Raw genomic sequence first — 57,671 nt, forward strand, 5'->3', positions numbered from 1 at the left:
GAGGAGGTCCGGACCACCGAACCAGGGCTTTCCCGCAGGTCAGCCGTATAGGGTGAGTTTTCCGGTCCGGACGCATCAGATGGGGGAAGTGAGGGGTGGGACCTTGGGTTCCGACTCAGGGGCACGCACAGCCTTCGCCGAACGCCTCGCCCTGCTGTACCGGGAGGCCGGGAACCCGCCCCTGAAGAGCGTGTCCGAGGCGGTCGGCCGACTCCAGCGGGTGGACGAGCGGGGACGTCCCGTAAGGGTCTCCGCGCAGCGCATCAGTGACTGGAGAAGGGCCAAGAACGCGCCCGCCCAGTTCGCCGCCCTCGCGGCCGTCCTGCAGATCCTCATCCCCGAGGCCCGCCGCGCCAGCCCCGCCCCGGTCTCCAGCGGCCTGTACGACCTGGCCCAGTGGCAGCGGCTGTGGGAACGCGCCCTGGCCGACCCGGTGGGCGCGCGCCCCGAGAGCCCCGCCGCCGAACCTGCGCCGGCCGAGTCCCCGGTCTGCCCGTACCGGGGCCTCGCCTCCTACCGGCAGGAGGACGCCCGCTGGTTCTTCGGCCGGGAGCGCGGCACGGAGGCGCTGGTGGCCCAGCTGCGCGCCACCGAACACGGCGGGGGACTGGTGATGCTGGTCGGGGCCTCGGGTGCCGGAAAATCGTCCCTGCTCAACGCGGGCCTGATGCCCGCGCTGGAGGAGGGGGGCGCGCACACGGTCCGCCAGCTCGTGCCGGGCGCCGATCCGCTGGGGGAGCTGACCCGGCTGATCCCGGCTCTCGCCCCGCTCGCCGCCGAGGCACGGGCCGCCGAGGACGAGGAGACGGGCACCCCCGGTCTCTCCCGGGCGATACGGGAGGCGGTCACCGAGTGGGCGCTCGGCCACCGGCCACCGGGGACGGCCCTCACCATCCCCGGCCCGCGCACCGCACCGGAGTCCCCGGCCCCCGCACCGGAGCCCGGTGCCCGCGGGGCGGCCCGGCCGGTGCTGATCGTGGACCAGTTCGAGGAGACCTTCACCCTCTGCCCGAGCGAGGCCGACCGCCGGGCCTTCGTCCAGTTCCTGCACGCCGCCTGCACCCCCGGCCCCTCGGGCCCCGCCCCCGTCCGGGTCGTCCTCGGCATCCGCGCCGACTTCTACGAGGAGTGCCTCGGCTACCCCGAACTCGCCGACGCCCTCCAGCACCGGCACATGGTGCTCGGCCCGCTGACCACGGCCGAGCTGCGCGAGGCGGTGAACGGTCCGGCCAGGGCCGTCGGGCTGGAGCTGGAGGCGGGGCTGACCGAACTGATCGTCCGCGAGGTCAGCGCCGACGGCCCGCGCGGCGCCCATGACGCGGGCGTGCTCCCGCTGCTCTCCCACGCCCTGCTCGCCACCTGGCAGCGCCGCAAGGCCGGCCGGCTGACCGTGGCCGGATACCGGGCGGCCGGCGGCATCCAGGGCGCGGTCGCGGCCACCGCCGAGCGCGCCTGGTCCGGACTCGACCCGGCCGCCCGCACCGCCGCCCGGCTGCTCCTGCTGCGCCTGGTCCGGCTCGGCGAGGACACCCAGGCCACCCGCAGGCGCGGCACCCGGCGCCAGCTGGCAGCCGAGTCCACCGACCCGGACAAGACCGAGGAGTCGCTGGAGGCGCTGGTCCGTGCCCGGCTGGTCACCCTCGACGCGGAGACCGTGGAGATCACCCACGAGGCGCTGCTGCACGCCTGGCCCCGGCTGCGGCACTGGATCGACGACAACCGGGGCGACCATCTGCTGCGCCAGCGTCTTGAGGAGGACGGCCGGTCCTGGGAGGACTCCGAGCGCGACAGCTCCCTGCTCTACCGCGGCTCCCGGCTTGAGCAGGCGCGCGGCTGGGCAGAGTCGGCCGGGGACACCTACCTGACGCGGGGCGCGCTGGACTTCCTGGCCGCCTCGGTACGGCTGCGCAGGCGCACGGTGCTGATCAGCCGGGCCGCGGTGGCCGCGCTCACCGTGCTGGCGGTGCTGGCCGCGGGGGCGGCGGTGGTCGCCTGGCAGCAGCGCAACGACGCGGTGTTCGAGCAGGTCCTCGCGGAGGCCGACCGGGTCCAGCACACCGACCCCTCGCTCGCGGCGGGCCTCGACCTGGTGGCGCACCGGCTGCGCCCGGACGACGAGGGCGCCTACAGCAGGCTGATCTCCATCGTGAACGCCCCGCTCGCCACCCCGCTGACCGGCCACACCGGCGCCGTCTACCTGACGTCCTTCAGCCCCGACGGCAAGACCCTCGCCACCGCCAGCTACGACCGCACCGTCCGCCTGTGGAACGTCGCCGACCGGGGCCGCCCGAAGCCCCTGGGCGCCCCGCTGCACGGCAACCGGTCCTGGGTGAGCAGCGCGGTGTTCAGCCCGGACGGGCACACCCTGGCCAGCGCGGGCGACGACGGCACGATCCATCTGTGGGACGTCACCGACCCCGCGCACCCCCGGTCCCTGGGTTCGCCCCTCACCGGCCATGACGGCACGATCTACCTGGTCGCCTTCAGCCCGGACGGCCGCACCCTGGCCAGCGCGGGCGAGGACCGCACCGTACGGCTGTGGGACGTGGCCGATCCCCATCGGGCGAAGCCGCTGGAGGCGCTGCGCGGGCACAGCGCGCCGGTGCGCTCGGTGGCGTTCAGCCCGGACGGGCGGACCCTCGCCTCGGCGGGCGACGACGACACCGTGCGGCTGTGGGACGTGGCCGACCCCCGGCGTCCCGAGGCCCGGCGCGGGGTGTTGCGGGGGCACACCGATCTGGTGCATTCGGTGGCGTTCAGCCCCAATGGCAAGGTGCTGGCCAGCGGCAGCGCGGACGACACCATCCGGCTGTGGAACATGGCCGACCCGGACCGCCCGGCCGCGCTCGGCTCACCGCTCACCGGACACACCGGGCCCGTGTGGTCGGTGGCGTTCAGCCCGGACGGGGGCAGGCTCGCCGCGGCCAGCGCCGACTCCACGGCCAGCCTGTGGAACGTCACCGACCCCGCCTCCCCGTCCCAGGTCGGCGAGCCGCTCGCGGGGAGCAGCGGGGAGATGTACGCGCTCGGGTTCAGCCCGGACGGCCGGACCCTCGCCACCGGCAGCGGCGACGGCAAGGCCCGGCTGTGGGCGGTGCCGACCTCGGACATGACCGGCCGCGGCGCCGCGTTCCGCCCGGACGGGAAGGTGCTGGCCACCGCCGCGCGGGACGGCCGGGTCCGGCTGTGGCGGGTGACGGCACCGGGGCGGCCGGTGGCGCTGGGCGCCCCGTTCATGCCCGCGGACGGCGGTCAGCGCACCCTGATGTTCGCCCCGGACGGCCGCACACTGGCCGTGCTGAGCGGCAACCGCTCGGTGTACCTGTGGAACGTGTCCGACCCCGGGCGTCCGGTGGTCGCCGGGCCCCCGCTGAAGCTGATGACCCGCTTCATGGGCGCCGACGCGCTCGCCTTCAGCCCCGACGGCCGCGTCCTGGCCACCGCCTACGACGACCACCGCTTCCGGCTGTGGAACGTGTCCGACCCCGCCCGTCCGGCCCCCTACGGAGCGCCCCTGGCCGGGCACCGGGGGTACATCAACGCGCTGGAGTTCACCCCGGACGGCCACACCCTGGCCAGCGGCAGCGCGGACGGCACGATCCGGCTGTGGAACCTGGCCGACCCGGCCCACCCGGTGCCGCGCGGCCACCCGCTCACCGGCCACTCGGGCCCGGTCAACGCGCTCGAGTACAGCCCGGACGGACACACCCTGGTCAGCGGCGGCGACGACGACACGGTCCGGCTGTGGGACGTCACCGACCCCGGCTCGGCGGGCCCCGTCGGACACGTCCTGACCGGGCACACGGAGTCGGTGACCTCACTGACCTTCAACGCCGACGGCCACACCCTGGCCAGCGGCGGCAACGACAACACCGTCCGGCTGTGGGACCTCACCGACCCCGGCTCGGCGGCGCCCATCGGCCAGTCGATGAGCCCGTACGCCAAGACGGGCAACTTCCTCGCCTTCAGCCCCGGCAGCCACGTCCTCGGCGTCTCCAGCGGCGCGGACACGGTACGGCTGTGGAGCCTGGACGCGGACGAGGCGGTCCACCACATCTGCGCGGTCACCCGGAACGTCCTGACCCCGCAGAAATGGCACGAGTACCTCCCCCGCCTCTCCTACGACCCGCCGTGCCCCCACTGACCCACCAAGATCAGCCAACTCCCCCACCGTTCAACCCCGTTGGCCCCGCAACGCGCCCAACCTTGTTACCCTTGGCCATAGCCCGATCGCTGGTGCATCCCCCGTCGCCAGCGATCGGGTCTTTCGCGTGCCCGGCGCCGCGCAGACCTGGAGCTCAGTCCCCTGAAGACCCGAAGAAGCCGACATGCGTCGGTCGGCCATCGGCGTGCAGCACCACATGGACACCGGTCCAGCTCATCCGGTGCTCGCCGAGCAGAGTCGCGTCCTCGCCACCGGGACGCCCGGACTCCAGCACCTCGTACGCCCGAGCCATCGCGTCCTCGTACTGACGCACGCTCGGGCGGTCCGTGCCGAAGTGGTGGACGAGTCGCGCGGCGGGCAGCGGACGGAACGTGAACCTCTTCGCCGCCCCGGGCTTCCCGGCCACGCGCCGCACGTCCAGGATCGAATGCGTCCCCTCCTCCGCCATGAACTCCTCGTCGGCATACAGCTCCGCCCGGCTCCCGTACTCCTCGCCGTCGCCGTACAACTCATGGAAGACCTCGTCCTGCAGGGCCTCCAACGTCGCCTCGACGCTTCCTCGGTACGGAGTGACGTAGTCCCACCCGCTGGCACCCATGAACCGCCCCTTTGCCCTCGTCGCAGACGACGAAGACCCCCAGCCGATATCGACTGGGGGTCTTCGAGAATGTGGGGCTAACAGGATTTGAACCTGTGGCCTCATCCTTATCAGGGATGCGCTCTAACCAACTGAGCTATAGCCCCGCCCGCGCTTTGCGGGGTGACCCGCGCGCTGACTCCTGAAGATTAGCGCACGACCGGGGCAGTCCCAAAATCGGTTGTCGGGGGATCGACGACCGAGGTGGGAGGCACCCTCACTCGTCCTCCGCCAGCGTCAGTTCGACGCCGCCCACGAAGCCCGCGGAGAGGTTGTAGATGAAGGCGCCCAGCGTCGCCAGGGCGGTGGCCAGGACGACGTCGATGACCGCGATGATCGTGGCGAACATCAGGACGTGCGGCAGGGACAGGTACGCCTGGAGGTCGAAGCCGGTCGCCTCGGTGGCCCCGGTCGCCTCGGAGATCGTGCCGCCCACGGTGGAGAACACGCCCATCGCGTCCAGCACCATCCACAGCACCGCCGACGCCACGATCGTGCAGATGCCGAGCGCGATGGAGAGCAGGAAGCTGACCTTCATCACCGACCACGGGTCGGCCTTGGCCACCCGCAGCCGCGCCTTGCGGGTACGCGGCGCCGTGCCCACACCGGAGCGCGGACGGCGCACCGCGCCCGCGGGCGGCTGCGCCGCGTACGCCTGCGGCGGGTGGTAGGGCCCGGCGGGCTGCTCGGGGCCACGCTCACCGGGCAGCGGGGAGGCCGCCATGCCCTCGGTCGCAGCGGCCTTGGCCTGGGCGCCACGGGTGTCCGTCACGGTTCCCCCCTGGGAACTCGAAGAATCAGGAGTAGAAGCAGCAGAAGCATCGGCCGAGGCCGCCTGCGGGCCGGTCGCGGTACCGGCGCTCCCCGCGCCCCGCTTCCGCCCCGCCTTCGCGGCGGAGCCACGGCCGCCGCCGTCCGTCTCCGTACCCGTTGAGGTACCGGCCGATCCGGCGCCCGTGGCTCCGCTCACGTGATTCGCTCCTCGTGCTACTCGACTGAGGGTGCCTCACCCTCGTCCGTGCCGGTGATCTCGATGACCTCGACGGTCTCGTCGACGACGATCTCGCCGTCGACCTCCTCCGCCTCACGCCCCGCTTCGGCGTTGCGAGCGATACCGACCACGGCATCTCGCTTGCCCAGGTTGATCAGCTGGACGCCCATGGTGTCACGGCCCGTCTCCCTGACTCCGCTGGCGCGCGTACGAATCACACCGCCGGAGAGGGTGATGGCGAGGATCTCGTCACCCTCCTCGACGATCAGCGCGCCGACGAGCGAACCCCGGTCCTCCACGATCTTGGCAGCCTTGATGCCCAGACCGCCACGCCCCTGGACGCGGTACTCGTCCACGGCCGTGCGCTTGGCGTAGCCGCCGTCCGTCGCGGTGAAGACGAACGTACCCGGTCGCACCACGTTCATCGAGAGCAGCTCGTCGCCCTCGCGGAAGCTCATGCCCTTCACACCGGAGGTGGCACGGCCCATCGGACGCAGCGTGTCGTCCGAGGCGGTGAACCTGATGGACTGCGCCTTCCGGCTGACGAGGAGCAGGTCGTCGTCCGCGGAGACCAGCTCGGCGCCGATCAGCTCGTCGTCCGTGCCGTTCTCGCGCGCCCGCAGGTTGATGGCGATGACACCGCCGGAGCGCGGCGAGTCGTAGTCCTTCAGCGGGGTCTTCTTCACCAGACCGGCCTTCGTGGCGAGCACCAGGTACGGCACCGCCTCGTAGTCCCGGATCGCGAGGATCTCCGCGATCGCCTCGTCCGGCTGGAAGGCGAGCAGGTTGGCCACGTGCTGGCCGCGCGCGTCCCGGCCCGCGTCGGGCAGCTCGTACGCCTTGGCCCGGTAGACCCGGCCCTTGTTGGTGAAGAACAGCAGCCAGTGGTGCGTGGTGGAGACGAAGAAGTGGTCGACGATGTCGTCCTCCTTCAGCTTCGCGCCCCGCACCCCCTTCCCGCCGCGCTTCTGCGCCCGGTAGTCGTCCGTCTTGGTGCGCTTGATGTAACCGCCGCGCGTGACGGTGACGACGATGTCCTCCTCGGCGATCAGGTCCTCGATGGACATGTCGCCGTCGTAGGGCACCAGCGTGCTGCGCCGGTCGTCGCCGAACCGCTCGACGATGGTGGCCAGCTCGTCATGGACGATCTGCCGCTGCAGCTCCTCGGAGGCGAGGATGCGGTTGTACTCGTTGATCTTCGCCTGGAGCTCGTCGTGCTCCTGGACGATCTTCTGGCGCTCCAGGGCGGCCAGACGGCGCAGCTGCATCTCGAGGATGGCGTTGGCCTGGATCTCGTCGATGGCGAGGAGGTCCATCAGGCCGGCGCGGGCGATCTCGACGGTCTCACTGCGCCGGATCAGCGCGATGACCTCGTCGATGGCGTCCAGGGCCTTCAGCAGACCGCGCAGGATGTGCGCGCGCTCCTCGGCCTTGCGCAGCCGGAAGCGGGTCCGGCGGACGATGACCTCGATCTGGTGCGTCACCCAGTGCCGGATGAACGCGTCCAGCGACAGGGTGCGCGGCACGCCGTCGACCAGGGCCAGCATGTTGGCGCCGAAGTTCGTCTGCAGCTCGGTGTGCTTGTACAGGTTGTTCAGCACGACCTTGGCGACCGCGTCCCGCTTGAGGACGATCACCAGACGCTGACCGGTGCGGGAGGAGGTCTCGTCGCGGACGTCGGCGATGCCGCCGATCTTGCCGTCCTTCACCAGGTCGGCGATCTTCTGCGCCAGGTTGTCCGGGTTCACCTGGTACGGCAGCTCGGTGACGACCAGGCACTGCCGGTTCTGGATCTCCTCGACCTCGACCACCGCGCGCATCGTGATGGAGCCGCGCCCGGTGCGGTACGCCTCCTCGATGCCCTTGCGGCCCACGACCAGCGCGCCGGTCGGGAAGTCCGGGCCCTTGATGCGCTCGATGAGGGCGTCCAGCAGCTCCTCCTGCGACGCCTCCGGGTGCTCCAGGTGCCACTGGGCGCCCGCCGCGACCTCACGGAGGTTGTGCGGCGGGATGTTGGTCGCCATGCCGACCGCGATACCGGCCGAGCCGTTGATCAGCAGGTTGGGGAAGCGGGCGGGCAGGACGGTCGGCTCCTGGGAGCGGCCGTCGTAGTTGTCCTTGAAATCGACGGTGTCCTCGTCGATGTCGCGGACCATCTCCATGGAGAGGTGCGCCAGCTTGCACTCGGTGTACCGCATGGCGGCCGCGGGGTCGTTGCCCGGCGAGCCGAAGTTGCCGTTGGAGTCGACAAGCGGCATGCGCATCGCCCAGGGCTGGGCGAGGCGGACCAGGGCGTCGTAGATCGAGCTGTCGCCGTGGGGGTGGTAGTTACCCATGACGTCGCCGACGACGCGGGCGCACTTGTAGAAGCCGCGGTCGGGGCGGTAGCCGCCGTCGTACATCGCGTACAGCACACGGCGGTGGACGGGCTTGAGGCCGTCCCGGACGTCGGGCAGCGCGCGCGACACGATGACGGACATCGCGTAGTCGAGGTAGGAGCGCTGCATCTCGGCGTCGAGGCCCACCGGTTCGATCCGGAGGGTGAGGGCGTCGCCCGGCTCCTCCACCGGCGTCACCGGTTCGGGCACGATGTTCGGGGTCTCGTCGGTCATTGCTGGTGAAGATCCTTCCTGGTGCGGTCAGCCGGGACCGACTCAGATGTCGAGGAAGCGGACGTCCTTGGCATTGCGCTGGATGAACTGGCGGCGGGCTTCGACGTCCTCGCCCATCAGGACCGAGAACAGGTCGTCGGCCTGGGCGGCGTCGTCGAGGGTGACCTGGCCGAGGACCCGGAGGTCGACGTCCATCGTGGTCACCCGCAGCTCCTCGGCGTTCATCTCACCGAGGCCCTTGAAGCGCTGGATCGAGTCCTCGCGGACCCGCTTGCCACGCTGACGGCCGATCTCCAGCAGGGCGTCCCGCTCGCGGTCGGAGTACGCGTACTCGAAGTCGTCCCGGCCCCACTTGATCTTGTACAGCGGCGGACGCGACAGGTAGACGTGCCCGGCCTCGATCAGGGGCCGCATGAAGCGGAACAGGAAGGTCAGCAGCAGGGTGTTGATGTGCTGGCCGTCGACGTCGGCGTCCGCCATCAGGATGATCTTGTGATAGCGGAGCTTGGCGATGTCGAAGTCCTCGTGCACACCCGTGCCGAAGGCGGAGATCAGCGCCTGGATCTCCTGGTTCTGCAGGATCTTGTCGATCCGCGCCTTCTCGACGTTGAGGATCTTGCCTCGGATCGGAAGGATCGCCTGGTACTCGGGGTTGCGGCCCGACTTGGCCGAACCGCCGGCGGAGTCACCCTCGACGATGAAGATCTCGCACTTGGCCGGGTCGTTCGACTGGCAGTCGGACAGCTTGCCCGGCAGCGCGCCGGACTCCAGCAGGCCCTTGCGCCGGGTGAGGTCACGGGCCTTGCGGGCCGCCACGCGCGCGGTGGCCGCCTGGATGCCCTTGCGGATGATCTCCGCCGCCTCGACCGGGTTGCGGTCCAGCCAGTCGTTGAGGTGCTCGTAGACCGCGCGCTGCACGAAGGTCTTGGCCTCCGTGTTGCCCAGCTTGGTCTTCGTCTGGCCCTCGAACTGCGGCTCGCTCAGCTTGACCGAGATGATCGCGGTCAGACCCTCGCGGATGTCGTCACCGGTGAGGTTGTCGTCCCGCTCGCGCAGCAGCTTCTTGTCGCGCGCGTACTTGTTGATCAGGGAGGTCAGCGCGGCCCGGAAGCCCTCTTCGTGGGTGCCGCCCTCGTGGGTGTGGATGATGTTGGCGAAGGAGTAGACACCCTCGCTGTATCCGCCGTTCCACTGCATGGCGACCTCGAGGGACAGGCTCTTGTCCTTGTCCTCGGCCTCCAGCGAGACGACGGTCGGGTGCACGACCTCGCCCTTGCGGGAGTTCAGGTACGTCACGAAGTCGACGATGCCGCCGTCATAGCGGTACGTGACCGACTTGACCTCGGCCTTCTCGTCCGCGCCCGCCTCGTCCGCGCCGCTCGTGGCCTTCGCCGACTCACGCTCGTCCGTGAGCCTGATCGTCAGGCCCTTGTTCAGGAACGCCATCTCCTGGAAACGCCGCGACAGCGTCTCGAAGGAGTACTCCGTGGTCTCGAAGATCTCCGGGTCGGCCCAGAAGGTGACCGACGTGCCGGTCTCCTCGGTCGCCTCGTTCTTCACCAGCGGCGCCGTGGGAACGCCCATCTTGTAGTCCTGCGTCCAGCGGTAGCCGTCCGTCCTCACCTCGACGGCGACCTTCATGGACAGCGCGTTCACCACGGACACGCCCACACCGTGCAGACCGCCGGAGACGGCGTAACCGCCTCCGCCGAACTTGCCGCCCGCGTGCAGCACGGTCAGCACGACCTCCAGGGCGGGCTTGCCCTCGGAGGCCACGATGCCGACCGGGATGCCTCGGCCGTTGTCCACCACACGGACCCCGCCGTCGGGCAGGATCGTCACGTCGATGGTGTCCGCGTGACCGGCCAGCGCCTCGTCGACGGAGTTGTCGACGACCTCGTACACCAGGTGGTGCAGACCGCGCTCACCGGTCGAACCGATGTACATGCCGGGGCGCTTGCGGACCGCGTCCAGCCCTTCGAGCACGGTGATGGCACTGGCGTCGTAGGAGGTGGAGACGGCTGCCTCGCCGTCGACGCCGGCGTCGGTGGAAGGGATGTTCTCGTTGGGGTTGCCGGAATCGGCCACGAAGCGCCCTTTCTGGCACAGCACGAGCGCTCCTTGTGGGTGCGCGCCCTCCGGGAGGAGGGTTGCCGGAGCGGCTGCGGCATGTTGCGTTGGTAAGCCCTGAATCAGCGTTGCTCAGCTTTTCCCGGACGGTCCCCACGATTGGGGCGGGATCGCCTTCCAGTCTACCGGTAGCACTGACAATGATGGGGGCTTGCGGGCACCTGAGTCCGCATGTGCCGCCCTGAACCGGCCCCGACCGGGTCCCGATATGGGGAAGGGGGCTGCGAGGGGCTCACAGCGGCACTCAGGGCTTCGGGCCGTCAGCCCTTGTCCATCGGGGGGTACGCCCATGATCGGCCCTCGATCCGTACGCCCGTACGGCCCTGGAGTGCTCGCACGCCCCGCTGGTCAGACGTGAGGTACGTCACCCGTAGGTGTCGCCCGGACCGGCGCTTCCCGGCGCCCTGAGGGGGCCGTAACGGCGCACCGGGGCGCCCGGACCGTTCACCTTGATCATGCGGACCGTGCCGTGCCCGAGGTCCTCGTTCAGCCGGGCCACGAGCGTCGGGGCCAGCAGGCGGAGCTGCGTCGCCCACGCCGTCGAGTCGCAGGAGACCGACAGCACCCGCTCGTCCTCGTCGTACCGCTGCGGCACACAGTGCTTCGCCAGGTCCTCGCCGACGATCTGCGGCCAGCGGCCCATCACGCCGCCGACCGCCGCCGGGGCCTCCCAGCCGCGCTCGTTCAGCAGCCGGTTGATCGCCGCGCCCAGCGCCATCGGGTCCCGGCCGTCCGCCCGCGCCCCCGAGCGCAGACCGCCACCGCGCCGCACCTGCTTCTTCTGCCGCGCCGCGTCCCCGCGCGCGCGTGCCTGCTCCTTCGCCGCGCGCAGCGCCACGCGCGCGAGGTCGACACCGGACGGCTCCGGCGCCTTGCGGTCCTCGCCGCCCTCACCGGCGCTCATGCCGGTTCCACCGTCCCGTCGGCGACCGCGTACCGGGCGCCCGCCAGGACGTGCGGCACGTCGTCGTCGACCGCGGCCGTCACGAGCACCTGCTCGCCGGGCGCCACCAGCTCGGCCAGCCGCTCCCGGCGGCGCGCGTCCAGCTCGGCGAAGACGTCGTCCAGGATCAGCACCGGCTCGTTGCCCTCGTCCCGCAGCAGGTCGTACGAGGCCAGGCGCAGCGCGAGCGCGTAGGACCAGGACTCGCCGTGCGAGGCGTAGCCCTTGGCGGGGAGGCGGCCGAGCCGGAGCACCAGGTCGTCGCGGTGCGGGCCGACCAGGGTCACGCCCCGCTCGATCTCCTGCTTACGCGCCTCGGCGAGCGCCGCCAGCAGTTGCTCGGCCAGTTCCTCGCGGGTGTGCGCGGTGCCGGGCGCGGAGGACTTGTAGTCCAGCGCGACGGGGCCGCCGCCGGGGGCCAGCTGCTCGTACGCCTTGTCGGCGAGCGGCTGGAGCACCCCGATCAGGTCCAGGCGCTGCGCCAGCAGCTCGGCGCCCGCGCGCGCGAGGTGCTGGTCCCACACGTCGAGCGTGGAGAGGTCCATGGTGCGGCCGCCGTGCCGACGCGCGAGGGCCGCCGACTTCAGCAGGGTGTTGCGCTGCTTGAGCACCCGCTCGTAGTCGGAGCGGACGCCCGCCATGCGCGGGGAGCGCGCGGTGATCAGCTCGTCCAGGAAGCGGCGCCGCTCACCGGGGTCGCCCTTGATCAGCGCCAGGTCCTCGGGCGCGAACAGCACGGTCCGCACGATGCCCAGCACGTCCCGCGGCCTGACCTGCGCGGACCGGTTGATCCGGGCCCGGTTGGCGCGGCCGGGGTTCAGCTCCAGCTCGACCAGCTGCTGCCGCTCGCCCTGGCGGACCTGCGCCCGGACGACGGCGCGCTCGGCGCCCATGCGGACCAGGGGGGCGTCGGCGGAGACCCGGTGGCTGCCAAGGGTGGCCAGATAGCCGACGGCCTCGACGAGGTTGGTCTTGCCCTGCCCGTTGGGGCCGACGAAGGCGGTGACGCCCGAGCCGAGCGGAACCTCGGCCCGGGCGTACGAGCGGAAGTCGGCCAGCGAAAGATGCGTGACGTGCATGGTCGTTCGCCGACCTCCCTCAACAGCATGTGGATCGCGGACGCGACCCTGTGGACCACTTCTTCTGCGTGCTTACGGCTTCTTCTCCACCGCGTGGCCGCCGAACTGGTTGCGCAGCGCGGCGATCATCTTCATCTGCGGCGAGTCGTCCTGCCGCGAGGCGAACCGCGCGAACAGCGACGCGGTGATCGCGGGCAGCGGCACCGCGTTGTCGATCGCGGCCTCCACCGTCCAGCGTCCCTCACCGGAGTCCTGGGCGTAACCGCGGAGGCCGTCCAGGTGCTCGTCGTCGTCCAGGGCGTTGACCGCGAGGTCGAGCAGCCAGGAACGGATGACCGTGCCCTCCTGCCAGGAGCGGAAGATCTCGCGGACGTTCTCCACGGAGTCGACCTTCTCCAGCAGCTCCCAGCCCTCGGCGTACGCCTGCATCATGGCGTACTCGATGCCGTTGTGGACCATCTTGGAGAAGTGGCCCGCGCCGACCTTGCCGGCGTGTACGGAGCCGAAGTCGCCCTCGGGCTTCAGCGCGTCGAAGACCGGGCGCACCTTGGCGACGTTCTCCTCGGCACCGCCGTACATCAGCGCGTAGCCGTTGGCGAGGCCGTGGACACCGCCGGAGACGCCGCAGTCGACGAAGCCTATGCCCTTGGCCGCGAGCTCCTCGGCGTGCTTCTCGTCGTCCGTCCAGCGGGAGTTGCCGCCGTCCACGACCACGTCGCCGGGCTCCAGCAGCTCGCCCAGCTGGTCGACGGTCGCCTGCGTCGCCTCGCCCGCCGGGACCATCACCCAGACCACGCGCGGGGCGCTGAGCTTGCCCACCAGCTCTTCGAGGCTGTGGACGTCCGCGAGGTCCGCGTTGCGGTCGTATCCGATGACGGTGTGGCCTGCGCGGCGGATGCGCTCGCGCATGTTGCCGCCCATCTTGCCGAGGCCGACGAGACCGAGCTCCATCAGTTGTTCCTTAGGTCGCTGTGTGGCGTGCCGGGCACGTGGGTGCCCGGCACCGAGCCTAACGGCGGCCCGTCCCGCACAGCTGTGGGCATACGCGCTCATACGTACGCCCTCACCTGGGCTTTTGCCGGAGAGCCCGACTCAGCCGCTCAGCCGCACCGGCATGATCAGGTACTTGTAGGCGTCGTCCGCCTCCGCGTCCAGCGCGGGCTTGCCGCTGAGCAGCGCGGGCTTGGTGGAGGTGGTGAACGACAGCTGGGCGACGGGCGAGTCGATGGCGCTCAGGCCGTCCAGCAGGAAGGTCGGGTTGAAGGCGATCGAGATGTCGTCGCCGTCGAGCTGTGCGTCGACCCTTTCCACAGCCTGTGCGTCGTCGCTGGAACCGGCCTCCAGGATCAGCACGCCCTGCTCGAAGCTCAGCCGCACCGGGGTGTTCCGCTCGGCGACCAGGGCGACGCGCTTGACGGCCTCCACGAAGGGGGCGGTCTCGATCACGGCGACCGAGTTGAACTCCGTCGGGAACAGCGTGCGGTACTTCGGCAGGTCGCCCTCGAGCAGCCGCGTGGTGGTGCGGCGGCCCGCGCCCTCGAAGCCGATCAGGCCCTCGCCGGAACCGGAGCCGGAGAGCGCCAGGGTGACGCTGTCACCGGCGCCGAGCGACTTGGCGGTGTCCAGGAGCGTCTTGGCCGGGACCAGGGCGACCGCGGAGGCGTCCGGGTTCTCCGGCTTCCACAGGAACTCGCGGACCGCGAAGCGGTACCGGTCGGTGGAGGCCAGGGTGACGGTGTCGCCCTCGATCTCGATGCGCACACCAGTGAGGACGGGCAGCGTGTCGTCGCGCCCGGCGGCGATGGCCACCTGGGACGCGGCGGCCGCGAAGACCTCGCCGGGGACGGTGCCCGTGGCGGTCGGCATCTGCGGCAGCGCCGGGTACTCCTCCACCGGCAGGGTGTGGAGGGTGAAGCGGGAGGAGCCGCAGACCACGGTCGCCCGTACACCGTCTGTGGAGATCTCCACCGGGCGGTTGGGCAGCGCGCGGCAGATGTCGGCGAGCAGCCGGCCGGACACCAGGACGGTGCCCTCCTCCTCGACCTCGGCCTCGACGCCCACCCGGGCGGAGACCTCGTAGTCGAAGCCCGACAGGCTCAGCTGGCCCTCCTCGGCCTTCAGCAGCAGGCCGGCGAGGACAGGAGCCGGCGGACGGGCCGGAAGGCTGCGTGCCGCCCACGCCACTGCCTCCGCGAGTACGTCGCGTTCAACCCGGATCTTCACCGTAAGCCGCCTCCTGCTGTTGCGTCTGAGTCCTCCGACTCGGTGTCGCCGCCCATTGCCGGGGGAAGGACACCGGTGACCAGTCTGACGCACTGCGCTGACAGCGGGTGCCGGTCGGGGTCAAGTCGGTCCGAGCGGCAGCCGGGCTCGAAACAGCGAGTTGTGCACAGGCCCCGCTTCGAAACGGATTCCCAGCTCTCTCTAGTTGGAAGTAGTAGTAGGGGCTGTGGATACCGTGGATAACCTCGTTTTCGCAGGTCAGACCCCAAATTTTATCCACTGCCCCTGTGGGCGGAGCCGGTGGAAAACCCGGCCCCTCTGTGGAGAACAGAAAGTTCTGCACACACCGTCCCCAGGACAGGGCGAGTTCTCCCCAGCTGCGTCCCCAGGTTTGGCGACGTTTCCCACAGGGTCTGTCGGCAGCTTCGTGTGACGGCTTTCACTCGACGCAGTGACGGCGCCCGTCGCGTTGCCGAACAGTGGACAGTGATGTGGAGAAGCTGGCTTCCGCTGGGGACAACCGCCCCCAACCTGTGGGCCGAGCCGTGGACAACGTTACGCACAGGGTGTGGACGGAGTGCTTGTCCACACCCTGTGCGTAACGTTGTCCACGAATCCACAGCCCTCTGAGCTGGGCAGACGTCCTACGCCCAGGCTCCCTGTGGACGCAGCTTGGGACAACTTCTCAGTCCCCAGCCTGTGGGCGGAAGAAAGTCGGGAAATCTGTGGAGGGAGGCCGTAACCCGGCGGCGAATCGAACACAAGGTTGCTGGCGGGACACGGAGGTTGGGGGCGGGGAGGGGCCGCGGAAGGCCCGCGGAGGGCTTGAGGGGCTCGGATCGAGGGGTCGGGCGGAGGTCTGGGGGCCTTGTATGGAGGTACGGGCGGGGTGCTCCGAGGCGGGCTCCGGGAACAGCCGGTCCCTGGCCGGTTCCCTGCGGGGCGGGCCGGAGCAGGTTGGCTCCGCGGATCGGCGGGCGACGCGCGGGCGAGCGGCGGCCACCGAGGAGACGCGGTGGGTCCGACGGCACCCCAGGGCATCCGCGGGCGTCCTCCACCGCGTATCCGGCCCGGCGGGCGATCCCCGACCGTCTCTCCCGCGGACGCTTCCCGCAGGAACGGCGAAGGGCGCCCCGGAGACCTCCCGGAGCGCCCTCAGGCTCGTACGCGGCCGACGTCAGCCGTTCTTGATGCGGTTCGTCAGCTCGGTCACCTGGTTGTAGATCGAGCGCCGTTCGGCCATCAGCGCCCGGATCTTGCGGTCCGCGTGCATGACGGTGGTGTGATCCCGGCCGCCGAACTGGGCGCCGATCTTCGGCAGCGACAGGTCGGTCAGCTCGCGGCACAGGTACATGGCGATCTGCCGGGCGGTGACCAGCGCGCGGCCGCGCGAGGTGCCGCACAGGTCGTCCACGGTGAGCCCGAAGTAGTCCGCGGTGGCCCCCATGATGGCCGGGGCCGTGATCTCCGGGGCGGAGTCCTCGCCGCCGGGGATCAGGTCCTTCAGGACGATCTCGGTGAGCCCCAGGTCCACCGGCTGCCGGTTGAGCGAGGCGAACGCCGTCACCCGGATCAGCGCGCCCTCCAGCTCACGGATGTTCCGCGAGATCCGGGAGGCGATGAACTCCAGCACCTCCGGCGGGGCGTTGAGCTGCTCCTGCACCGCCTTCTTGCGCAGGATCGCGATCCGCGTCTCCAGCTCGGGCGGCTGGACGTCGGTGATCAGGCCCCACTCGAAACGGTTGCGCAGCCGGTCCTCCAGCGTGACCAGCTGCTTGGGCGGCCGGTCGGAGGACAGCACGATCTGCTTGTTGGCGTTGTGCAGCGTGTTGAAGGTGTGGAAGAACTCCTCCTGCGTCGACTCCTTGTCCGCGAGGAACTGGATGTCGTCGACGAGCAGGATGTCCATCTCCCGGTACCGCTTGCGGAAGCTGTCGCCCTTGCCGTCGCGGATGGAGTTGATGAACTCGTTGGTGAACTCCTCCGAGCTGACGTACCGCACGCGCGTGCCGGGGTACAGGCTGCGCGCGTAGTGCCCGATCGCGTGCAGCAGGTGCGTCTTGCCGAGTCCCGACTCCCCATAGATGAAGAGGGGGTTGTACGCCTTCGCCGGCGCCTCGGCGACGGCCACCGCCGCCGCGTGCGCGAAGCGGTTGGACGCGCCGATGACGAAGGTGTCGAAGAGGTACTTCGGGTTCAGCCGCGCCGTCGGCTCGCCAGGACCCCCGGCGGCCGGGGACGAGGAGGACGACGAGCCGGGGCCGCCGCGGCCGGTGGACGGCAACTCGGGACGCCCGGTCCCGCCGCCGCCCCGGCGCGCGGGGCCGCTGTCGGACGGCGGCTCGGGCAGCTCGCGGCGGACCGGGTCGCGCTGGTCGTACTCGGCGCGGGGCGCGCCGTACTCCCGGCGCGGGGCGTCGTAGCCGGGGCGCTGCTGCTCGTATCCCTGGCGCTCGCGGCCGGGCGCGCGGTAGTCCGGCGCGCCGTAGGAGTCCTGGGGCGGGGAGGCGTAGGGGTCGCGCTCGGGGTAGCCGAGGCGGGGCTGCTGCCAGCCGTAGTCGTCCTGGCCGGAGCGCGGCCACGCGCCGGGCTCGGGGCGCTGGTACTCGGACGGGTAGGTGGGGCGGGCCGTCGGCATCCGCTCCTCGCGCCCGGTCGGCGGGCGTTCGCCGTGACCGGCCGGTCCGTCGCCCGGGAGCTGGTGGTCCTCGGTGTGGCGGCGGCCGTAGCCCTCGTAGGGGCCGGAGGGCAGTTCCGGCTCCTCGTAGCGCGGCTGCTGGGCGCCCTGCTCATGGGCGTCCGGCTGCTCGTGGTCGGCGGACTGCTGCGGGGCCGGGGGGCCGCCGACGGAGTCGTCCACGGTGATGGCGATCCGGATGGGGCGGCCGCACTCGCGGCTCAGGGTCTCGCTGACGACCGGGGCCAGGCGGCCCTCCAGTACGCCCTTGGCGAATTCGTTCGGCACGGCGAGCAGCGCGGTGTCCGCGACCAGGGCCAACGGCTGGCAGCGCCTGATCCAGTGCTCGTCCTTGGTCTCGACGCCCTGGCCACGGCCCTCGCCCAGGAGTTTCTCCAGTACGCGTGGCCACACTGCGGCAAGATCGGCAGGTACGTCAGCCACAGGGCACGCTCTCTCACAGGTCCCACGAACGTGTGGTTGTGGGATGGGTCGGGATGACAATCAGGTGGACGGGCCCGGACTGGCCGGGCAATCCCGGTCGTGCGGGGACAAGGGAACGAATCGGAGTTCAGCCACGGTAGTCAGGGCAGCCGGTAGGGTTCAAGTTGTTGTCCCCAGCCTGTGGACAGTCTCCCCCGACGGGCGCCGGTTTGACCGGATGGCGTAGCCGCGCGTACCGTGACCAGGTCGAGTTGTCGATGGCTGCTGCCGCCTGCCTCCGATGGGCACAGATCACTTCAGGTGATCGGGAAGCGGTGCACTCGGGCGCGTTGCGAGCTACTCGTGGGCGCACGGTGACAGCCAGGACGGCACCCCGCCACTACCGATTTCTTCTGGAGCCCCCGAGTGAGCAAGCGCACCTTCCAGCCGAACAACCGTCGTCGCGCGAAGACCCACGGCTTCCGGCTGCGTATGCGTACCCGTGCCGGCCGCGCCATCCTGGCGACCCGCCGCAGCAAGGGTCGCGCCCGTCTGTCCGCCTGATCCCGATCAGGTCATGACATCGTGCTGCCCTTCGAAAACCGGCTGAGGCGGCGCGAGGACTTCGCATCCGCGGTACGACGAGGACGCCGGGCCGGTCGCCCGACTCTCGTCGTCCACCTTCGTAGCGGTGCCACGGACCCGCACGCGCCTGGGGAGAGCGCTTCCCCGACGCGTGCGGGTTTCGTCGTGAGCAAGGCCGTGGGCAACGCGGTCGTCCGCAACACAGTGAAGCGCAGACTGCGTCACCTGATGCGTGACCGAGTCGCTCTGATTCCCCCCGGTAGCCTGGTAGTCGTACGCGCGCTGCCCGGATCGGGCGACGCGGACCACGCACAGCTGGCCCGAGACCTGGACGCCGCCCTACAGCGGCTGATGGGAGGGGGCACGCGATGAAGTACCCGCTACTGGCCCTGATCAAGTTGTACCAGTGGACGATCAGTCCGCTGCTGGGGCCGGTGTGCAAGTACTACCCGTCGTGCTCCCACTACGGCTACACGGCCATCGACCGGCACGGTGCCATCAAGGGAACAGCACTCACGGCCTGGCGCATTCTCCGCTGCAATCCGTGGTCGCTGGGCGGTGTGGACCATGTCCCGCCGCGCAAGCGTCCGCGGTGGCACGAGATGCTGCGCAACGCCTGGGGCGCACGCAAGGGCGGGAACTCCGCCGACCCGGCCACCGAGGCGAAGCTTTCTTCCGAGCCACCTTCGGGCCCGGCCGCAGAGACTTCTCGTCCCATGCCCAAGGAGCATGATTAGTGGACACGATCGCAAGCTTCTTCAGCTTCATCACGACACCCGTTTCCTGGGTCATCGTCCAGTTCCATTCGGTGTACGGGTCCATCTTCGGCCCGGACACGGGTTGGGCCTGGGGCCTGTCCATCGTGTCGCTGGTGGTCCTGATCCGCATCTGCCTGATCCCGCTCTTCGTGAAGCAGATCAAGGCCACGCGCGCGATGCAGACGCTCCAGCCGGAGATGAAGAAGATCCAGGAGCGCTACAAGAACGACAAGCAGCGCCAGTCCGAAGAGATGATGAAGCTGTACAAGGAGTCGGGTACCAACCCGCTCTCCTCGTGCCTTCCCATCCTGGCGCAGTCGCCGTTCTTCTTCGCCCTGTACCACGTGCTCAACGGCATCGCGTCGGGCAAGACCATCGGCGTCATCAACGACTCGCTGCTGGAGAGCGCCCGTAAGGCCCACATCTTCGGCGCCCCGCTCGCGGCGAAGTTCAAGGACAGCGCGGACACCCTCCACGCTCTCGGTGCCACGGTCACCGACGTGCGGGTCGTCACCGCCATCATGATCATCCTGATGTCGGCGTCGCAGTTCTACACGCAGCGCCAGCTGATGACGAAGAACGTCGACACCTCGGTGAAGACCCCGTTCATGCAGCAGCAGAAGATGCTGATGTACGTCTTCCCGATCATGTTCGCCGTCTTCGGCATCAACTTCCCGGTCGGTGTCCTCATCTACTGGCTGACCACCAACGTGTGGACCATGGGTCAGCAGATGTACGTCATCCGCAACAACCCGACTCCGGGCTCCAAGGCGCAGGCGTCCTACCTGGAGCGGCTGACCAGCCACGTCACGCACCACGGCAAGGTCCGCAGCCGCGGCGCCCGGGTGATCGTCAAGGCGATCGTCGCCAAGGGCCGCGAGCGCAACGAGGCCGAGCGGAAGTTCATCAACGCCCTCAGCAAGGCGGGACTCACGGCCCAGGCCGACGGCAACGTGGTCAAGAGCGACAGTCAGGCCGTCGAACAGGCCGAGGACGGTACGCCCATCGCGGCCGCCGCGGCGCGACGTCAGCAGCCCAAGCGACAGAGCAAGTCCCAGCGTCAGTCGGGGCAGAAGCAGCCGCACGAGACCGAGCCGACCGCCGAGCACGCTCCCGAGCCGGACGCCGAGCAGGCGCCCTCGCTGACCAAGTCCGAGGAGCCGCAGGACGCCGCGCCCGCGCCCCCCAAGCAGACTCCGAAGCCCGGTTCCGGCACCCGCAGCAAGGCCCAGTCCGGGCAGCGCAAGGGTGGCCAGCGGCCCAAGTCCCCGTCCAAGAAGTAAGAAGGAGCCCATCCCGTGACGGAAGGCACCACCACCGCCGCCACTGAGGGTGCTGACACCCTCACCCGCCTCGAGCAGGAGGGCGAGATCGCTGCGGACTACCTCGAGGCTCTGCTGGACATCGCCGACCTCGACGGCGACATCGACATGGACGTGGAGGCCGACCGCGCCTCTGTCTCGATCATCAGCGACGCGAACGGCCGGGATCTGCAGAAGCTGGTCGGCCGGGACGGCGAGGTGCTGGAGGCGCTGCAGGAGCTGACGCGTCTTGCCGTGCACCGCGAGACCGGTGACCGTAGCCGGCTGATGCTGGACATCGCGGGCTACCGGGCCCAGAAGCGCGCCGAGCTGGCCGAGCTGGGCGCCAAGGCGGCCGCCGAGGTCAAGAGCAGCGGCGAGCCGGTCAAGCTCAAGCCGATGACGCCGTTCGAGCGCAAGGTCGTCCACGACGCGATCAAGGGTGCGGGACTGCGCAGCGAGTCCGAGGGCGAGGAGCCGCAGCGCTTCGTCGTCGTGCTGCCCGCCTGATCGGCCCCATGGTTCCATCGGCCCCGTCTGACCAACAGACGGGGCCGAAGTTTGTCAGCCTGGTAGTTCTGAGGGCCGGTGCGTGAAGCACCGGCGCGGTACGGAAGGACGGTCCCCGTGACGGAGGCAGCTGAGCTTCCCCCCGCGCCCGAACAGGCGCGGGAAGTGTTTGGCGATCGCTTCGAGGATGCGGTCCGCTATGCGGAGCTGCTGGCCGAGGCCGGAGTCCAGCGTGGCCTGATCGGCCCGCGGGAGGTGCCCCGCCTGTGGGAGCGGCATCTGCTGAACTGCGCGGTGCTCTCCGAGGCCGTCCCCGAGGGGGTGACGGTGTGCGATGTCGGCTCGGGTGCGGGTCTGCCGGGCATTCCGCTGGCCCTGGTGCGCCCCGACCTGAACATCACCCTGCTGGAGCCTCTGCTGCGCCGCACCACGTTCCTCACCGAGGTCGTGGAGCTGCTGGGCCTGGACCATGTCACCGTGGTCCGCGGCCGCGCGGAGGAGATGCTGGGCAAGGTGCCGCCGGTCCACGTGGTGACCGCGCGTGCTGTGGCCCCGCTGGACCGGCTGGCCGCCTGGGGCATCCCGCTGCTGCGGCCGTACGGCGAGATGCTGGCGCTCAAGGGTGACACCGCCGAGGAGGAGCTGAAGGCGGCGTCCACCGCACTCAGCAAGCTCGGCGCGGTGTCGACCTCGGTCCTGCACGTGGGCGAGGGCGTGGTGGACCCGCTCTCCACGGTGGTCCGGGTGGAGGTCGGTGAGAGTCCGGGCGGTGTGCGGTTCGCCGCCAAGCGGGCCAAGGCGGCCCGGACGAGCCGGACGCGTCGGCGTCGCTGAGGTGTGGGCTACTGAGTTCTGAGTCGCCGAGTCTGAAGAGTGCGCCCCTGGCCGAGGCCGGGGGCGCTTTCTTTTGCGCTGGTTCCCTGCCCGTTGATCTGCCTCAGCCGGACTAGTCGGCTGGGCGGGGTCGGAGTGTCGCGGAGTCCCGGCCCTCGTGGCTGTGCATCGTGTTTCACGTGAAACGTCGCTCTCTGCTGCACGGCATCATCAGTCGCGGTCGCGCCGCGGCGGAACCCCTCGACCGGCGGCCTCTTGGTTCACTCGGAGGGGTACCGAAGTTGTCCACAGAGGTGGACTTCTCCACAGAACGCCAGGGCTCACTGGTTCGCGCCCCCGAAGGCATGGGAGGCTCTGTTCATTGCGAGCCTGTAGTCGAGGAGAGTGAATCCTTGCGGTCCGACGCCAACATCGCGGGACCGATGACCGATCCGGTCCCCGGTCCCCGTACCGAATCGAGGGAGACGGATGTTTCACGTGAAACACCGCCTCCGATGGACGACACTCCCATCGGTCGTGCGGCCCAAGTGGCGGTCGACGCCCTGGGCCGTGCCGCGGAGGGCATGCCGAGGCCGGAGCAGACCCGAGTCATCGTGGTCGCCAACCAGAAGGGCGGCGTCGGCAAGACGACGACGACCGTCAACCTCGCCGCCTCCCTCGCGCTGCACGGCGCCCGGGTCCTGGTGATCGACCTCGACCCCCAGGGGAATGCCTCCACGGCGCTGGGGATCGACCACCACGCGGAAGTCCCCTCCATCTACGACGTCCTGGTGGACAGCCAGCCGCTCGCCGAGGTTGTCCAGCCCGTCACCGATGTCGAGGGTCTCTTCTGCGCTCCCGCCACGATCGACCTCGCCGGTGCGGAGATCGAACTGGTCTCCCTGGTCGCCCGTGAGAGCCGGTTGCAGCGCGCGATCGGGGCGTACGAGCAGCCGTTGGACTACATCCTCATCGACTGCCCGCCGTCGCTGGGCCTGTTGACGGTCAACGCACTCGTGGCGGGCCAGGAAGTCCTCATCCCGATCCAGTGCGAGTACTACGCACTGGAGGGCCTGGGCCAGCTCCTGCGCAACGTCGACCTGGTGCGGGGTCACCTCAACCAGTCTCTGCATGTGTCGACGATCCTGCTCACCATGTACGACGGCCGGACCCGCCTCGCCTCCCAGGTCGCGGATGAGGTGCGCACCCACTTCGGCGACGAGGTGCTGCGGACGAGCATTCCCCGCTCGGTCCGTATCTCCGAGGCGCCGAGCTACGGGCAGACGGTGCTGACCTACGATCCAGGTTCGAGCGGTGCGCTCTCCTATCTCGAGGCTGCCCGAGAGATCGCGCTGAGGGGCGTGGGGGTCAGCTATGACCCGACCCAGGCCCATCTCGGCACCCAGAACGACCGGAACATGGTGGAGGGGATGCAGTGAGTGATCGACGAAGGGGGCTGGGCCGAGGACTTGGCGCACTGATCCCCGCAGCACCGACAGAGAAGATCCCGGCTTCGGCCGTGCTGGGCGCTGGATCGCCCACCTCCTCGGGATCGGGCCCGACGCTGTCGCCCGACCGCAGGCCCACCGGGATCGGCCGAGGCGGCGCCCTGCCGTCGGCATCCCGCGAGCTGGAGGAGGTCCCGGCCAGCCCGGCCGACGACCGGCCCGCACCGCCCGCCGGTGCCTACTTCGCCGAGCTGCCGATCGAGGCCATCACGCCGAACCCGCGCCAGCCGCGGGAGGTCTTCGACGAGGACGCGCTGAACGAACTGGTCGTCTCCATCAAGGAGGTGGGCCTGCTTCAGCCCGTCGTCGTACGGGAACTGGGCGACGACCGCTATGAACTGATCATGGGTGAGCGCCGTCTGCGCGCCAGCCGCGAGGCGGAACTCGAGACCATCCCGGCGATCGTCCGCGCCACGGACGACGAGAAGCTCCTGCTGGACGCCCTGCTGGAGAACCTGCACCGCGCGCAGCTGAACCCACTGGAAGAGGCCCACGCCTACGACCAGTTGCTCAAGGACTTCAACTGCACGCACGACCAGCTGGCCGACCGTATCGGACGCTCCCGGCCGCAGATCTCCAACACCCTGCGGCTGCTGAAGCTGTCGGCCACCGTGCAGAAGCGGGTCGCCGCAGGGGTGCTCTCGGCGGGGCATGCGCGGGCGCTGCTGTCCGTGGAGGACTCCGAGGAGCAGGACCGGCTGGCGCACCGCATCGTGGCCGAGGGGCTGTCGGTGCGGGCCGTCGAGGAGATCGTGACCCTGATGGGGTCGCGGCCGCAGGGGGCCCAGCGCACCAAGGGACCGCGGGCGGGCGCTCTGGTCTCCCCGGCGCTGAGCGGTCTGGCGACGCGGCTCTCCGACCGGTTCGAGACCCGGGTGAAGGTCGACCTCGGTCAGAAGAAGGGCAAGATCACCGTCGAGTTCGCCTCGGTGGAGGATCTGGAACGCATCCTCGGCACGCTGGCCCCCGGTGAGGGGCCGATCCTGCCGAAGGGGTCCCCGGAGGGCGAGTCCGAGGAGTAGCCCTCCGGGAGGGCGTCCCGTCAGCGGGACTGCGAGAGCGGGTCGTGTCCGGTGTGCACCGGAACACGGTCCGCTCTTTGCTTTGCGCCGGTATCGAAGGGATTCGCATCGTGGATACGATGCGATCGGATGTGACGCGGCGAAGGAAGCGAGGAACGGCTTTCATGGGGCGTCGGCTCGTACCGCTCACGCTGGACAACCTTCAGGATCTTCCCCAGCGGTGCCGTTCATGCGTCTTCTGGGAGCTGGACCCCGTCAGCGCCGAGGCCGCCGTGCGGGCGGGCACCACGGAGGTGGAGAAGGAGTCCTGGATCTCCGCCGTCCTGCTGGACTGGGGCTCGTGCGGCCGGGTGGCCTATGTCGACGACGTACCGGTCGGCTTCGTGCTCTATGCCCCGGCGGCCTACGTCCCGCGCGCGACGGCGTTCCCCACGAGCCCGATCTCCCCGGACGCCGTGCAGCTCATCACGTCGTTCATCATGCCCGGCTATCAAGGGCAGGGGCTGGGACGGGTGCTGGTGCAGGCGGTCGCCAAGGACCTGCTGCGCCGGAACTTCAAGGCCATCGAGGCGTTCGGGGACACCCGCTGGAAAGAGCCCGCCTGCCTGCTGCCCGCCGACCATCTCCTCGCCGTCGGCTTCAAGACGGTGCGGCAGCACTCCCGGCATCCTCGACTACGTCTGGAGCTGCGCTCGGCGCTGTCCTGGAAGGAAGACGTCGAGCTGGCCCTCGACCGACTGCTGGGCGCGGTGCACAAGGAGCCTGCGCTGCGGCCGCTGTGACGGGCCGGGCGGTCTCCGCATCCCGAACACGACGAAGGGGCCGACCCTGTTGGGTCGGCCCCTTCGTGGGCCATGTTTCACGTGAAACATCGGCCGGTGCTGCGAAACGTCAGCCGGTGATGAAGTCGTCCAGGTCGCGGACGAGCGCTGCCTTCGGCTTGGCACCGACGATCGTCTTGACGACCTCGCCGCCCTGGTAGACGTTCAGCGTCGGGATGGACATGACGCCGTACTTGGCGGCCGTGGCCGGGTTCTCGTCGATGTTCAGCTTGACGATCTGGATCTTGTCGCCGTGCTCGGCGGCGATGGCCTCCAGGGACGGGGCGATCTGGCGGCACGGGCCGCACCAATCGGCCCAGAAGTCCACCAGGACGGGCTTGTCGCTCTTGAGGACGTCCTCGTCGAAGGAGTCGTCAGTCACTTTCTTCACGGTGCCGGCCACAGCGGGCTCCTTACTTGATCATTCGAGGGGGGATGGGGGGTAAGTCAGACAGCGGTCTTCTCGGGCTCGGCGTGGCCGCCCTCGTCCAGCAGGGACGCGAGGTAGCGCTCGGAGTCCAGAGCCGAGGCGCAGCCGGTGCCGGCCGCGGTGATCGCCTGGCGGTAGGTGTGGTCGACGACGTCACCCGCGGCAAAGACGCCGGGCAGGTTGGTCCGGGTGGAGGGCGCGTCCACCTTGAGGTAGCCCTCCGCGTCCAGGTCCAGCTGGCCCTTGAAGAGCTCGGTGCGCGGGTCGTGCCCGATGGCGATGAACAGACCCGTGACGGGCAGGTCGGACAGCTCGCCGGTCTTGAGGTTGCGGAGCTTCAGCCCGGTGAGCTTCTTATCGCCCAGGATCTCGACGACCTCGCTGTCCCAGGCGAACTTGATCTTCGGGTCATTGAAGGCACGCTCCTGCATCGCCTTGGAGGCGCGCAGGGTGTCCCGGCGGTGGACGATCGTCACGGACTTGGCGAACCGGGAGAGGAAGGTGGCCTCCTCCATCGCGGTGTCGCCGCCGCCGATCACGGCGATGTCCTGGTCCCGGAAGAAGAAGCCGTCACAGGTGGCGCACCACGAGACGCCACGGCCGGACAGCGCGTCCTCGTTGGGCAGCGCGAGCTTGCGGTGCTGGGAGCCGGTGGCGATGATCACGGCCTTGGCCCGGTGAACCGTGCCCGCAGTGTCGGTGACGGTCTTCACGTCGCCGGTGAGGTCGACGGAGACGACGTCGTCCGGCAGCAGCTCGGCGCCGAAACGCTCGGCCTGCGCCCGCATGTTGTCCATCAGCTCGGGGCCCATGATGCCGTTGGGGAAGCCCGGAAAGTTCTCCACCTCGGTGGTGTTCATCAGCGCGCCACCTGCGGTGACGGCACCCTCGAACACCAGGGGCTTCAGGGACGCACGCGCGGTGTACAGCGCCGCCGTGTAGCCCGCGGGCCCGGAGCCGATGATGATCACATTACGGACGTCGCTCACGGCTTGGTTCCTCGTCTCTGGTCTGTGTCGGCCGACCGGTGGGAGCCCCTGCCGGGACTCTCACACCACCCAACCGATCCTAAGGGGCGCACATTCCCCTGATGTCCGGCCACGCGACGGGTCACACCGTGGGTGCGCGGAGAGGCGGGCGGAGACGACGCCCGCGCCGGTTCAAAAACGGACGAGGGTCTGCTTCAGGAGCACACTCCCGGCGCCTGCGGGCCGCTTGGACGTACAGGACGCGTCGACCACATAGGCCGTGACGCGCTTGCTGTCGGCCTTGTCGGGCACCACGACGAGGTAGGCGCTCTTGTCGGCGTAGGTGCCGCTCTTCGCCCCCAGAACCGTTTCGCCGGAGTGCAGCGCACGCCGGACGCAGTCGGGCACCGGGGCCTCGGGCTGGATCAGTGTGTTCGCGCTCTGCGTAGGCCCCGAGGGGGCGAGGTCCGTCTCCGTGTCCTGCTGCGGGCGCTGGCTGCCCCGCTGAAGTCCTTTCCTGGCGGTGAGCAGGTCCGACACCTGGCTCTGCACGCTGGCCCCGGAGAACGTGCCGACGGCGGACGCGGCCGAGCTCTGCGCTGCCTTGTCGGAGGCGGTGTTGTTGCCGATCGACTGCACGAGCAGGGACCCGGCCCCGAGGACGGCAGCGGTGAGCACGGCGCCCAGTGCGGCGGTCCGACGGCGGCTCCGGGCGCGCCCCTTCCGGCCGGGGCCGGTGGTGGCGCGAGAAAGCCTGGCAGGGCGGTCCGGTGGGGTCGCTGTTTCACGTGAAACATGACGACCGGAGCCTTCGGGGGCCGCCTGCTCGGTCCACCCGGCTGCCTCGGCGGCAAGGGCGGCGTCGATCCGGTCGGCGATGTCCATCGGCATCGGGGGCACATCCGGGACGTCGCCCAGCAACCCCTGGATTTCCGCCAGTGCCGCATGGACCTCGGCGCACGCCGCGCAGCCCTCCAGATGGCGCCGCAGCTCCGCGCTACGGGACGGCGGGAGGAGCCCCTCGGCCAGGTCGGAGATCTCGGCGACGTCCGGGTGCCCGGTCGTGTCCGTCGAGGACGTCATGCTCGCCCACCTCCGCCCTTCACGACGGCTGAACCGTTCGGCCCGGAGTCTTCGGTTCCCTCGCCCGCAGATCCTGTCGGAGGTGGGACGGATGCCCCGTGCACCCGGTTCCGTCCCGCCAAGGGTTCTTTTCCACCGTCAGGGACGGCGGTGCCGCCTCTCTCGCCGGGGGCGCCGGGACGCAGGTGGGTGAGCAGGGGGAGGAGTCTGGCCCGGCCTCGTGCGCAGCGGCTCTTCACCGTCCCGGTGGGCACGTCCAGGACCCGGGCCGCCTCGGCGACGGGGTAGCCCTGCATGTCCACCAGGACCAGTGCGGCCCGCTGCTCGGCGGGAAGGGTGCCCAGGGCTTCGAGGAGCTGGCGGTGGAGGTCGTTGCGCTCGGCCGGGGCGGAGGCCGACTCGTGCGGCTCCAGGAGCTGTTCCAGGCGCTCGGGGTCGTCGACGGGCGCTGTCTTTCGTGAGGCCGCCTTGCGGATGCGGTCCAGGCAGGCATTCACGGTGATCCGGTGCAGCCAGGTCGTGACGGCCGACTGTCCCCGGAAGGTGTGAGCGGCACGGTAGGCCGACACCAGTGCGTCCTGCACGGCGTCGGCGGCCTCCTCGCGGTCCCCCAGCGTCCGCAGCGCGACCGCCCACAGCCGGTCCCGGTGCCTCCGCACGATCTCACCGAAGGCATCGGCATCACCCTGCACATGACGGGCGAGCAGATCCTCGTCCCGTACCTCGTCGTACCGACGACCGCCTGCCATCGTCCCCCTCCGGCTCGGATGAGACGTCAGCCCGTGAAATGCACTTCGGTGATGGCCTGCTTGTAGCCCGCCTTTGAGTAGGTGGCCGCGTCATAACCGGACATGGGAACGGCCGTCAGCCACACCAGGACGTACCGCGCCTTCACCGGCTTGTCGGGCTTCACCGTTGCGGTGGAACCCGAGGTGGTGCTGCTGCCGACCTTGTGCATCGAGTCCAGCGACACCGGTGCCGAGTCGGCCGTGTAGAGGTCGACCGTCGTGTGATCCCCGGAGTAGCGCAGCCCGATCGTGGCGGCATCGACGTCCTTCGCCGAGCCGAGGTCATAGACGATGCCCACACCTGGCTTGAGGGGAGCGATCTCAGGACCCTGGGTGAAGGACTTGGTCCGCCAGGACGTCGACGTGTCCCCGTCGTAGGTCTTGGCGACATCGGCCGGGTGCTGGGCGCCGCCCTCGGCGACGAACTCCTGGGCACCCTGGATCGTCACCGGCTGCGGCGCCACCTTGGCCGCGCCCTTGTCGCCGCCGTCCTGCGTCTGGGTGGTGTTGGTGTCGTTGGAGTTGTCGCCGCGGTTCATCAGGGCTTCCGCGAGCTGCCAGCTGCCGAGGCCGAGCGCGGCGATGAGCAGTGCGGAGACCGCCCACTTCAGCGCCTTGCCCGTACGGCTCTGGAGCGGGGGCGGCGGGGCCGCCACGGACTGCGTGGCACCGGGGTGCGCCGAGGTGCGGCCGTAGGTGCCCTGCTGGTAGGTCGTGCGCTGGTACTCCGGCGGACGGGTGAACGCGGGCTCCGGCGGGCGGACGCGGGGCATCTCGCCGATCGCCTTGACCAGTTCCTCCGGCGTGGTGCACGCGGCCTCGTGCCGGGAGGCGGTGGCGCCGTCGTTGACGAGCGCGCGCATCGCCAGCTCGGACAGTCCGCGGTGGATTCCGGCCCGCACCTGGTCCGGCGCGATGAGGCCGATGTCCTTGGGGAGGCCGGCCAGGCCGTACGCGTCGCTCTCGTAGGGCCAGCGCTGCGTCAGCGCCGCGTACAGCAGGGCGCCGATCGCCTCGGTGTCGGTGCGCTGGGGGGTGTCGGAGCCGACGCCGCGCAGGACGGCGTTCACGGCGAGGCCGCGGATACGCCACTGCCCGGAGGAGGTGCGCAGGACCGCGTTCGGGTTCAGCCGCAGATGGGAGAGGCCCTCGCGGTGGGCGGCGGCCATGGCGGCCGAGACCTGACTGACCATCTGGTAGGCGTCGTGCGGCTCGAGGGGGCCGGCCGCGAGCAGCGCGGTCAGCTCGGTGGCGTCGGGCAGCCACTCGTGCACCACGTAGACGAGGTCGTTCTCCTCGACCGCGTCGAGGACCTGTACGAAGCGCGGATCGCCGAGCAGCGCCGCCGAACGGGCGGCCGCCAGCACGGCACGGGAACGTACGTGGTCGGCGGGCAGGATGTGCACGCCGACGGCTCGCCGCAGTTTCTCGTCGACCGCGCGCCAGCTGCTGAATCCGTCCAGACGGGTGACGCACTCCTCGAGGCGGTAGCGTCTGGCGAGTTTGTGACCGCTGTGCAGCTCGGTGGGCGAAGACGTCCTGCCGGAGTCTTCCGCCCCGCCGCTCCCCTGCGCCTGGTCGATGTCCGTGTCCCGCTCCGGGTTCTTGGCCACCCCGTCGGCCGTGGCCTGATCCGCCTTGGCGGTCAGCGGCTCGTCACCGCTGTTGTCTGCCACGTCGACGGCAGCCGTGCTGCGTTCTGCCACCGTCGTCCCTGCCTCCCCATCCGTTGCACGCTGTCCGACGCCGAAACCAATTGTGCCCACAGTCCGCCGCAATGCACGACACGCAGAGGGGGACGATGGTTGTGCGACTACCCCCGCCTCAACGCCCCAGACGCCCGCGAACCATGCCGACGAGCGAATTGAGCTCGTCGATCCGCATCCGGCGCGCGGCCATGAAGAAGACGCCGAGCAGTACCGCACCGCCCGCCACGAGCGCGACGAGCGAGCCGAAGACTCCCTGTCCGAGGGAGTGCCCGATGCCGTAGCAGGCCGCGCCACTGAGCAGCGCCGCCGGCACCGAGGCGATCGCCAGCCGCGCGTACGTCCGCAGCACCCGGGAGCCGTCCAGGTCGCCGCCCAGCCGCTTGCGCAGGCGCCGCCAGGCGACACCGACGCCGATGGCGTAGGAGAGGCCGTACACGGCCGCCATGCCCGCCACGGCCCAGCGGGCCGGGAGCAGGAAGTAGCAGAGCGCGGAGGCGCCCGCGTTGACCGCCGCCACGATGACCGTGTTGTAGAAGGGGGTGCGGGTGTCTTCGTACGCGTAGAAGGCGCGCAGGACGACGTACTGCACCGAGTACGGGATCAGGCCGAGGCCGAAGGCCATCAGCATGAAGCCCATGTTGGTGGCCGAGCCGGTGCCCGAGGCGCCGAAGATCAGCGTGCACATCGGGATGCCGAGCGCGACGAAGCCGAAGGAGATGGGCACGATGGCCACCGCCGTGGTGCGCAGGCCCTGCGAGATGTCGTCGCGGACGGCGCCGCCGTCGCCCTCGGCGGCCGAGCGCGACAGGCGCGGCAGCAGCGCGGCCATGAGGGACACGGTGATGATGGCCTGCGGCAGTCCCCAGATGAGCTGGGCGTTGGCGTAGGCGGTGAAGCCGGTGCCCTCGATGCCGGAGTCCTTTCCGGCGGCGGTGGACAACTGGGTGACGACCAGGGCGCCCGCCTGGTTGGCGAGCACGAACAGCACCGTCCACTTGGCGAGCATCGCGGCCTTGCCCAGGCCGTGGCCCTTCCAGTCGAACCGGGGCCGGATGCGGAAGCCGGTCTCGCGCAGGTACGGGATCATCGCCAGGGCCTGCACGACGAGGCCGAGCAGGATGCCGATGCCGAGCAGGCGCTGCCCCTGCGGCGGGATGTTGCTGACGGTCATGTGGGAGTCGGCCGCCGAGCCGTAGACCCACAGGAACGCACCGAGCGCCACGATGATGACGAGGTTGTTCAGGACCGGGGTCCACATCATCGCGCCGAACTTGCCGCGCGCGTTGAGGATCTGACCCATCACCACGTGGATGCCCATGAAGAAGATCGACGGCAGGAAGTAGCGGGTGAAGGTCACCGCCACCTCGTTGGCCGCCGGGTCGGCGCTGATCGTGGGCGACAGCGCTTGCACCAGGTACGGCGCGCCGAGCATGGTCAGCGCGGTCAGCGCGGCGAGCGCGACCATCACGAGGGTCAGCAGCCGGTTGGCGAACGCCTCGCCGCCGTCCTCGTCCTCCTTCATCGACCGCACCAGCTGGGGCACGAAGACGGAGTTGAGGCCGCCGCCGACGGTGAGGATGTAGATCATCGTCGGCAGCTGGTACGCGACCTGGAACGAGTCGCCGAGGAAGCCCGTACCCAGCGCCGCGATGATCATCGCGGAGCGGAGGAAGCCGGTGAGGCGCGACACCATCGTGCCCGCGGCCATGACGGCGCTGGAGCCGAGCAGCCCGGAGGCGCGTCCCTTCGCCGGGGCCGGAGCGGGCGGTGCCGGGGTCTCCACCGGACCGGCAGGTCCGGCAGGAGCGGGTACGGGCGGCTGCATGGGATTCCCGGGGGCCGCCTGGTACGGGCTTCCGCCACCGCCGTGGTGCGCGGGGCCCTGGACGTGGGGCGGCGGGTACGAGCCGCCGGCGCCCTGGCCCGCGCGGGCCGACGCGGCGGAGCCGTGCTGCTGGTCCCGCAGGAGGTGCGCGAAGGCGTCCGGCTCGTGGTACTCCTCGCCGGAGTGCGAGACCAGGTCGTCCACGCCGACGAACTGGGTCGTGCGCGGGTGGTCGCCGTACGGCAGGTGCTGGGTGGCGTCGCCCTCCGCCTCGGGCGCCGGGGTCTTGGCCCACACGCGCGGGTCGGGGGAGTACGACGACTGCGACGGCGGGGCGTAGAGCGGCTGGCGCGGCTCGTAGCTGCCCGGAGGCGGCGGAGGGTGTGCGGCGCGGTCGTAGAGCGCCTCGGCCACCGGGTCCTGGGCGGAGAGGTCCCGCGCCCGGTAGGGGTCCTGGTCGTAGGCGTCCTGGAGGTACATGTCCGCCGCGGGCTGCGGCTCCTGGCCGGGCTCGGGCGGGGTCTCGGGCCTGCCCGAGTCGGCGGCATCCCCGCCACGGTCACCGTCGTACGGCGCGTTCATGGTTGCCCCACCTCATCGTCCCTGGCCACACGGGCCGCGGCGTCGCTCAACGGTCCACTCTCTCACCCGTGCCGGACGGGTCGGCGCTTTCCGGTGCGGTGTCCGGTGCAGGGTCACCCGGCTGGTCCGGCCCGGCTGCCCCGGCGGGGGAACCGGACTCCTCGGGAAGACGGTCCTCGGTGCCGTCGGGGTTCCCCGAGCCGTCGTCGGAGTCCGCCTCCGCCTCACCCGGACCGTCGCCGTCGCTCTCGGCCTGGCGGGCGGCCGCGCGCTTGCGCTGGGTGTACATCCGGAATCCGGCGAGGACCAGCAGCAGCACCCCGCCGCCGATCACCAGCATGACGGTGGGCGTGACCTCGGTGACCTTCACGTCGAAGCTGACGGGGTCCCCGTACTCCTGGCCGTCCTCGGTGTACAGCTGGGCGAGGACCGTGGCCCGGCCGTTTGCGTTGGCCGAGGTGGTGAACTTCACCGACTGGCTGTGGCCACCGGCAACCTCGACGGGCTGCTCGTCGTACGCCTTGCCGCTGATCTTCAGTCGGGTCGGCTGGGTCGAGCTGAGCCGCAGGTACAGATGGCCGACGGGCTGGACCAGGTTGTTCTGCACGGTCACCGGGATGGTGGCGCTGCGCCCGGAGAGCTTGGTCTCCGACTTGTCGATCAGCTTGACCTGGCCACCGAGGTTGTCGAGATAGCTCAGCACGTCCGCGCGGAAGCCGTCCGCCTTGGTTGCCTGGCCCCGCCACGACGCGGACATCCCGCGGTTTATGGCCAGGCCGAACGGGGTGACCACGCGGGACTGATCGGTGAGGATCACCTGGAAGTTGTCGAGCTTGTCCTGCGTGTCCGCGATCTGCTCGAAGGCGCTCCTCGGCAGTTCCTGCTTGCGCAGCGACGAGGGGTAGGCCGACGAGGAGGGGATGCGCGTGGTGGCGTCCGGGTCGGGCTTGGCCTTGGCGGCGGCGGTGAGGGTCTCAGGCTGCGACCAGTTGCCGTCCTGGAGCGCCTTCACGGCGGTGGCCATGGCCTGTGCCTGGCTCGCGGTCGGGGTGCGCTGCGGAGCGACCACGATGCTGCGCTGCTCGTCCTTCTGCACGTTCGCCTCAAGGCTCTGTGCGAGGAACTGCTGCACCGCGAGTGTGGAGGTGTCCGCCTTGGTGAGGTCGCCCTCGAAGGCCGTGGACATCCGCGCGTCCGCGACCACCGCGGTGGTGCCGCCGCCGATGGGGCGGGCGGCGGACGGTGTGTAGGACAGCCCGGCGGACTCCCGGAGGCTGTCGCTGCGGGCGATCACCCGATCGGCACCGGCGGAGGTGGCCACCTTGATGATCGAGGGGTCCACGGCACCCTCCACCGGCCACGCGAAGTCCGTGGTCGGCGTCACGTGCAGCACGGTCTTCACCGTGAGGGCCGCGACGTCGGTGGCGTCCTTGAGGTGGCTGAGCGAGCCGGTGACGCTGGTGCCGGTGTGGGCGAGCGAGGCGAGGTCCGGGTCGGCGAACGGCAGGGCGACGACCTCCTTGCCCGCTACGGCCTGCTGGAGACCGGCCAGCCACTGCTTGGCGACGTCCTGGTTCTCCCGCGAGCCGGCCTTGGTACTGCCGTCGGGCTGCTGGACCCGGTAACCGTTCGCCATGGCGTCCACCGCGGCCAGCAGGTCCGGGTCGATCACCCAGGTGATGTCGAGGTCCCGGCCCAGGTCCATCATCTGCGCCAGGCGGCCGCCGGGGGCGATCTCCTTGGCCAGCTCGTCGTCCTGGAAGACGGGGGTCTGCCGTTCTCCGGCGCCCGTGCGGGCCGTCATGTGGACGGAGGAGATCAGCGGCCACATGAACGTCGTACGGCTCTTGGTGTCGGCCTCGGACGACTGCCAGGGCAGGAAGGTCCGCTCGATGCCGAGCATCTGGTCCCAGGGTCGCGCCGAGGTCTTGCCGGAGACGGAGACGCCGAACGAGTAGACGCCGTCCTTGCCGAGGTCCAGCTCGTCCGCCGGGACGGAGATGCTGAAGTGCTCGGCCACGCCCGGGACCAGCTTGCTGAACTTCTCCGTGTACTTGTCGCCGAGCTCGTCGCCGGTACCGCCACGGAGATCGTCGGGGTGCTGGGCGATGCCGTCGACCGCGGAGCGGGTGTTCAGCAGGGGGCCCACCCGGAGCCCGACGTGGGCGCCGGTCACGGTCTGCCTGCCGTTGTTGATCACCGTGCCCGACACGGTCAGCGTGTCGTCCTCGGTGGGCGCGCTGGGCGTCAGTGAGTCCAACGCCACGGACACGGAGCCCGCCGACGCCGTCGGCGCCGCCTGCGCGGGTTCGGCCGCGGTCAGCTGGAGCAGCCCGGCCAGCAGCGGGGCGCCCGCCAGCAGTGCTCCCGCCCGCCGCAGTCGGCGGCGGGCGGGAGAGGCACTGGGCCCCTGGAATTCAGCCGCGTCGGCCACGCGCTAGCCCGTCCCTCGTCGTCGTCATCAGTGGTCGTCGGAATGTGCGTCCCCGCATGGTAACGATGACCGCTGAGGTGAAGTGCCACGGACCGTTCCCGAAGATCGCCACGGAGCGGCCACCTGTCCTCTATATCCATTAACGAGCGGAGAGCCGGTGTCCGCCGCATGGGGAGCCCTTGTGGGGGTATGGCAGGAGCCTCCGCGCCGGTCAAATGGGTGCGGTCCTGGTCGGCCGGGCCACGTACCCTCTTCTGTTGTGCCGAACCCCAACGATGACAATCCCGCTGCCCTCAGCCAGGTGCAGCAGCGCGCGGTGAGCGAGCTGCTGCGGGTGGCTCCCGTCGCAGACGACCTCGCCCGCCGTTTCCAGGAGTCCGGGTTCTCGCTCGCCCTGGTCGGCGGCTCGGTCCGTGACGCGCTGCTCGGCCGGCTGGGGAACGACCTGGACTTCACGACCGACGCGCGCCCCGAGGACGTGCTGCGGATCGTCCGGCCCTGGGCGGACGCCGTCTGGGAGGTCGGGATCGCCTTCGGCACGGTGGGCGTCCAGAAGGACGGCTACCAGATCGAGGTCACCACCTACCGCTCGGAGGCGTACGACCGCACCTCCCGCAAGCCCGAGGTGTCGTACGGCGACTCCATCGAGGAGGACCTGGTCCGGCGTGACTTCACGGTCAACGCGATGGCCGTGGCCCTGCCGGAGAAGGAGTTCATCGACCCGCACGGCGGTCTGGAGGACCTCGCGGCACGGGTGCTGCGTACTCCGGGCACACCGGAGGAGTCGTTCTCCGACGACCCGCTGCGCATGATGCGGGCCGCACGCTTCGCCGCCCAGCTGGACTTCGAGGTGGACCCGGCGGTCGTCACGGCGATGACCGAGATGTCCGCGCGGATCGAGATCGTGTCGGCCGAGCGGGTCCGGGACGAGCTGAACAAGCTGGTGCTCTCCGCGCACCCCCGCAAGGGACTCACCCTGCTGGTCGACACCGGGCTCGCCGCCCACGTCCTGCCGGAGCTTCCGGCGCTCCGACTGGAGCGTGACGAGCACCACCGTCATAAGGACGTCTACGACCACTCGCTCATCGTGCTGGAGCAGGCGATCGACCTGGAGGAGAACGGCCCGGATCTCACGCTCCGGCTGGCCGCGCTGCTGCACGACATCGGCAAGCCTCGGACGCGCCGCTTCGAGGAGGACGGCCGGGTCTCGTTCCACCACCACGAGGTGGTCGGCGCCAAGATGACCAAGAAGCGCATGACGGCCCTGAAGTACTCCAATGAGCTGGTGAAGGACGTCTCGCGCCTGGTCGAACTGCATCTGCGCTTCCACGGCTACGGCACCGGGGAGTGGACGGACTCCGCCGTCCGGCGCTACGTCCGCGATGCGGGCCCGCTGCTGGAACGGCTGCACAAGCTGACCCGCTCCGACTGCACCACCCGGAACAAGCGCAAGGCGACCACGCTGTCCCGTGCCTATGACGGGCTGGAGACGCGCATCGGCGAACTTCAGGAGCAGGAGGAGCTGGACTCCATCCGCCCCGACCTCGACGGCAACGAGATCATGAAGATTCTCGGCGTCGGCCCCGGTCCCGTCATCGGCCAGGCGTACAAGCAGATGCTCGAGCTGCGTCTGGAGAACGGCCCGATGGACCACGACACGGCGGTCGCGGCCCTCCAGGAGTGGTGGGCGCGGCAGCAGGGCTGAACGCTTCCGAGATCATGTTTCACGTGAAACATGACTCAGCGGTGGGGTGGTGTTTCACGTGAAACACCACCCTTTTCGCTGTCCCGCCGCCACTCGAAGCGGGCCATGGCCACGGTGACAACGCCGTAGAGCAGGGCCACGAGGATCACCAGCGGCGCCGACCGGCCGTCCGGCGGGAGCATCAGGGCGGCCACCCCGGCGGCGCCGACGAAGGCCACGTTGAAGAGGACGTCGTAGACGGAGAAGACCCGGCCTCGGAAACCGTCCTCGACCGACGCCTGGACGATCGTGTCCGTGGCGATCTTGGCGCCCTGGGTGACCAGCCCCAGCAGGAAGGCCGCGATCAGCAGCGGCACCGTGGCGAACGGGAGCCCGAGCGCCGGCAGCAGGAAGGCGGCGGCTCCCGCACAGACCGTGATCCACCGCCCGGCACCGAGACGCCCCGCACTCCACGGGGTCACCACGGCGGCCGTGAAGAACCCGGCGCCGGACACCGCCAGCACCAGCCCCAGCAGGCGGAGCCCGTCCGCAGGCGTGTCGGAGAGGCCGTACCGGCACAGCATGAGCAGCAGGACCAGCAGTGCTCCGTAGCAGAAGCGCATGCAGGTCATCGCCGTGAGCGCCCAGACGGCCTCCCGGCGCCGGGGCCGGCCCAGGTAACGCACGGCCGCCAGGAGGCCGCGCGCCGTGTCGGAGAGGACGGTGCGCAGCCGGGGCAGCACCGGTGGCCGGTCGGGACCGAGCAGGGAGGGGGCCATGGTCAGAGCGGTCAGGCCCGCGCACAGGTACAGCAGTGCGCCGAGCAGAACCACCGCCGCGTCCGAGTCCGACACGACGAACCGGACGCCGAGGGCAAGGGCGGCGCCGAGGGTCGCGGCGAGTGTTCCGGCGGTGGGGCAGAGGGAGTTGGCCAGCACCAGGCGCTCGGTGTCGACCACCCGGGGCAGAGCCGCCGAGAGCCCAGCGAGGACGAACCGGTTTACTGCCGTGACGCACAGCGCGGAGGCATAGAACAGCCAGTCGGGCGCGTGGACGGCCATCAGCAGGGCGGTGGCGGCCGCCAGCAGGGCCCGCAGCACATTGCCGTGGACGAAGACCTGACGTCGGCGCCAGCGGTCCAGCAGTACCCCCGCGAAGGGTCCGACCAGCGAGTAGGGGAGCAGCAGGACCGCCATCGCGGAGGCGATCGCCGGGGCCGAGGTCTGCTTCTCGGGGGAGAAGACGACGTACGAGGCGAGCGCGACCTGGTACACCCCGTCCGAGCCCTGGGAGAGCAGACGGACGTACAACAGGCGCCGGAAGTCCCGTACGCGCAGCAGCAGGCGCAGATCACGGACGACGGGCATGGGCACAGCCTCACATATGCGGAAGGTCCCCGGGGTCGGCAGACCCCAGGGACCCTCACAGCCCTGGCAGGAGCGTTCTCGTGCGCGCGGCGCTTAGCGCTCGACGTCGCCGCGGATGAACTTCTCGACGTTCTCGCGGGCCTCGTCGTCGAAGTACTGGACCGGCGGGGACTTCATGAAGTACGAGGACGCCGACAGGATCGGGCCACCCACGCCCCGGTCCTTGGCGATCTTCGCGGCACGCAGGGCGTCGATGATGACGCCGGCGGAGTTCGGGGAGTCCCAGACCTCCAGCTTGTACTCGAGGTTCAGCGGGACGTCGCCGAACGCACGGCCCTCCAGGCGGACGTAGGCCCACTTGCGGTCGTCCAGCCACGCCACGTAGTCGGACGGGCCGATGTGGACGTTCTTCTCGCCGAGGTCCCGGTCGGGGATCTGGGAGGTGACGGCCTGCGTCTTGGAGATCTTCTTGGACTCCAGGCGCTCGCGCTCGAGCATGTTCTTGAAGTCCATGTTGCCGCCGACGTTCAGCTGCATGGTGCGGTCCAGGATCACACCGCGGTCCTCGAACAGCTTCGCCATGACGCGGTGCGTGATGGTGGCGCCCACCTGCGACTTGATGTCGTCACCGACGATCGGCACACCGGCCTCGGTGAACTTGTCCGCCCACTCCTTGGTGCCGGCGATGAAGACCGGAAGGGCGTTGACGAAGGCGACCTTGGCGTCGATGGCGCACTGGGCGTAGTACTTCGCCGCGTCCTCGGAGCCCACGGGGAGGTAGCAGACCAGGACGTCGACCTGCTTGTCCTTCAGGGTCTGGACGATGTCGACCGGCTCGGCGTCCGACTCCTCGATGGTCTCGCGGTAGTACTTGCCGAGACCGTCGAGGGTGTGGCCGCGCTGAACGGTGACACCGCTGGAGGGCACGTCGCAGATCTTGATGGTGTTGTTCTCGGAGGCGCCGATGGCGTCCGCGAGGTCGAGGCCGACCTTCTTGGCGTCCACGTCGAAGGCGGCGACGAACTCGACGTCCCGCACGTGGTAATCGCCGAACTGCACGTGCATCAGGCCGGGGACCTTGGCCGCCGGGTCGGCGTCCTTGTAGTACTCGACTCCCTGCACCAGCGACGCGGCGCAGTTGCCGACACCGACGATGGCTACGCGAACCGAACCCATTCCGGTTGCTCCCTGTGTGTACGAGTGAGGCCCTGGCGGGCCGTCACGTGGCGGTTTCGCCGGGCGTATCCGTCCCCGGAAGATCCCTGGGACGGGGCAGGCCGCCCGTCGATCCAGATGTGGTGTCCTGCTGAGCGGACTCGTCGGATTCGGGACCCTTCCGGTCCCGTCCGGCCCGCTCGCTCTCGATGAGCTCGTTCAGCCAGCGCACTTCGCGCTCCACGGACTCCATTCCGTGGCGCTGGAGCTCGAGCGTGTAGTCGTCGAGGCGCTCCCGCGTGCGTGCCAGGGAGGCGCGCATCTTCTCAAGGCGCTCCTCCAGGCGGCTGCGCCGGCCCTCCAGCACACGCATGCGCACATCGCGCGAGGTCTGCCCGAAGAAGGCGAACCGGGCGGCGAAGTGCTCGTCCTCGTATGCGTCGGGGCCGGTCTGCGACAGGAGCTCCTCGAAGTGCTCCTTACCTTCGGCCGTCAACCGATAGACGATCTTCGCGCGGCGTCCGGTGAGAGGGGCGGCCAGAGCGTCTTCATGGGTGTTGCCCGGTTCCTCGATCAACCAGCCGTTGGTGACCAGCGTCTTGAGGCAGGGGTAGAGCGTCCCGTAGCTGAACGCCCGGAACACACCCAGGGACGTGTTGAGTCGTTTGCGCAGCTCGTAGCCGTGCATCGGCGACTCGCGCAGCAGCCCGAGCACGGCGAACTCGAGGATGCCGGAACGACGGCTCATGATCGCCTCCTCTCGGTACACAGCGCTTTTATCTCGCTCTGATGTATCGACTCGATACATCACGACGATAGAACGCCCCCCGGCATGCGACAAGAGGGGCGACGGTGAACGGGATCACATCACCGATTCGTACGAGGCAAGTTGCCTGTTTTGGGGTGAACTTCGGCGCTCGGAGGGTTTTGGTGGTGCGTAGTCTGTGCGGCATGCACAACACCGGGAACCAAGGGGCGCTTGGGGAGCGTCGTGATCCTCGGTGCAGTACGGGTGAATGCAGTAACGACCGCATCCGTACTTCGGGGGGACCGGAAACCAGCCGCTGTTTCCAGGCGCGCACGGATGCGCCTGCCCGAGGAGTAATCGTTCGATGAGCGAGCACCGTCGCAAACCGCCGCAGCCGCAGGGAGGCGGACGTGCCGCGGCCCGACGCGGCCAGCCTGGCCCGTCCTCCGGCCGCGCCGCGGCACCGCGAGGCGCCAACGGGGCCTCTGACCACTCCTACGGGTCTGGTTCCCATGGACCGGACTCCTACGGCTCTGGGGGTGATGGGCGTGAGTACGGCAGCCGTGCCGAGGCACGCCGCGCCGCCCAGAGAGGCGGTGGCCGCCGCCGAGGGGCCGACAACGCGCCTTCGGGGCGTGGCCGCGGCCATGACCAGGGCCCGCCCGGCAAGCCCCGGTTCATCGACTATCCGCGCGTGGGCAAGTACGGCTGGCGCCGCTGGGTGCCGTCCTGGCGACTGGTCACGGGCCTGGGCATCGGGTTCGTGGGCAGCATGGTCGTCATGGCCGGCGTGGGCTACGCGTTGGTCCGTATTCCGGACGAGAACGCCGCGGCCGAGTCGCAGAACAACGTGTACTACTGGGCCGACGGAACCCAGATGGTGGCCACGGGTACCGGTGTGAACCGGCAGAACCTCAAGATCGAGGCCATTCCCAAGGCCATGCAGTACGCCGTGATCTCCGCGGAGAACAAGAGCTTCTACCAGGACTCGGGCGTGGACCCCATGGGTATCGCGCGCGCCCTGGCCAACATGGCGCGCGGCGGACAGACGCAGGGTGGCTCCACGATCACCCAGCAGTTCGTCAAGAACACGTACCTGAGCCAGGACCAGACCCTCACCCGTAAGTTCACGGAGATGTTCATCTCCCTGAAGGTGGGCACGAAGCTCGACAAGAACGACATCATGCGGGGCTATCTGAACACCTCGTACTACGGTCGTGGTGCTTACGGCATCCAGGCAGCGGCGCAGACGTACTACGGCAAGGACGCCCAGGACCTGAGCCCCAGCCAGTGCGCCGTGCTCGCGGCTCTGCTGAAGGGCCCTACGTACTACGACCCGGCCGGCAACGCGGATCTCGACAAGAGCGCGACCGAAGAGGCCAACCTGGCCCGTTCCCAGGGCCGCTGGCGCTGGATTCTCGGTGAGATGCACAAGGACAAGCACCTCACCGACGCCCAGTACCAGGAGGCGATCCGGAAGTACCCGACGCCGCAGGGCCGCAAGGCGACCAGGGGTATGAACGGCCAGATCAGCTACATGGTCGACACGGCGAAGAAGTACGTCCTGAACCACTCCGGCATCACGGAGGCGAAGTTCGACAGGGGCGGTTACCAGATCCAGACGACCTTCCAGAGGGACAAGGTCGAGGCTCTGAACGCGGCCGTGAAGAAGATCCAGAAGTCGCGGCTGAAGCCCGAGACCAAGGAGCTGGACAAGTACGTACAGTTCGGTGCCGCCTCGGTGGTGCCCAACGACGGTGCGATCGTCGCCCTCTACGGCGGCGACGGCTACGAGAACGGTCACTTCACCAACAACGCCGACACCTCCGGTGTCCCGGTGGGCTCGACCTGGAAGCCGTACGTACTGGCCGCGGCCATGCAGGACGGCGTGTACAACTCGGACGGTGAGGGCATCTCCCCGCTGAGCAAGTACAACGGCAACGACCATCTCAAGGTCCGCCGTCCCGACGGGTCGTTCTACCTGAACAAGGACAACTCGTTCTTCTTCCAGGCGAACGAGAGCGAGAAGCCCTGGGGCTACATCAGCCTGCGCAAGGCGATGGAGCAGTCGATCAACACGCCGTTCGTGCAGCTCGGTGTCGACGTCGGTATGACCAAGGTCCGGGACATGGCCGAGTCCACCGGCATCCTGAAGGGCAGTATGGCGAAGGACCTGAACCCGTCCTTCGCCATCGGTACCTCCACTCCGAGCGCGATCCGGATGGCCGACTCCTATGCGACGTTCGCCGCGTCCGGAAAGCAGGCGGACCCGTACTCGGTCACCTCGGTCAAGTTCGACGGCCAGCCGTTGCCGGGATTCGCCAAGCCGAAGTCCAAGCAGGCGATGGACGCGAACATCGCCAACAACGTCACCGACGTCCTGCAGAACGTGATCCAGAACGGCACCGCCAAGGGCGCGCTGGCTCTGGGCCGTACAGCGGCGGGCAAGACGGGTACCACCGACGAGAACAAGTCGGCCTGGTTCGTCGGCTACACCCAGCAGCTCTCCACCTCGGTGGCGATGTTCCGCGAGAACCCCAAGGACCACCGACTGCTGTCCATGAACGGCACGGCGGGCAAGGACTCCATCCACGGTGGTGACATCCCGACCTCGGTCTGGACCGAGTACATGCTGGCCGCGCTGAAGGGGAAGAACGACCTCGGATTCCCGGACGCCGTCAAGATCCCCAAGATCCACAACGAGGCGGGCGCTCCCACCCCGAAGCCGAAGCCGAGCCCCACGCCGAGCGAGAAGCCGACCCAGTCGTCGAGCCCGTCGCCGACCGAGTCGACGCCGCCGCCCTCGCCCACCGAGAGCGAGACCTGCCGGTTCTTCTGCAACGACGACGGCGGCACCGGTCCCGGTGGTGCCGACGGCGGAGTCAGCTCTTCACCGACCGACTCGACGTCGCCCGGAAGCGGTGGTGTCAGGGGTAACGGCAACGCCGGAGCCAATGGGAGCGACGGCGGAGGCGGATTGTTCGGAGGCCAGGCGGGCCAGTAGGGCCACCTGACCGATTGACGGCCATTTCGACCGGCACGGGTGTTTCACGTGAAACAAGGGCCGTCGCACCGACCAGGTGCGGCGGCCCTCGGCGTTTTACCGAGCGAGTACGGCAGGATGTGCCCCATGCCCAGTGCTGAGACGACGCCCGTGCGCGTGCGTGAACCGGAGACGGTACGACCGACGCGGGAGGACGAGATCGCCGCGGCCGGAAGCGAGCTGATCGGCGGCCCCCTCGGCCGACGCGCCCTGACCGGTACGTCCTGGTGGACGCCGGTCCGGGTCGTCGTGCTCGTGGCGATCGGCATGTTCGCCCTCGGGCTCGTCCAGAAGGCGCCCTGCTACGACGGCGCCTGGTTCTTCGGGGCCAGCTCGCAGTACACGCACGCCTGCTACTCGGACATCCCCCACCTCTTCCAGGGTCGGGGCTTCGCCGACGGACTCGTGCCGTACTTCGACAAGCTGCCCGGCGACATGGACTACCTCGAGTACCCGGTGCTGACCGGCGTCTTCATGGAGGTCGCCTCCTGGCTCACCCCGGGCAGCGGCGGCATCCAGCGGCAGGAGCAGTGGTACTGGTTCGTCAACGCCGGGATGCTGATGGTCTGCGCGGCCGTCATCGCCGTCTGCGTCAGCCGGACCCACCGCCGCCGCCCCTGGGACGGGCTGCTGCTCGCCCTGGCGCCCGCATTCGCGCTGACCGCCACCATCAACTGGGACCTCTTGGCGGTGGCCCTGACGGCCGCCGCGATGCTGATGTGGTCGCGCGGCCGGGCCGTCGCCTTCGGCGTGCTCCTGGGCCTGGCCACGGCCGCCAAGCTCTATCCCCTCGTCCTGCTCGGTCCCCTGCTGGTGCTGTGCTGGCGGGCGGGCAAGTGGCGGGAGTTCTTCCTGGCGGTCGGCGGCGCGGCGGGCGCCTGGCTCGTGGTGAACGTGCCGGTGATGCTGTTCGCCTTCCAGGGCTGGTCGAAGTTCTACACGTTCAGCCATGACCGGGGCGTCGACTTCGGCTCGTTCTGGCTGATCTGGTCCCAGAACTCCAGCAACCCGCCGAGCATCGACTTCGTGAACACCACCGCCAGTGCCCTGGTGGTGCTGTCGTTCCTCGGTATCGCGGCGCTCACGTTCACGGCCCCGCGTCGGCCGCGGTTCGCCCAGCTGGCCTTCCTGATGGTGGCGGCGTTCATCCTCACCAACAAGGTCTACTCCCCCCAGTACGTGCTGTGGCTGGTGCCGTTGGCTGTCCTCGCCCGGCCCAAGTGGCGGGACTTCCTGATCTGGCAGGCGTGCGAGGTGGCGTACTTCCTCGGCATCTGGCTGTACCTCGCCTACACGACCAGCGGAGACGCCCACAAGGGCCTGCCCACCGAGGGCTACCACTGGGCCATCGCCCTGCATCTGCTGGGCACCCTCTACCTGTGCGCCGTCGTCGTGCGCGACATCCTCCGGCCGGAGCGGGACGTGGTGCGCCGGTCCGGGGACGACGACCCCTCGGGCGGCGTACTCGACGGCGCGGCCGACGTCTTCGTCCTGCGCGGGCTCCGGACCCCGGAACACGAGTCACCCGAGGAGCCGTCGCGGACGGACTGGGGCGGCCCGGAACCACAGCTCCACGAGGGTCGTTCGCTCTGAGCGAACGCCCACGACGGGCATGAAGAAGGCCGTGCACGAACCCTCGTGCACGGCCTTCCGCCTGTCTCAGCCCGGTACAGGAGCCCGGTAGAGCGGTCCTAGCGGTCCACGATCCGGTCGAACGTCGTGGTGGTGTGCCGCAGATGGGCCACCAGCTCGTCGCCCACCTTCGGCTCGGGAGCGTCGGAGGGGACGAACAGGATCGACACCTGCATGTGCGGCGGCTCGGCGAACCAGCGCTGCTTGCCGCCCCACACGAACGGCGCGAGGTTCCGGTTCACCGTGGCGAGGCCGGCCCGCGCCACGCCCTTGGCGCGGGGCATGACGCCGTGCAGGGCCTTGGGGGCCTCCAGGCCCACTCCGTGCGACGTGCCGCCCGCCACGACCACCAGGAAGCCGTCAGAGGCCGCCTTCTGCTGCCGGTAGCCGAAGCGGTCGCCCTTGGTCACCTTCGTGACGTCCAGGACGGCTCCCCGGTACTCGGTGGCGTCGTGGTCGCCCAGCCAGAGCCGCGTGCCGATCCGGGCACGGAAGCGGGTCTGCGGGAACTGCTGCTGGAGTCGGGCCAGTTCATCGGCCTTGAGGTGGCTGACGAACATCGTGTGCAGCGGCAGCCGGGCCGCGCGCAGCCGGTCCATCCACCCGATGACCTCCTCGACGGCGTCCGAGCCGTCGGTGCGGTCCAGCGGCAGATGGATGGCGAAGCCCTCCAGGCGGACGTTCTCTATGGCCTGGTGCAGCTGCGGCAGGTCCTGCTCGCTGATGCCGTGCCGCTTCATCGAGGACATGACCTCGATGACGACACGGGCACCGACCAGTCCGTACACGCCGTCGACCGACGACACCGAGCGGACCACCCGGTCCGGCAGCGGCACCGGCTCCTCGCCGCGCCGGTACGGGGTCAGCACGAGCAGGTCGCCGCTGAACCAGTCCTTGATGCGGGCGGCCTCGTACGTGGTGCCGACGGCGAGCATGTCCGAGCCCAGCCGGGTGGCCTCCTCCGCGAGCCGTTCGTGGCCGAAGCCGTAGCCATTGCCCTTGCAGACCGGGACGAGTCCCGGGAACTGCTCCTGCACGTGCTTGTGGTGCGCACGCCAGCGCGCGGTGTCGACGTAGAGCGTGAGCGCCATGGCCGGACCCGGAACCTTTCTCGTGGCTGCGGTGGATTCAGTGGGACGTCCCCGAGGGATGTACGGGGACCGGTGGACGGTGAAGCCTTGTGAGGGCTATGGAACCAGAAGGCGGGGCAGGTGGCAGACCGCCGCTCAGCGCCGCGACATGTAGATGTCGAGCGCCTTGTGCAGCAGCTTGTTCAGCGGGAAGTCCCATTCGCCGAGGTACTCGGCCGCCTGCCCGCCGGTACCGACCTTGAACTGGATCAGGCCGAACAGGTGGTCCGTCTCGTCCAGCGAGTCGGAGATGCCGCGCAGGTCGTAGACCGTGGCGCCGAGCGCGTAGGCGTCACGCAGCATCCGCCACTGCATGGCGTTGGAGGGCCGGACCTCGCGGCCGATGTTGTCGGAGGCGCCGTAGGAGTACCAGACGTGACCGCCGACGATCAGCATGGTGGCCGCGGAGAGGTTCACGCCGTTGTGGCGGGCGAAGTACAGCCGCATCCGGTTGGGGTCCTCGGTGTTGAGGGCCGTCCACATGCGCTGGAAGTACGACAGGGGGCGCGGGCGGAAGTGGTCGCGCACCGCGGTGATCTCGTACAGCCGCTGCCACTCCTCCAGGTCCTGGTAACCGCCCTGGACGACCTCGACACCGGCCTTCTCGGCCTTCTTGATGTTGCGGCGCCACAGCTGGTTGAACTGCTTGTGGACCTCTTCGAGCGAGCGGTTGGCCAGCGGCACCTGGAAGATGTAGCGCGGCTGGACGTCGCCGAAGCCCGCGCCGCCGTCCTCGCCCTGCTGCCATCCCATGCGGCGCAGCTTGTCGGCCACCTCGAAGGCGCGCGGCTCGATGAAGTCGGCCTCCATGTCGCGCAGCCGCTTCACGTCCGGGCTCTGGATGCCCTTCTTGATGGTCTCCGCGTTCCAGCGGCGGATGATCACCGGCGGCCCCATCTTGACCGAGAACGCGCCCTGGTGCTTGAGGTGGGCCAGCATCGGCTGGAGCCAGTCCTCCAGGTTCGGGGAGAACCAGTTGATGACCGGGCCCTCGGGCAGATAGGCGAGGTAGCGCTTGATCTTGGGCAGCTGGCGGTAGAGGACCATGCCGGCGCCGACCATGTCACCGGTGCGCTCGTCGAACCAGCCGAGGCTCTCCGAACGCCACTCCGCCTTCACGTCGGCCCATGCGGGGACCTGCATGTGGCTGGCCGACGGCAGGCTCTGGATGTACGCCAGATGCTGCTCGCGGCTGATGGTCCTCAGGGTCAGACTCATGTCGGGGCGCTCCTCGGGCTGGTGTGTCCCCATGGGATCAGGGGCTCCGGCTCTCGCGCCGAAGCCTACTGCGCCCTGCGAGCGCCCCGAATAGGGCGTACAGCACCCGCGTTCCGGCCCGTTGGCGGGCCGGAACGGTCGTCGGTGCCCGTGCCGTCTTCGTGGACGGCGGGCCGGGTGCGTCAGCCGCCGATGAGGCCCCCGAAGAGACCGCCGTTGGCCATGCCGATCAGGAAGCCGATCCCGGAGGCGCCGAGCCCGACGATCAGGCCGAAGCGCTCCCGGGTGGTGATCGAGATCCACTGCCCGTAGGCGCCGGTGATCAGGCCGATCAGACCGGCCCAGGAGGCCACCAGGTGGAGGCCGCCGATGAAGCAGGTGACGAAGGCCAGCAGGCCCAGGACGAGCGTCACCACCGTCAGGGTGTCCTGGAGCGGATGGGGCTTGCCGTCACTGGCGAAGAGAGAGCCGGCGGTGGTCGGTCGCAATGCCTGGGTCATGAGGCACCTCCTGCGGATCGCGGCGCACTGTAGCGCCCTACACACCCGATGTGTACAGATTGCGGGCTCCCAGGCCCGGATTTCAACCGGAAGCGGGTGGGCGGGTAGTCTGTAACGTCTGCACCGGTGTCTGCCCTGACCCGTCGCGGTCCACTGTGGGCGGTTCCTCGCGGAGCCTGCTGATTGTCAGTGGTGGCCGATACCGTTGCGTACGCATCACGACCCTCCTGCCACGGAACGACCGTGGCCGCTGAGTCCAAAGGAGGTGGGTTCCACATGCGTCACTACGAGTTGATGGTCATCCTCGACCCCGATCTCGAGGAGCGTTCTGTCTCCCCGCTGATCGAGAACTTCCTCTCTGTCGTCCGCGATGGCGGCGGCAAGGTGGAAAAGGTCGACACCTGGGGCCGTCGTCGTCTCTCGTACGAGATCAAGAAGAAGCCTGAGGGCATCTACTCGGTCATCGACCTGCAGGCCGAGCCTGCGGTCGTCAAGGAGCTCGACCGCCAGATGAACCTGAACGAGTCGGTCCTCCGGACCAAGGTCCTCCGCCCCGAGATGCACTGAGCTCTCCCGCTCAGCTGATCTCGGGATTCGAGTAGCAGCAACCAAGCAGCCAGAGCAATCCCGCCGAGAGGTTCCCCCATGGCAGGCGAGACCGTCATCACGGTCATCGGCAATCTTGTCGATGACCCCGAGCTGCGCTTCACCCCCTCCGGTGCGGCGGTCGCGAAGTTCCGCGTCGCGTCCACTCCCCGCACCTTCGACCGGCAGACCAATGAGTGGAAGGACGGCGAGAGCCTGTTCCTGACCTGCTCGGTCTGGCGTCAGGCGGCGGAGAACGTCGCGGAGTCGCTTCAGCGAGGCATGCGCGTCATCGTGCAGGGCCGGCTGAAGCAGCGGTCGTACGAGGACCGCGAGGGCGTCAAGCGCACGGTCTACGAGCTGGACGTCGAGGAAGTCGGCCCCAGCCTGCGCAACGCGACGGCGAAGGTCACCAAGACCTCCGGCGGCGCCCGCGGCGGCCAGGGCGGCGGTTACGGCGGCGGTGGCAACCAGGGCCAGGGTGGCGGCGGCTGGGGCGGTGGCTCCGGCGGCAACCAGGGCGGCTCCCAGGCCGACGACCCCTGGGCTTCCGGCGCTCCCGCCGGTGGCAACCAGGGTGGCGGCGGCTGGGGCGGCGGCTCCGGTTCCGGCTCTGGCGGCGGTGGCGGCTACTCGGACGAGCCCCCCTTCTAGGGGCTCGCATCCCACTTCTTGATCACACAGGAGAAACACCATGGCGAAGCCGCCTGTGCGCAAGCCTAAGAAGAAGGTCTGCGCTTTCTGCAAGGACAAGGTCACGTACGTGGACTACAAGGACACGAACATGCTGCGGAAGTTCATTTCCGACCGCGGCAAGATCCGTGCCCGCCGCGTGACCGGCAACTGCACGCAGCACCAGCGTGACGTCGCCACGGCCGTCAAGAACAGCCGTGAGATGGCGCTGCTGCCCTACACGTCCACCGCGCGCTAAGGAAGGGTGACCTACACATGAAGATCATCCTCACTCACGAGGTCTCCGGCCTCGGTGCCGCCGGTGACGTCGTCGACGTCAAGGACGGGTACGCCCGCAACTACCTGATCCCGCGGAACTTCGCGATCCGCTGGACCAAGGGTGGCGAGCAGGACGTGGCGCAGATCCGCCGCGCCCGCAAGATCCACGAGATCCAGACCATCGAGCAGGCCAACCAGATCAAGGGCCAGCTCGAGGGTGTCAAGGTCCTTCTGGCCGTTCGCTCCGGCGACGCCGGTCGGCTCTTCGGTTCCGTCACCCCGGCCGACATCGCTTCCGCGATCAAGGCTTCCGGTGGCCCCGAGGTCGACAAGCGCCGCATCGAGCTGACCGCTCCGATCAAGACCCTGGGCGCCCACGAGACGTCCGTGCGTCTGCACCCCGAGGTTGCCGCCAAGGTGACCCTCGAGGTCGTCGCGGCCTGATCGCCGTGACCGCTCGGCTCGTTTGAGCTGGTGAGGGGCCGCATCCTTTTGGGGATGCGGCCCCTTTCTCATGCGCTCGGCAGCTGACCATGGCGAGACTCCGGGGCACGTTTCACGTGAAACGGTCAGCGGGTCGCGCCCGTCACGATCCATCGGCCGGACCGGGTGCGCACCCAGAGGGTCACCATCCGGACCGTCATCATCAGTGTCATGGCCGCCCAGATCGCCGTGAGGCCGCCGCCCAGCGCGGGCACGAGCAGGGCGACCGGAGTGAAGACCGCCAGCGTGAGCACCATGGCCCAGGCCAGATAGGGTCCGTCGCCCGCGCCCATCAGTACGCCGTCCAGCACGAAGACGACCCCGCAGATGGGCTGGCAGAGCGCCACCACCAGCAGCGCGGGCAGTGCCACGTCCTTCACTCCGGCGTCACTGGTGAACAGCGGAAGGAAGAGCGGCCGCGCCGCCACCACGAGCAGACCGAGGGCGACACCGGTGGCGATGCCCCACTGCACCATGCGGCGGCAAGCCGCGCGGGCGCCCAGCGCGTCGTCGGCGCCCAGATAGCGGCCGATGATCGCCTGCCCGGCGATGGCGATCGCGTCCAGGGCGAAGGACAGCAGGCTCCACAGGGACAGCACGATCTGGTGGGCGGCGATGTCGGCGTCACCGAGGCGGGCCGCCATCGCGGTGGCGATCATGAGGATGGCACGCAGGGACAAGGTGCGGACCAGCAGCGGTACGCCCGCCTGCGCCGAGGCCCGGATTCCGGCGAGGTCCGGACGCAGGGACGCCTCGTGCCGTCGCGCGCCCCGGACGACCACCCAGAGGTAGACGGCGGCCATGCCGCACTGCGCGATCACGGTGCCCCAGGCGGACCCCGCGATGCCGAGCCCGGCGCCGTAGACGAGCACGGCATTGAGGACGGCGTTGGCGATGAAGCCGCCGACGGCGACGTACAGCGGGGTCCTGGTGTTCTGGAGTCCGCGCAGCACACCGGTGGCGGCCAGGACGACCAGCATGGCCGGGATGCCGAGGGCGGAGATGCGCAGATAGGTGGTGGCATAGGGTGCCGCGGTCGCGGAGGCACCGAAGAGGTCCACGATGCCCGGTGCGAGCGGTACGACCACGGCGTTGACGACGGCGCCGATGAGCAAGGCCAGCCAGATCCCGTCCATGCCCTGGCGGATGGCGGCCCGCAGATCTCCGGAGCCGACGCGGCGGGAGACCGCCGCCGTGGTGGCGTAGGCGAGAAAGACGAAGATGCTCACGGCGGTGGTGAGGAGCGCCGAGGCGACGCCGAGACCGGCCAGCTGGGCAGTGCCGAGATGGCCGACGATCGCGCTGTCGGCCATGACGAAAAGAGGCTCGGCGACGAGCGCGCCGAAGGCAGGGAGGGCAAGGGCCACGATCTCCCGGTCATGGCGTCGCCTCGTGGCCTTGGAGATCGCGGGAGCCTGTGTCATGCGCATCAATCTAATCGTCCACAGGTAAGAGATGCAATTGTCTTCTGACCCTTACTTCCGTTTCCGGAAGGCAAGGTTTCGCGCGGCGTTCGAGCTGATCTTGGTCCGAGTGGGAAAGTTTTTCTTCTGCACAGCCGGTGGACGGTAAAGATGCAGGTCAGTGCGGTCTCGCCGAGGAGGGCGAGGTCTTGTTCACAGGGCTGTCCACCGGGTCGTGCACAGGTTTCGGCGAGTTCTCCACAGCATCTGGGCCGTCGTCCACATGGCCTGTGGATAACCAGATTGGCTGACGGTGCCGGGGGGCCTACCGTGGTCCGGCGCCCGCTCCCTCCCCCGGCCATGGAAACGTCACATATCCGACGCGCCGGAACCGGAGTTGGGCCTCTCATTTTGTCAGTGCCGTGCCGTAGAACAGAGGGCACGGCGAGGTCCGCCCAGGCGGACGGGAGGAGGTGGCTCGGTGAGCATTTCCGAGCCCTTGGACGATCCGTGGGCCGACAGCGGTCCCAGTGATCGTCTCCCCGCCTCCCGGCGCCGTGGTGACGCCAACCGTGGCGGCCGTGACGAGCAGCATGAGCGCGGCCGCGAAAGCGGCGGATGGGACGACGGCGGCTCCACCTTCGAGCGGGTGCCGCCGCAGGACCTGGACGCCGAGCAGTCCGTGCTGGGCGGCATGCTGCTGTCCAAGGACGCCATCGCCGACGTGGTCGAGATCCTCAAGGGCCACGACTTCTACAAGCCCGCGCACGAGACGATCTACACGGCGATCCTCGACATCTACGCCAAGGGTGAGCCGGCCGACCCCATCACCATCGCGGCCGAACTCACCAAGCGCGGTGAGATCAACAAGGTCGGCGGCGCCGCCTATCTGCACACCCTCGTCCAGACGGTACCGACCGCGGCGAACGCCGAGTACTACGCGGAGATCGTCCACGAGCGGGCCGTCCTGCGCCGACTGGTGGAGGCCGGCACCCGCATCACGCAGATGGGATACGCGGCCGACGGCGACGTCGACGAGATCGTCAACAGCGCCCAGGCCGAGATCTACGCCGTCACCGAGCAGCGCACCAGCGAGGACTACCTGCCGCTCGGCGACATCATGGAGGGCGCCCTCGACGAGATCGAGGCGATCGGCTCGCGCAGCGGCGAGATGACCGGCGTCCCCACCGGGTTCACCGACTTCGACTCGCTGACCAACGGCCTGCACCCCGGCCAGATGATCGTCATTGCGGCGCGCCCCGCCATGGGTAAGTCGACCCTCGCGCTGGACTTCGCGCGGGCCGCGTCGATCAAGCACAACCTGCCGAGCGTGGTCTTCTCGCTCGAAATGGGCCGCAACGAGATCGCCATGCGCCTGCTGTCCGCCGAGGCCCGGGTCGCCCTGCACCATATGCGTTCCGGCACGATGACCGACGAGGACTGGACCCGCCTGGCCCGCCGGATGCCGGACGTGTCGGCCGCGCCGCTCTACATCGACGACTCCCCGAACCTGTCGATGATGGAGATCCGCGCGAAGTGCCGTCGGCTGAAGCAGCGCAACGACCTGAAGCTGGTCGTCATCGACTACCTCCAGCTGATGCAGTCCGGTGGCTCCAAGCGGGCCGAGAGCCGACAGCAGGAGGTCTCGGACATGTCCCGTAACCTCAAGCTCCTCGCCAAGGAGCTGGAGATCCCGGTCATCGCGCTCTCCCAGCTGAACCGTGGCCCCGAGCAGCGCACCGACAAGAAGCCCATGGTCTCCGACCTGCGTGAGTCGGGCTCCATCGAGCAGGACGCCGACATGGTCATCCTGCTGCACCGCGAGGACGCCTACGAGAAGGAGTCCCCCCGCGCGGGCGAGGCCGACCTGATCGTCGCCAAGCACCGAAACGGCCCCACGGCCACGATCACGGTGGCCTTCCAGGGCCACTACTCCCGCTTCGTGGACATGGCCCAGACCTGACCGGACGCCGCCGCCCGGGCCAAATGAGCTCGACGTGTGCCGTTCCAGCCGGTGGACTGGGGCCATGACGACATCGCACGAAGAGCTGCTTCCCACGACGCGCAGGGCGTTGACGCACCGGATCGCCGTCGCGCAGGCCGAGGGGCGGGCGCCGTCGCTCGTCGCCGCGGTGGTGCGCGGTGGCCGGGCGGTGTGGCACGGTGCGCGGACCTCGGTGGACGGGAACGGGCCGGACGCGGAAGTGCAGTACCGGATCGGGTCCATCACCAAGACCTTCACCGCCGTCCTGGTGCTGCGGCTCCGGGACGAGGGCGTGCTCGACCTCGGTGACTCGCTGGAGAAGCATCTGCCCGGTACCGGCGCCGGTGAGGCGACCATCGCCGAACTGCTCGCCCACACCGCCGGGTTGGCCGCCGAGTCGCCCGCGCCGTGGTGGGAGCGGACACCGGGCTCGCTGCGGCCCGAACTGAGCGATGTACTCGGCGAGAAGCCCCCGCCGCACCCGGCCGGACGGCGCCACCACTACTCCAACCCCGGCTACACCCTCCTCGGCGCGCTGGTGGCGGAACTCCGCGGCGCTCCCTGGGAGCAGGTGCTGCGCGACGAGGTGCTCGAACCGCTCGGACTCCACCGCACGACCGCCCAGCCCGAGGCGCCGCATGCCGGTGGCTGGGCGGTGCACCCCTGGGCCGACGCGCTGCTGCCCGAGCCGCTGGAGGACCTCGGCCGGATGGCCCCGGCCGGGCAACTGTGGTCCACCACGGGCGATCTCGCCCGCTTCGCCGCCTTCCTGATCCAGGGGGACGACCGAGTGCTGAGCGCCGAGTCGGTACGGGAGATGCGCACCCCCGCCGCGCCCGCCGAACCCGCGGACGTGGTCGACGGGGCCACCTACGGTCTCGGCCTGCAGATCCAGCACCGGGACGGCCGACTGCTCGCCGGGCACTCCGGTTCGCTGCCGGGCTTCCTGGCGAACCTCACGTTCAGCGAGGTGGACGACGTGGCAGCGGTGGTGCTGGCCAACTGCACCAGTGGCCCCCTGATCAGCACGGTGGGCGCCGATCTCGTCCGTATCGTTGCCGAGGCCGAACCGCGCATCCCCGAGCCGTGGCGCCCGCTACGCGAAGTCGACCCGACCGTGCTGGAGTTGGCGGGCCCTTGGTACTGGGGGACCCATCCCTTCGTCCTGCGGGTGACGGCCGACGGCCTCCTCACGCTGGGGCCGCTGACCGGGGGTGGGCGCCGTGCCCGGTTCCGGCCGAACGGCGACGGCGTCTGGACGGGCCTGGAGGGCTACTACGCCGGGGAGTTGCTCGAAGCCGTACGCCGCCCGGACGGAACGGTGAGCCATCTCGACCTCGGGTCGTTCGTGTTCACGCGCCAGCCGTACGACGCGGACGCTCCCGTACCCGGTGGGGTGGACGCGGAGGGCTGGCGGGGGATCGCCCAGCCGTAGCGTGTCATCAACGGCACGAAGGGTCCTGTTTCACGTGAAACAGGACCCTTCGTGGCATCAACTACGTGGTCAGAGACTCAGCTTGAAGCCTTCGTGTGAGGCCGTGAAGCCCAGGCGCTCGTAGAAGCGGTGGGCGTCGGCACGCGTCTTGTCCGAGGTCAGTTGCACCAGGTGGCAGCCGAGTCGGCGTGAGGTGTCGACGGCCCACTCGATCAGCTCGCTGCCCAGTCCGCTGCCGCGCTCGTCCGCGTGGACCCGGACCGCCTCGATGAGAGAGCGGGTGGCGCCCTTGCGGGAGAGCCCGGGGATGATCGTGAGCTGGAGTGTCCCGATGACCCGGCCGTCCTGGACCGCGACGACGAGATGCTGGTTCGGGTCGGTGTCCAGGCGCTCGAACGCAGACAGGTAGGGCGTCAGGTCGTCGGGTGACTCGCGCTGAGCGCCCAGTGGATCGTCGGCGAGCATGGCCACGATCGCCGGGAGGTCGTCCGGGGTCGCGGGCCTTATGTCGAGGTCGGTCATGACGCGCAGCCTATGCGGGGACGTGCAGCGACTCCACGGCCTTGACCAGCGGGGCGAGTTCGGGAGTGAGTGCCGCCGCGTCCAGCGCCTCGCGCAGCGCGGCGTCATTGGTCGGACGCGCCTTCTCCAGCAGCTCCAGACCTGCTTCGGTGACATTGGTGTAGATGCCCCGGCGGTCCGTGGGGCACAGATAGCGCTCCAGCAGCCCGCGGTCCTCCAGGCGGGTCACCAGCCGGGTGGTGGCGCTCTGGCTGAGGACGACGGCGTCGGCGACCTGCTTCATCTGCAGATGGCCACCGTCTCCGTCGTGCTGCCTGCTGAGCACGTCGAGCAGGGAGTACTCGCGCACGCTCAGCTCGTGCTGCGCCTGGAGGGCGCGCTCGATGTGCGCCTCGATCCTCCCGTGCAGCAGAGACAGGGCGCACCAGCCCTGCGCGAGGGCGGTGAGCGCGGGGTCCGTCGCTGTCATTGGGGTGTTCCTCCGTCCCGGAGCGGCTGAACTCCAGAGTAGAGCACGGCTGCAATATCCAGCGATTGCATTTAACCCGCGTCTGCAACTATTGTGGAAGCACGTAAAGCGCTCCTGCAATCGTTTGGGAAGGTCTACCCCCTCATGCCTCTCGCGCTTCTGGCCCTGGCGATCGGGGCCTTCGGAATCGGAACCACCGAGTTCGTGATCATGGGTCTGCTGCCCCAGGTCGCGGGCGACTTCGGGGTCTCCATCCCCACCGCGGGCCTGCTCGTCACCGGCTACGCCCTCGGCGTGGTGATCGGCGCCCCGCTGATGACCGTGCTCGGCACCAAGGTCTCGCGCAAGCGGATGCTGATGGTGCTGATGGGCCTGTTCATCGCCGGAAACCTGCTCTCGGCCGTCGCGCCCGTCTTCGCGGTCATGCTGATCGGACGGGTGGTCGCGTCCCTCGCCCACGGCGCCTTCTTCGGCATCGGCTCGGTCGTCGCGGCCGAGCTGGTGGCACCGCAGAAGAAGGCCGGCGCCATCGCCATGATGTTCACGGGGCTGACCGTCGCCAACGTGATCGGCGTCCCGCTGGGCACGCTCATCGGGCAGCAGATCGGCTGGCGCGTGACCTTCGGCATCGTCGCCTTCCTCGGTGTGATCGGTCTCGCGGGCATCGCGAAACTCGTGCCCGAGGTGCCCAAGCCCGAAGGCGTGCGACTGCGTCATGAGCTGGCCGCGTTCAAGAACGCCCAGGTCCTGCTCGCCATGGCGATGACCGTGCTCGGCTTCGGCGGAGTCTTCGCCGCCATCACCTACATCGCGCCGATGATGACCCACGTCGCCGGTTTCGCCGACGGCTCGGTCACCTGGCTGCTGGTCCTGTTCGGCCTCGGCATGGTCGGCGGCAACCTGATCGGCGGCAAGTTCGCCGACCGCGCCCTGATGCCCATGCTCTACGTCTCGCTGGGCGCTCTGGCCGTCGTCCTCGCGCTCTTCACGCTCACCGCGCACAACAAGATCGCGGCGGCCGTCACCATCGCCCTGATCGGCGCCCTCGGCTTCGCCACAGTCCCGCCGCTGCAGAAGCGCGTCCTCGACCAGGCGCACGGTGCCCCGACCCTCGCCTCGGCCGTGAACATCGGCGCGTTCAACCTGGGCAACGCCCTCTCCGCCTGGCTCGGCGGCATGGTCATCGCGGCCGGGTTCGGCTACACCGCCCCCAACTGGGTCGGCGCCGTCCTCGCCGCAGCCGCCCTGGTGCTCGCCCTCCTGTCGGCCGCCCTGGAGCGCCGCGACGCCAGGTCCGGCGCAGTGACCGCCTCAGGCGCACCCGTCGGCCGACCGGAGCCCGCCCGCCACTGAGACCGGCACGGCAGCCCCACAGACCCCCGTCCGCGCCGGTGACGCACACAGCCCGGCCCGGACGGACCACCTCAGATACATCCAAGGAGACCCGCACCATGAGCACCACCACCTTCGCCCCGCTCACCATCGAGGACGCCGAACTGCTCATCGCCACCGCCCGCCGCGCGGCCGAGGACGCCGGTGTGACCGTCAGCGTCACCGTCCTGGACGCCGGTGGCCACCTGCTCGCCTTCCGCCGGGACGACCGGGCCGTGCTGATCTCCGGCGAGACCAGCACCCGCAAGGCGTACACCGCTCTCCAGCTCGATGCGCCGACCGCCGACCTGGTCGACCTCGTGCAGCCCGGCGGCCTCTTCCACACGCTGCCCACGGCGCTCGACCGCCCGCTGCTCTTCATCGCCGGGGGCGTCCCCGTCCACCGTGACGGCCGGCTGATCGGTGCGATCGGTGTCGGCGGCGGTGCGCCGGACCAGGACCACGGCTTCGCCACCTCGGCTGTGAGCGCCCTCGTCTGAGCGCGCCCCACACACCATGACAACGGCCCCCGCCGCATCGCGGGGGCCGTCGTCAGGTCGAGGTCAGCCCGCGGCCACCGTCAGCGGTGCGAACCTGCGGGTCCAGTCCCCCGGCAGCTCAGCCGCTCCGAGCACCATGACGGAATTCGACATCACCGGCGCGAGTCCCCGTTCCTGCGCCCAGGTCAGCAGTTCCTCGTGGCGCACGTCCACGTCGGTGCGCAGCGGCCGGTCGGTACGGGCCGCGAGCGAGCCGATGAGAGCCTTGGCCGTCTCCGTGTCACGGGCGATCAGCGGTCCGACGACATGGGTCCCCATGTTGGGCCAGGCGGTGGCGTACCCGGTGATCTGGCCGTTCTCCTCCGCGACCCGCACCTGATCGGCGAAGGCGGGCAGCCGGACGATGACCGAGGTGCGGTCGACGCCGAAGACCTCCGCGTCGAGGCGGAGGATCGACGGAAGGTCCTCGGCGGT

Annotated in this window: 47 protein-coding genes and 1 tRNA gene (1 of these 48 only partly in view); 21 read left to right on the forward strand and 27 right to left on the reverse strand. The window is 69.7% G+C overall.

The window, feature by feature from the left end:
- Positions 1-79 precede the first annotated feature (79 nt).
- Positions 80-4,144, forward strand: a complete 4,065-nt coding sequence (locus tag ACIPPM_RS23580) for an NACHT and WD repeat domain-containing protein (RefSeq protein ID WP_401451093.1) — start codon at positions 80-82, stop codon at positions 4,142-4,144.
- Between the two features lie 154 nt (positions 4,145-4,298).
- On the opposite strand, the gene ACIPPM_RS23585 is transcribed toward ACIPPM_RS23580, so the two are convergent.
- The 10 genes from ACIPPM_RS23585 to dnaA form a co-directional block, all read right to left on the reverse strand.
- Positions 4,299-4,763 (reverse strand): hypothetical protein, encoded by a 465-nt coding sequence (locus tag ACIPPM_RS23585; protein ID WP_401451096.1) that lies wholly within the window; start codon positions 4,761-4,763, stop codon positions 4,299-4,301.
- A 72-nt stretch (positions 4,764-4,835) separates the two neighbouring features.
- A tRNA-Ile gene (locus ACIPPM_RS23590) sits at positions 4,836-4,909 on the reverse strand.
- Between the two features lie 110 nt (positions 4,910-5,019).
- A complete protein-coding gene (locus ACIPPM_RS23595) occupies positions 5,020-5,772 on the reverse strand; it encodes a DUF3566 domain-containing protein (protein ID WP_401451099.1) in 753 nt (250 codons plus the stop codon).
- A gap of 17 nt (positions 5,773-5,789) precedes the next feature.
- Positions 5,790-8,405 (reverse strand): DNA gyrase subunit A, encoded by a 2,616-nt coding sequence (gene gyrA / locus ACIPPM_RS23600; RefSeq protein WP_401451102.1) that lies wholly within the window; start codon positions 8,403-8,405, stop codon positions 5,790-5,792.
- Between the two features lie 42 nt (positions 8,406-8,447).
- The gene (gene gyrB, locus ACIPPM_RS23605) at positions 8,448-10,517 is read right to left on the reverse strand and encodes a DNA topoisomerase (ATP-hydrolyzing) subunit B (protein WP_401451105.1); all 2,070 of its coding nucleotides are present in this window, start codon (positions 10,515-10,517) and stop codon (positions 8,448-8,450) included.
- Between the two features lie 382 nt (positions 10,518-10,899).
- Positions 10,900-11,439, reverse strand: coding sequence for a DUF721 domain-containing protein (locus tag ACIPPM_RS23610; protein WP_393594283.1), 540 nt, complete (start codon positions 11,437-11,439; stop codon positions 10,900-10,902).
- On the reverse strand, positions 11,436-12,557 hold the full coding sequence (gene recF, locus ACIPPM_RS23615) for a DNA replication/repair protein RecF (protein WP_393913253.1): 1,122 nt from the start codon (positions 12,555-12,557) through the stop codon (positions 11,436-11,438). Before recF ends, ACIPPM_RS23610 begins: the two co-directional genes overlap by 4 nt.
- 72 nt (positions 12,558-12,629) lie before the next feature.
- Positions 12,630-13,511 carry a phosphogluconate dehydrogenase (NAD(+)-dependent, decarboxylating) gene (gene gnd / locus ACIPPM_RS23620; RefSeq protein WP_401451497.1) on the reverse strand — a complete coding sequence of 294 codons (882 nt, stop codon included), beginning with the start codon at positions 13,509-13,511 and terminating at the stop codon, positions 12,630-12,632.
- 138 nt (positions 13,512-13,649) lie between these two features.
- The gene (gene dnaN, locus ACIPPM_RS23625) at positions 13,650-14,780 is read right to left on the reverse strand and encodes a DNA polymerase III subunit beta (RefSeq protein WP_030806004.1); all 1,131 of its coding nucleotides are present in this window, start codon (positions 14,778-14,780) and stop codon (positions 13,650-13,652) included.
- Between the two features lie 1,177 nt (positions 14,781-15,957).
- Positions 15,958-17,901: a chromosomal replication initiator protein DnaA gene (gene dnaA / locus ACIPPM_RS23630; RefSeq protein ID WP_401451110.1), complete on the reverse strand. Its 1,944-nt coding sequence runs from the start codon at positions 17,899-17,901 to the stop codon at positions 15,958-15,960.
- A gap of 405 nt (positions 17,902-18,306) precedes the next feature.
- Here dnaA and rpmH point away from each other — a divergent pair, with 405 nt between their 5' ends.
- The 9 genes from rpmH (at position 18,307) to ACIPPM_RS23675 (ending at position 25,159) form a co-directional block, all read left to right on the forward strand.
- On the forward strand, positions 18,307-18,444 hold the full coding sequence (gene rpmH / locus ACIPPM_RS23635) for a 50S ribosomal protein L34 (protein WP_003975051.1): 138 nt from the start codon (positions 18,307-18,309) through the stop codon (positions 18,442-18,444).
- Positions 18,445-18,465: 21 nt separating this feature from the next.
- Positions 18,466-18,837: a ribonuclease P protein component gene (rnpA, locus tag ACIPPM_RS23640; protein ID WP_393594288.1), complete on the forward strand. Its 372-nt coding sequence runs from the start codon at positions 18,466-18,468 to the stop codon at positions 18,835-18,837.
- Entirely contained in the window at positions 18,834-19,202 is a 369-nt protein-coding gene (yidD, locus tag ACIPPM_RS23645; protein ID WP_401451114.1) for a membrane protein insertion efficiency factor YidD, read from the forward strand. The genes rnpA and yidD overlap by 4 nt, the downstream gene beginning before the upstream one ends.
- Positions 19,202-20,506 carry a membrane protein insertase YidC gene (gene yidC / locus ACIPPM_RS23650; protein WP_401451117.1) on the forward strand — a complete coding sequence of 435 codons (1,305 nt, stop codon included), beginning with the start codon at positions 19,202-19,204 and terminating at the stop codon, positions 20,504-20,506. Before yidD ends, yidC begins: the two co-directional genes overlap by 1 nt.
- A 15-nt stretch (positions 20,507-20,521) precedes the next feature.
- Complete coding sequence (locus ACIPPM_RS23655) at positions 20,522-21,034, forward strand: protein jag (protein ID WP_401451119.1); 513 nt, start codon at positions 20,522-20,524, stop codon at positions 21,032-21,034.
- Positions 21,035-21,151: 117 nt separating this feature from the next.
- Entirely contained in the window at positions 21,152-21,868 is a 717-nt protein-coding gene (rsmG, locus tag ACIPPM_RS23660) for a 16S rRNA (guanine(527)-N(7))-methyltransferase RsmG (RefSeq protein WP_393594293.1), read from the forward strand.
- 344 nt (positions 21,869-22,212) lie between these two features.
- Positions 22,213-23,286, forward strand: coding sequence for a ParA family protein (locus ACIPPM_RS23665; protein ID WP_401451500.1), 1,074 nt, complete (start codon positions 22,213-22,215; stop codon positions 23,284-23,286).
- Positions 23,283-24,377 (forward strand): ParB/RepB/Spo0J family partition protein, encoded by a 1,095-nt coding sequence (locus ACIPPM_RS23670; RefSeq protein ID WP_401451122.1) that lies wholly within the window; start codon positions 23,283-23,285, stop codon positions 24,375-24,377. The genes ACIPPM_RS23665 and ACIPPM_RS23670 overlap by 4 nt, the downstream gene beginning before the upstream one ends.
- A gap of 164 nt (positions 24,378-24,541) precedes the next feature.
- Positions 24,542-25,159, forward strand: coding sequence for a GNAT family N-acetyltransferase (locus ACIPPM_RS23675; protein WP_401451125.1), 618 nt, complete (start codon positions 24,542-24,544; stop codon positions 25,157-25,159).
- A gap of 109 nt (positions 25,160-25,268) precedes the next feature.
- Here ACIPPM_RS23675 and trxA read toward each other — a convergent pair whose 3' ends face one another.
- The 7 genes from trxA to ACIPPM_RS23710 all read right to left on the reverse strand — a co-directional run bounded on the left by trxA (position 25,269) and on the right by ACIPPM_RS23710 (position 35,017).
- A complete protein-coding gene (trxA, locus tag ACIPPM_RS23680) occupies positions 25,269-25,601 on the reverse strand; it encodes a thioredoxin (RefSeq protein ID WP_401451127.1) in 333 nt (110 codons plus the stop codon).
- Positions 25,602-25,645: 44 nt separating this feature from the next.
- The gene (gene trxB / locus ACIPPM_RS23685; RefSeq protein WP_401451130.1) at positions 25,646-26,617 is read right to left on the reverse strand and encodes a thioredoxin-disulfide reductase; all 972 of its coding nucleotides are present in this window, start codon (positions 26,615-26,617) and stop codon (positions 25,646-25,648) included.
- Between the two features lie 171 nt (positions 26,618-26,788).
- A complete protein-coding gene (locus ACIPPM_RS23690; protein WP_401451132.1) occupies positions 26,789-27,679 on the reverse strand; it encodes an anti-sigma factor family protein in 891 nt (296 codons plus the stop codon).
- Positions 27,676-28,428: an RNA polymerase sigma factor SigM gene (gene sigM / locus ACIPPM_RS23695; RefSeq protein WP_401451134.1), complete on the reverse strand. Its 753-nt coding sequence runs from the start codon at positions 28,426-28,428 to the stop codon at positions 27,676-27,678. The genes ACIPPM_RS23690 and sigM overlap by 4 nt, the downstream gene beginning before the upstream one ends.
- 26 nt (positions 28,429-28,454) lie before the next feature.
- Positions 28,455-30,173, reverse strand: coding sequence for a protein kinase family protein (locus ACIPPM_RS23700; RefSeq protein WP_401451136.1), 1,719 nt, complete (start codon positions 30,171-30,173; stop codon positions 28,455-28,457).
- A gap of 118 nt (positions 30,174-30,291) precedes the next feature.
- Positions 30,292-32,583 carry a murein biosynthesis integral membrane protein MurJ gene (gene murJ / locus ACIPPM_RS23705; protein WP_401451139.1) on the reverse strand — a complete coding sequence of 764 codons (2,292 nt, stop codon included), beginning with the start codon at positions 32,581-32,583 and terminating at the stop codon, positions 30,292-30,294.
- Between the two features lie 46 nt (positions 32,584-32,629).
- Positions 32,630-35,017 carry a DUF6049 family protein gene (locus ACIPPM_RS23710; protein WP_401451140.1) on the reverse strand — a complete coding sequence of 796 codons (2,388 nt, stop codon included), beginning with the start codon at positions 35,015-35,017 and terminating at the stop codon, positions 32,630-32,632.
- Between the two features lie 259 nt (positions 35,018-35,276).
- Between ACIPPM_RS23710 and ACIPPM_RS23715 the strand changes: the two genes are divergently transcribed.
- Positions 35,277-36,722 carry a CCA tRNA nucleotidyltransferase gene (locus ACIPPM_RS23715; protein ID WP_401451143.1) on the forward strand — a complete coding sequence of 482 codons (1,446 nt, stop codon included), beginning with the start codon at positions 35,277-35,279 and terminating at the stop codon, positions 36,720-36,722.
- A 35-nt stretch (positions 36,723-36,757) separates the two neighbouring features.
- Here the strand turns inward: ACIPPM_RS23715 and ACIPPM_RS23720 are convergent, their stop codons facing one another.
- From ACIPPM_RS23720 to ACIPPM_RS23730, 3 genes are all read right to left on the reverse strand, one after another.
- Positions 36,758-38,068 carry an MFS transporter gene (locus ACIPPM_RS23720; RefSeq protein WP_401451146.1) on the reverse strand — a complete coding sequence of 437 codons (1,311 nt, stop codon included), beginning with the start codon at positions 38,066-38,068 and terminating at the stop codon, positions 36,758-36,760.
- 93 nt (positions 38,069-38,161) lie between these two features.
- Positions 38,162-39,244: an inositol-3-phosphate synthase gene (locus ACIPPM_RS23725; RefSeq protein WP_393594313.1), complete on the reverse strand. Its 1,083-nt coding sequence runs from the start codon at positions 39,242-39,244 to the stop codon at positions 38,162-38,164.
- A 43-nt stretch (positions 39,245-39,287) separates the two neighbouring features.
- The gene (locus ACIPPM_RS23730; protein WP_401451149.1) at positions 39,288-39,971 is read right to left on the reverse strand and encodes a helix-turn-helix transcriptional regulator; all 684 of its coding nucleotides are present in this window, start codon (positions 39,969-39,971) and stop codon (positions 39,288-39,290) included.
- Between the two features lie 364 nt (positions 39,972-40,335).
- On the opposite strand from ACIPPM_RS23730, the gene ACIPPM_RS23735 reads away from it, so the two are divergent.
- Together ACIPPM_RS23735 and ACIPPM_RS23740 are read left to right on the forward strand one after the other, a co-directional pair.
- Positions 40,336-42,975, forward strand: coding sequence for a transglycosylase domain-containing protein (locus tag ACIPPM_RS23735; RefSeq protein ID WP_401451152.1), 2,640 nt, complete (start codon positions 40,336-40,338; stop codon positions 42,973-42,975).
- A 126-nt stretch (positions 42,976-43,101) separates the two neighbouring features.
- Entirely contained in the window at positions 43,102-44,607 is a 1,506-nt protein-coding gene (locus tag ACIPPM_RS23740; RefSeq protein WP_401451154.1) for a glycosyltransferase family 87 protein, read from the forward strand.
- 98 nt (positions 44,608-44,705) lie between these two features.
- Here the strand turns inward: ACIPPM_RS23740 and ACIPPM_RS23745 are convergent, their stop codons facing one another.
- The 3 genes from ACIPPM_RS23745 to ACIPPM_RS23755 all read right to left on the reverse strand — a co-directional run bounded on the left by ACIPPM_RS23745 (position 44,706) and on the right by ACIPPM_RS23755 (position 47,494).
- Positions 44,706-45,737, reverse strand: a complete 1,032-nt coding sequence (locus tag ACIPPM_RS23745) for an alanine racemase (protein WP_384358713.1) — start codon at positions 45,735-45,737, stop codon at positions 44,706-44,708.
- Positions 45,738-45,872: 135 nt separating this feature from the next.
- Positions 45,873-46,994, reverse strand: a complete 1,122-nt coding sequence (locus tag ACIPPM_RS23750; RefSeq protein WP_389003645.1) for a lipid II:glycine glycyltransferase FemX — start codon at positions 46,992-46,994, stop codon at positions 45,873-45,875.
- Between the two features lie 182 nt (positions 46,995-47,176).
- Positions 47,177-47,494, reverse strand: a complete 318-nt coding sequence (locus tag ACIPPM_RS23755) for a hypothetical protein (RefSeq protein WP_401451158.1) — start codon at positions 47,492-47,494, stop codon at positions 47,177-47,179.
- 276 nt (positions 47,495-47,770) lie between these two features.
- Between ACIPPM_RS23755 and rpsF the strand changes: the two genes are divergently transcribed.
- The 4 genes from rpsF to rplI all read left to right on the forward strand — a co-directional run bounded on the left by rpsF (position 47,771) and on the right by rplI (position 49,474).
- Positions 47,771-48,061 (forward strand): 30S ribosomal protein S6, encoded by a 291-nt coding sequence (gene rpsF, locus ACIPPM_RS23760; RefSeq protein ID WP_389003639.1) that lies wholly within the window; start codon positions 47,771-47,773, stop codon positions 48,059-48,061.
- 78 nt (positions 48,062-48,139) lie between these two features.
- The gene (locus ACIPPM_RS23765; protein ID WP_401451161.1) at positions 48,140-48,733 is read left to right on the forward strand and encodes a single-stranded DNA-binding protein; all 594 of its coding nucleotides are present in this window, start codon (positions 48,140-48,142) and stop codon (positions 48,731-48,733) included.
- Between the two features lie 40 nt (positions 48,734-48,773).
- Positions 48,774-49,010, forward strand: a complete 237-nt coding sequence (gene rpsR, locus ACIPPM_RS23770) for a 30S ribosomal protein S18 (protein WP_003949403.1) — start codon at positions 48,774-48,776, stop codon at positions 49,008-49,010.
- A 17-nt stretch (positions 49,011-49,027) separates the two neighbouring features.
- Positions 49,028-49,474, forward strand: a complete 447-nt coding sequence (rplI, locus tag ACIPPM_RS23775; protein WP_389003633.1) for a 50S ribosomal protein L9 — start codon at positions 49,028-49,030, stop codon at positions 49,472-49,474.
- 125 nt (positions 49,475-49,599) lie between these two features.
- On the opposite strand, the gene ACIPPM_RS23780 is transcribed toward rplI, so the two are convergent.
- Positions 49,600-50,937, reverse strand: coding sequence for an MATE family efflux transporter (locus ACIPPM_RS23780; RefSeq protein WP_401451164.1), 1,338 nt, complete (start codon positions 50,935-50,937; stop codon positions 49,600-49,602).
- A 460-nt stretch (positions 50,938-51,397) separates the two neighbouring features.
- Between ACIPPM_RS23780 and dnaB the strand changes: the two genes are divergently transcribed.
- Together dnaB and ACIPPM_RS23790 are read left to right on the forward strand one after the other, a co-directional pair.
- Positions 51,398-52,879: a replicative DNA helicase gene (gene dnaB, locus ACIPPM_RS23785; protein WP_401451166.1), complete on the forward strand. Its 1,482-nt coding sequence runs from the start codon at positions 51,398-51,400 to the stop codon at positions 52,877-52,879.
- Positions 52,880-52,943: 64 nt separating this feature from the next.
- The gene (locus ACIPPM_RS23790) at positions 52,944-54,335 is read left to right on the forward strand and encodes a serine hydrolase domain-containing protein (RefSeq protein ID WP_401451169.1); all 1,392 of its coding nucleotides are present in this window, start codon (positions 52,944-52,946) and stop codon (positions 54,333-54,335) included.
- Between the two features lie 69 nt (positions 54,336-54,404).
- On the opposite strand, the gene ACIPPM_RS23795 is transcribed toward ACIPPM_RS23790, so the two are convergent.
- Together ACIPPM_RS23795 and ACIPPM_RS23800 are read right to left on the reverse strand one after the other, a co-directional pair.
- Entirely contained in the window at positions 54,405-54,857 is a 453-nt protein-coding gene (locus ACIPPM_RS23795) for a GNAT family N-acetyltransferase (protein ID WP_401451171.1), read from the reverse strand.
- A 10-nt stretch (positions 54,858-54,867) separates the two neighbouring features.
- Positions 54,868-55,326 (reverse strand): MarR family winged helix-turn-helix transcriptional regulator, encoded by a 459-nt coding sequence (locus ACIPPM_RS23800; protein ID WP_401451174.1) that lies wholly within the window; start codon positions 55,324-55,326, stop codon positions 54,868-54,870.
- A 144-nt stretch (positions 55,327-55,470) separates the two neighbouring features.
- On the opposite strand from ACIPPM_RS23800, the gene ACIPPM_RS23805 reads away from it, so the two are divergent.
- Together ACIPPM_RS23805 and ACIPPM_RS23810 are read left to right on the forward strand one after the other, a co-directional pair.
- Entirely contained in the window at positions 55,471-56,679 is a 1,209-nt protein-coding gene (locus tag ACIPPM_RS23805) for an MFS transporter (RefSeq protein WP_401451176.1), read from the forward strand.
- A gap of 98 nt (positions 56,680-56,777) precedes the next feature.
- Entirely contained in the window at positions 56,778-57,197 is a 420-nt protein-coding gene (locus ACIPPM_RS23810; protein WP_401451178.1) for a heme-binding protein, read from the forward strand.
- A 63-nt stretch (positions 57,198-57,260) separates the two neighbouring features.
- Here ACIPPM_RS23810 and ACIPPM_RS23815 read toward each other — a convergent pair whose 3' ends face one another.
- Positions 57,261-57,671, reverse strand: the final stretch of a protein-coding gene (locus ACIPPM_RS23815) for a GNAT family N-acetyltransferase (protein ID WP_401451180.1). Its footprint extends 456 nt past the window's final position; the window shows 411 of its 867 coding nt (coding positions 457-867); its start codon lies off the right edge, out of view; its stop codon occupies positions 57,261-57,263.

Source organism: Streptomyces sp. NPDC090119 (assembly GCF_044747085.1).
In the GTDB taxonomy this organism is placed as follows: Bacteria; Actinomycetota; Actinomycetes; order Streptomycetales; family Streptomycetaceae; genus Streptomyces.

What these genes read in the sequence shown, in the direction of transcription:
- ACIPPM_RS23740 (WP_401451154.1), top strand. Translation starts at nt 43,102, where the DNA reads ATGCCCAGTGCTGAGACGACGCCCGTGCGCGTGCGTGAACCGGAGACG.
- ACIPPM_RS23790 (WP_401451169.1), top strand. Translation starts at nt 52,944, where the DNA reads ATGACGACATCGCACGAAGAGCTGCTTCCCACGACGCGCAGGGCGTTG.
- ACIPPM_RS23610 (WP_393594283.1), bottom strand. Translation starts at nt 11,439, where the DNA reads ATGAGCGCCGGTGAGGGCGGCGAGGACCGCAAGGCGCCGGAGCCGTCC.
- murJ (WP_401451139.1), bottom strand. Translation starts at nt 32,583, where the DNA reads ATGAACGCGCCGTACGACGGTGACCGTGGCGGGGATGCCGCCGACTCG.
- ACIPPM_RS23720 (WP_401451146.1), bottom strand. Translation starts at nt 38,068, where the DNA reads ATGCCCGTCGTCCGTGATCTGCGCCTGCTGCTGCGCGTACGGGACTTC.
- ACIPPM_RS23750 (WP_389003645.1), bottom strand. Translation starts at nt 46,994, where the DNA reads ATGAGTCTGACCCTGAGGACCATCAGCCGCGAGCAGCATCTGGCGTAC.
- ACIPPM_RS23765 (WP_401451161.1), top strand. Translation starts at nt 48,140, where the DNA reads ATGGCAGGCGAGACCGTCATCACGGTCATCGGCAATCTTGTCGATGAC.
- ACIPPM_RS23735 (WP_401451152.1), top strand. Translation starts at nt 40,336, where the DNA reads ATGAGCGAGCACCGTCGCAAACCGCCGCAGCCGCAGGGAGGCGGACGT.
- yidD (WP_401451114.1), top strand. Translation starts at nt 18,834, where the DNA reads ATGAAGTACCCGCTACTGGCCCTGATCAAGTTGTACCAGTGGACGATC.
- ACIPPM_RS23780 (WP_401451164.1), bottom strand. Translation starts at nt 50,937, where the DNA reads ATGACACAGGCTCCCGCGATCTCCAAGGCCACGAGGCGACGCCATGAC.
- sigM (WP_401451134.1), bottom strand. Translation starts at nt 28,428, where the DNA reads ATGGCAGGCGGTCGTCGGTACGACGAGGTACGGGACGAGGATCTGCTC.
- ACIPPM_RS23725 (WP_393594313.1), bottom strand. Translation starts at nt 39,244, where the DNA reads ATGGGTTCGGTTCGCGTAGCCATCGTCGGTGTCGGCAACTGCGCCGCG.
- ACIPPM_RS23805 (WP_401451176.1), top strand. Translation starts at nt 55,471, where the DNA reads ATGCCTCTCGCGCTTCTGGCCCTGGCGATCGGGGCCTTCGGAATCGGA.
- rpsF (WP_389003639.1), top strand. Translation starts at nt 47,771, where the DNA reads ATGCGTCACTACGAGTTGATGGTCATCCTCGACCCCGATCTCGAGGAG.
- rpsR (WP_003949403.1), top strand. Translation starts at nt 48,774, where the DNA reads ATGGCGAAGCCGCCTGTGCGCAAGCCTAAGAAGAAGGTCTGCGCTTTC.
- ACIPPM_RS23585 (WP_401451096.1), bottom strand. Translation starts at nt 4,763, where the DNA reads ATGGGTGCCAGCGGGTGGGACTACGTCACTCCGTACCGAGGAAGCGTC.
- ACIPPM_RS23675 (WP_401451125.1), top strand. Translation starts at nt 24,542, where the DNA reads ATGGGGCGTCGGCTCGTACCGCTCACGCTGGACAACCTTCAGGATCTT.
- ACIPPM_RS23580 (WP_401451093.1), top strand. Translation starts at nt 80, where the DNA reads ATGGGGGAAGTGAGGGGTGGGACCTTGGGTTCCGACTCAGGGGCACGC.
- ACIPPM_RS23745 (WP_384358713.1), bottom strand. Translation starts at nt 45,737, where the DNA reads ATGGCGCTCACGCTCTACGTCGACACCGCGCGCTGGCGTGCGCACCAC.
- ACIPPM_RS23795 (WP_401451171.1), bottom strand. Translation starts at nt 54,857, where the DNA reads ATGACCGACCTCGACATAAGGCCCGCGACCCCGGACGACCTCCCGGCG.
- ACIPPM_RS23730 (WP_401451149.1), bottom strand. Translation starts at nt 39,971, where the DNA reads ATGAGCCGTCGTTCCGGCATCCTCGAGTTCGCCGTGCTCGGGCTGCTG.
- ACIPPM_RS23810 (WP_401451178.1), top strand. Translation starts at nt 56,778, where the DNA reads ATGAGCACCACCACCTTCGCCCCGCTCACCATCGAGGACGCCGAACTG.
- ACIPPM_RS23755 (WP_401451158.1), bottom strand. Translation starts at nt 47,494, where the DNA reads ATGACCCAGGCATTGCGACCGACCACCGCCGGCTCTCTCTTCGCCAGT.
- ACIPPM_RS23800 (WP_401451174.1), bottom strand. Translation starts at nt 55,326, where the DNA reads ATGACAGCGACGGACCCCGCGCTCACCGCCCTCGCGCAGGGCTGGTGC.
- gyrA (WP_401451102.1), bottom strand. Translation starts at nt 8,405, where the DNA reads ATGACCGACGAGACCCCGAACATCGTGCCCGAACCGGTGACGCCGGTG.
- recF (WP_393913253.1), bottom strand. Translation starts at nt 12,557, where the DNA reads ATGCACGTCACGCATCTTTCGCTGGCCGACTTCCGCTCGTACGCCCGG.
- rplI (WP_389003633.1), top strand. Translation starts at nt 49,028, where the DNA reads ATGAAGATCATCCTCACTCACGAGGTCTCCGGCCTCGGTGCCGCCGGT.
- ACIPPM_RS23665 (WP_401451500.1), top strand. Translation starts at nt 22,213, where the DNA reads ATGGGAGGCTCTGTTCATTGCGAGCCTGTAGTCGAGGAGAGTGAATCC.
- ACIPPM_RS23690 (WP_401451132.1), bottom strand. Translation starts at nt 27,679, where the DNA reads ATGACGTCCTCGACGGACACGACCGGGCACCCGGACGTCGCCGAGATC.